The sequence below is a fragment of the Hymenobacter sp. DG01 genome (assembly GCF_006352025.1).
Lineage (GTDB): Bacteria > Bacteroidota > Bacteroidia > Cytophagales > Hymenobacteraceae > Hymenobacter.
Genome location: NZ_CP040936.1, coordinates 2,291,400 through 2,348,770 on the forward strand (window position 1 = coordinate 2,291,400; position 57,371 = coordinate 2,348,770).

Consider the following 57,371-nt stretch of genomic DNA (forward strand, 5'->3'; position numbering starts at 1 on the left):
CCCCTACTACCGCCGCCACCACTGATGACCAGGGCTCTTTTTCCCTGGCCCGCCCTATGGGCTCCGACGCCCGCCTGATTATCAACTTCCTGGGCTACCTCCCCGATACGGTGCAAGCCCCCGGGAGTAGCTACCTGCGCATCCCGCTGCGCCGCTCCGCTGAGCTGGGCGAGGTAACGGTGGAAGGCCGCGCCCCCTCCTACTCTGGCCTCACGCCCACCAATACCCAGGTTATCACCAGCCGCGACCTGACCAAATCGGCCTGCTGCAACCTGGCCGAAAGCTTTGAAACAAACGCCTCCGTAGAGGTTTCTACCACCGATGCCGTGTCGGGCGCCAAGCAGATTCAGCTGCTGGGTCTGGATGGGGCTTACTCCCTGCTTACCATTGATAACCAGCCGGCGCTGCGCGGGCTGGCCTCGCCTTACCGCCTAGGCTACTTGGCTGGCCCCTGGATTGAGAGCATCGATATTATCAAAGGCATGGGCTCGGTGGTGAATGGCTACGAAAGCATTTCGGGCCAGGTGAATGTGCGCCTCAAGGAGCCCGATAAAGCTGAGCGGCTGCTGTTTAACGCCTATGGCAACGACCTGGGTAAGTTCGACATCAACCTGAACCTGGCCACGCCCATCAGCAAAAAGGTAAGCACCGCTCTGCTGCTGCACACCGACCACCTGGGCCGCCGCGTGGACCGCAACCAGGACGGCTTCCTGGACCTGCCGCTGGCTACCCAGTACAACCTGTTCAACAAGTGGAAATACCTCTCGGGCAAAGGGTTGGTAATGGAGGTAGGGGTAGGCGCTCTGCGGGAAACGCGCCAGGGCGGCCAGCTGGGATACCGCGAGGAAAACCCCGGTGGCTTCTACGGCACCACCCAGGAAACCAACCGCTACACCGGCTACGCCAAAACCAGCTACACCTGGCCCGGCCGGCCCTACCAGAGCCTGGGGCTGATGCTCAGCGGCACTGACCATGATTTTACTTCCCGCTATGGGGTGCGGACCTACGATGGCACCCAGCGCACCGGGCAGGCTACCTTGCTGTTCCAGAGCATCATTGGTACCACGGCCCACACCTACCGCGCGGGCCTGAGCTTCCTGCACGACGACTACCGCGAGGTGTACAAAACCGGCTTCACCTATCCCACCGAAACGCCCGCCCAGCGCTACGCCCGGGAGCACCGCAACCGCCTGGAGCAGGTGCCCGGCGCCTTCGCGGAGTACACCTACCAGAACAGCCGCAACCTGACGGTGGTAGGCGGCCTGCGCCTCGACCGTCACAACCTCTACGGCTGGTACCTCACTCCGCGCCTGAACGTGAAGTACGACCCAGCCAAAAACACTGTGCTGCGCCTGGCCGCCGGCCGGGGCTTCCGCACAGCCAACCCCATTGCCGAAAACTCCGGCATGCTGGTCAGCTCCCGTGAGTTTGTGATTAGCCCGGTGCTACGGCCCGAAACGGCCTGGAACGTGGGTGGCTCCTTCACGCAGTATTTCAACGCCTTCGGCCGCCCGGGTACGTTCATCACCGACTACTACCACACCGAGTTTCAGAACCAGGTAGTAACGGACCCTTATACCAACCCCGAGCAGCTGATTATCACCAACCTGGATGTTACGGGCGGGCGCTCCTACTCGCGCAGCTTCCAGGCTGAGGTGCAGGTTGAGCCGGTGAAAGGGCTGCACGCCAAAGCCGCCTACAAGTACCTTGACGTAAAGACCACCTATAATGGCGAACTGCTGCCCAAGGTGCTCACGCCCCGGCACCGGCTGTTCCTGAACCTGGGCTACGCTACTGCCTTCGATAAGTGGCGGGCCGATTTCACGGTGCAGGGTTTCGGCAAGCGCCCCCTGGCCCACGCGCCGGGCGGCGAAGGCCACTTGCACGGCTCGGGCGAAAGTACGCTGTCCTTTGCTCCGCGCTACGCCCTGCTCAACACCCAGCTCACCCGCGCTTTCAAACGGTTTGAGGTGTACGCGGGGGTAGAGAACCTGACCAACTACCGCCAGCGCAACCCCATTCAGGGTGCCTACGCCCCCTTCGGCCCTGACTTTGACGCGGCCATGATCTGGGGGCCGATTTATGGTCGCATGACTTACGCCGGCCTGCGGTTTACCATTAACTAGCGTCGGGCTTTACCGGCGCGTACATTTGGCACGCTTCTTTCACCAGGGCAGCCGGCACTTTCTTTTAACCCCTTGCTGTTTCTTCTTTATGAAACTTCTGACTTCCTTCTTCCTCGCTTTCTCCTTCCTGTTCCTTTCCGTTAGCACGTTTGCCCAGGGCAGCAAGCCCAAGGCCAAAGGCCCGGCCACGGAAACGCTGCAGGTGAAAACCTCGGCCGTGTGCGACATGTGCAAGTCGCGTCTGGAAAAGGCCATGGCCTACGAGAAGGGCGTGCAGCAAGCCAACCTCGACGTTCCGAGCAAAATCCTGACGGTTACCTACCGCCCCGATAAAACCTCCGCTGATGCCCTCCGCGCCGCCGTGCAGCAAACCGGCTACGATGCCGACGACAAAACTGCTGAGGCCCGCGCCTACGACCGGCTACCCGACTGCTGCAAGAAAACCAACGCCACTCACTAGTCTGGCCTGAGTCATATCCATAGAAAAGCCCGTCTGCACCTTGCAGGCGGGCTTTTTCTGTGATGAAGGACCATGGATTCAGGCAGCGGCCGGTGGAACGGGCACCATCTGGATTTCGAACTGCAGGTTGGCCTGAAACGCCAGCGGACGCGTGAGGCGGCGGCGGTTGGTACCCGAAATTTCGAGGGTAAACCACTCGGAGCGCAGAAACTCCAGCAGATTCGGCTGGCCCTGCAGCTCCATATCAATACGCGAGGAGTGGATGTTGTGGGGGCCGAAGGTGGCAATGGGAATTTTGCGGCTGTTGGCCGTCAGGAAGCAGCTGCCGCTTTCCAGCGCCCCCAGGGTGGGCGTACCCCGGCCAATGGCCTGGCCCGCCGGCTGGTCCCAGGTCAGGTAGGCCTCGCGCAGGGTAACCGCCGTAACGCTGGGGTGAGTTAGCGAGGCCAGGCATGGCAGCGTGCCGGGCAAGGTGGTTTCGCACAGAAAAATCAGGTCCATGCCGGGGTCTATCCGGAGGTTGATGGCCCGGGTGCTCAGCCCAAACGCCGTGCGCAACGACCGGCGCAAACCTTCGTGGTGGGCAATGGTGAGTGTTACGCCGAGCACTACGGGCTGCGCGGCGGACGGGGCGGGGGCAGGAATAGTTTTCATAGCCGGAACGGACGAAAAGAACTACCCACTCAGCAGCGGACAGCAATAGGCTAAAAGCAGCGAAAATCTGTAACGACAGTATTTCTGTTTACGGAAGAAGTTAACAATGTACTACTTATAGAACCCATCAAAGTATAGCAACTCCCGCATAAAGTAGACCAGCAAACTCCTGAACCCGTCTAAAATTGTTTTCTTTCAATAAATAATAAGACGATTCGATTTTATCTTTTTATATTGAGGCTATTCTCCGGAACGATAGTGCTCATATGAAGATCACCTGCCTGCTTCTCGATGACGATCCGCTTGTGCTGGACCTGTTACAGGCCTACGTGGTGATGACCGACATCCTGGATGTAAAAGCCGCTTTCACTGACCCGCTGGACGCGCACCGCTACCTCATGGAAAACCAGGTGCAGGTGCTGTTTTCGGATGTGACCATGCCCCACCTCAGCGGGCTGGATTTAGTTCGCTCCCTGCAGCAACCTCCGCTGGTGGTGCTCATGACGGCCTACCCCCAATACGCCATGGAAGGCTTTAACCTCGATGTCATCGACTTTTTGCTGAAGCCTATTTCCCTGGACCGCTTTCTGCGGGCCGTAAATAAGGTAGCCGGTATTCTGCGCGTGAACACCGTGGGCTCCGACGCCCAGGCCGATGCCCTGACTGGCTGGGGTTCCTTCTTTATCCGCACCGATGCCCAGTTTGTGCGCCTGCACTACCGCGAGGTGCTCTACATTGAGGCCCTGAAGGACTTCACCAAAATCAATACGTCGGATGGCCGTACGCACCTGACGCTGGTCAACCTGAAAAACCTGGAAGAGCAGCTGCCGCCGGGCCTCTTCATCCGGACGCACCGCTCCTACCTGGTCAACGCAGCCCGCATTGATTCCGTCAGTAACCTGGAGGTGAAGGTAGGCGGCCACGCCCTGCCCCTGGGACAAACCTACCGGGAACGGGTAACGGAGCGCATCGTGAACCGCTCCCTGATCCGGCGCCAGAACTAGGCAGCGGCTTTTTCCGCGGCTTCCTTGGCCCGCCACAGCCGCCACCACGGCAGGTAGGGCTGGTCATGGTGCTCGTAGTGATACCCGAAAAAGTAGCAGCTCACGAAAGCCCATATATGCTGCCGCAACTGGCTGCGCGACTTATGCGGGTTCTCGGGGGCATGCTCGCCGCGGTGAGGCAGGTAGGTACCGAAGTAAAACAGCTGCAGCGTAGCTAGCACGGCCGGTACCATCCAGAAGGCAATAACGTTGGCCTGCGGGAAAAACAGCTTCAGCACGTTATACGTGAGGGCCATCAGCAGCACCTGCGCCACGGTTACGTAGTTCCAGGCAAAGCGCACAAACCAAAACAGAAAGCCTGGGTGGCGGCCGTCGTGAAAGTCGGGGTCCTCGGGGGTGGCAACGTGGCGGTGGTGGGCGTGGTGCTTGGGCAGCATCCGCGGAAACCAGTTGAAGGCAAACAGGCCCGCCGTCAGGGTCCCGATAAAGTTGTTCAGTCGCTTGTTTGGGCTGACCACCCCGTGCATGGCGTCGTGGGCCGTGATGAAGAGCCCCGTGTAGAGGTGCATTTGCACCAGCGCCAACAGGTAGGGCCAGGGCATGCGCCAGTTGGGCTCATAGAACGCCAGGAGGTAGGTCAGCAGCCCGGCCCAGGTAGCCACAATAAGCAGGGCCATCAGCACGCCTTTGCTCCCGAGGGAGGTAGGCTTCACCCGGCGCGACGGGGTAGCAGCAAACGCTGTTTCCAGACCAGCTTCGGGTAACGAGCTATGTACTTCCAGCTCACGCATCAGCTTCCGAACGCAGTTAAAGGGCCAGTAGAGCGTCGCGGACCTGCTCCATCTGCCACATGGGCGTGCTGGTAGCGCCGCAAATACCCACCGACTGCCCCGGCTGAAACCAGGAAGGGCACAGCTCTTCTACCTTGGAAATGAAGTGAGTAGCCGGGTTGGTTTCCTTGCAGACCTGGTATAGCACTTTGCCGTTGGAGCTTTTGGTGCCCGACACAAATACCACCTGGTCGAACTGGGCCGCGAACTTCCGCAGGTCTTTGTCGCGGTTGCTTACCTGGCGACAAATCGTGTCGTTGGCGTTTACCAGGTAGCCGCGCTGCTCCAGCTCGTCCTTGATTCGGTAGAAGGAGTTGGTGCTCTTGGTGGTCTGGCTGTAGAGGGTAATGTTGGCTGGCAGCTCGTGGCGCAACAGCTCCTCCAGGTTCTCAAATACCACCGCGTTGCCGCTGGTTTGCCCCAGCAGCCCACGCACCTCGGCGTGGCCGTGCTTACCGTAGATGAAAATCTGGTCCTGGCGGTCGTAGCTGGTCTTGATGCGATTCTGCAGCTTCAGCACTACGGGACAGGAGGCGTCCACCAGGGTCAGATTGTTTTCCAGGGCCATCTGGTAGGTGCTGGGCGGCTCGCCGTGGGCCCGAATAAGCACAGCTTCGTTGCGCAACTGGGCCAGCTCCTCGTAGTTGATGATGCGCAGGCCGCGCTGCTCCAGGCGCTCGACCTCTTCATCGTTGTGCACGATGTCGCCGAGGCAATACAAGTACCCCTGCTCGTCAAGCAGGTCCTCGGCCATCTGAATAGCATAGATTACGCCGAAGCAGAAGCCAGAATTGGGGTCGATACGGACGCTCAGGTGGTGCGGCATACTAACAGAGTAACTGTCGAGGTGACCAGAAGGTTACAACGGGCAGAAGATACAAGGAGTTTGTTACTCCGCTTGCCACGCGTAGCCTAACCTGCTTCCCTAACAACAGGCAACCGCATAAAGTTAACATCTTGATAATCCAACCATTGACACTACAATCTACAAATACCAACCGTAACGACCACCTTTAATCCGGCCGCCGGATAGACCCCTGGCTGATTGCAAGCCACCGTCAAAGCGTGCAGGTTGCCACTTATCTATGCGACAATATCCGATTTAGATTCCAGAAATGAGAAACTTTGCTGGTCGCTCAGCTCCTGCTTGTTGCTAAAACGAGCCGAAAGCCTTCCGCTTTTCTAAATCCCGGATTACCTGCTCTTCTACCGGGCTGGCGCGCAGCACTTCCCGGTCGCGCCAGAACTTGGCGTTGTAGTTCTGCTTCATGGCCTGCTTCAGGTCGTTGTAGTTCACGCCCGTTGTCTTGTAGCCCTTGGCAGCGGGTTTGGCGGTATTCTGATAGAAAAACAGGTTACCGCTGATTTCGGTGGTGTCGGGCTTGCCCTGGTAGCTGAGCACAATGCGCTGATCGGCCCGCACGGACTGCAGGCGGCTCAGGGAATCGTTGGCGGGGCTGAAATCCGTAACCATCCGGAAGCTTTGCGAAGCCAGCGTAGTGCCTTCAGAGAACTGCAGTGTCATCAGATTCCCAATGGGCACGTTGGACTCTACGCGCCGGATAGCCGCCGTTTTGAAGTCGAGGTACAGCGTGCCGAACGTGGCCGGCTGGTTTAAGTCGAGCCGCGGAGTGAAGTCGATAACGGCCGTTTCCTGGCCTTTGTCCTGCAGTACCTCGCGCAGATGAAATTTGAATTGCTTTTCGGCCAGGGGGCTCAGCGGCACGGCCAGCGTCCGACGACTGGGCTTGGGCTCAAACACCGGAATGAGGCGCACGGCGGCCGAGAAGTTGCTCATATCTACCCCGGTTTCTTCGGCGGCGGTAGCGTAGCGGGCCTGCTCCAGCTGCCAGCCGCCTATGCCCTGGTTGGTGAAGCGAACATCATAAAAGGCATCCAGAAACTCAGAGTACTCGCTATTGTGCCGCTGCTTCTGCCGGTAGAAAGCCTTGCCGTACTGCTCCTGCTTCTGGTGACGAGCCAGCTTGGCGTAGGCACGCTTCACCAGTTCCGTGGCTACCTGCTCCGGGTTGCGCACCCGCACTTCGGGCAGAGCTACCGTGCTGGAGCTCAGCGTTATCAGAATAGGGTCTGTCGCGGATTTAACCTCAATGGTGGTAGGCGCGTGGCCCAGGCTGATGACGGTTATTTTCTGGGGCACTTTGGCTACGCGCAGGCTGAACTCGCCCGCTTCGTTGGTGGCCGTGCCCGGCTCATTGACCGCCTGGGCTACCGTAGCGAAAGGCACGGGCTGGTGCTTCTCATCCACTACCCGGCCTTTGAGCGTGATTTGCTGGGCCTGCGCCAGAGAAACAGTAGTCAGGGCAACCGTCAGGATTAGAGCTGATTTCATCAAGTTATAAGAGAGAATTACGAAAGGCAGGAGCGCTTACAAAGCGCAGGGAGCCCTGGAAACGCAGGAGCAGCGCTTTTGATGTGCTGCCTGCTGCTTTTTTCGGGCATGTGCTACCCGCTCAAAACGTGCCAAAGATATCCGGACCATAGCTAGCGGGCAGCACGTTGGTTCGGAGCAGGCTTCCTCCTACCCCCTCGACCAAGCCGCAACCCGGCGGTGCCCCAACAAAAAAGCTCCTGCGTGGCAGGAGCTTTTTCAGCAAAACCAGGGGTAGGAAGCCTTAAAGCTGCCTCAGCTTCTGGGCCTCGGCATCGGAAACGTGCCCCCGATCTACCAGAAAGGTGCGCACCAGCCCAAACGACTCGGCATCGAGGCCGGAGTTGGGGTGCCGGAGCAGGGTAGAAACCAGAAACTGACGGTCTTCCTCTACGTGCGGGCTCAGACCCAGGAAGCCGGGCAGGTTGCTTTCCACGCTCAGGCGCAGAAACCGGATTTCAGCGTTATCAGAGTCCAGCTTTACGGCTTGCTCAAACAGCTTGCTGGCGTTCTGCACGTAGGTGAGCTTGTTGAACATGGAAGCGTCGCGGGCCCGGATGGCCTCGGCGGCTGCTTTGTAGGCCAGCACCACGGCGTCCTGCTTGGTGTAGGCAGCCATGAGCTGGTAGAACTTCTCGCCGGCTTCTTTATTGGCGGCGGCCTGCTGGTACTGGCGGCGCAAATGGGTTACGGCGTATGGATTGGCTTCGGTGGACACGAGGGCAGAGAGGGTCAGGAGAAAAGAGAGAAACAGAAGTCGGAGCAGCTTCACGCGGCGCAGGATTCGTAGAACAAAGGAGAAGCAAGCGGCTGCAAAGTTGTTCATAAAATCCGGGCTGAAGGTCAGTTTTGCTATACCCGCGCCAGCCGATACCGGAAGTAAGAGCCTAACAGCAGCAATAGCTTGGTGTTGTTAGGTACGCGCACCCGCTCACCCAGGATACGTTGAGCTGGCAGCTGCCGAATCTTATGGAAGAGCTTGAGGTAGTACACATAAGCCAGGTACACGCCCAATCGCGCGGCCCGCGGTAGCTGCACAATTCCAGCGTAGCCTGCCTCAAAATCCAGCCGTATATCGGCCTCTATGCGCTGTTTTACTTCGTCGGTGAACCGCTCGTACTGCACGCCGGGGAAGTACACGCGCCCCCGCTCCTCGAAGTCGGAGCGGATGTCGCGCAGAAAATTTATTTTCTGGAATGCCGAGCCCAGCCGCCGCGCCGGCTCGCGTAGGCGCTGGAACATGGCCTCGTCGCCCTCACAGAAAATGCGCAGGCACATTAGCCCTACCACCTCCGCCGAGCCATAGATGTACTGCTCATACAGCGACTGATTGTAGCTCCGGTCGTCGAGGTCCATTTCCATGCTGAACAGGAAAGCGTCGATAAACTCCCGATCGATACCGTACTCATGCACCACGTCCTGGAAAGCGTGCAGCACGGGGTTCAGGCTGATGCGCAGGTCCAGGGCCTCGTAGGTCTGGCGCTTAAAGTCCTGAAACAGTGCCGCCTTATCGTGTTCGTGGAAGGTATCCACGATTTCATCGGCCCAGCGCACGAAGCCATACACCGAGTACACCGGCAGGTGAAACCGCTTATCAAGGGTGCGGATACCCAGCGTGAAAGAGGTGCTGTAACGTTTGGTTATCAGCTTGCTACACGCCCGGCTGGTTTCGGTGAAAAGAGCAACGTGGTCCAACGGATGGCTGTTTTTAGCTACTGATGTTTTTAATTGGCGGGAGCTGCTACCCCCTGAAGTAACGGAAAGCCAGCTACTTCAGGAAGGAGCGTTTCCTGCTTAGTTTTCTTTTTCTATCTCTCCGGCCACTACCTGCCCCGATATCAGAGAAGGCGGTACGCCAGGACCGGGCACCGTAAGCTGACCCGTAAAATACAGATTACTAACTTTTTTGCTTTTAAGCGCTGGCTTCAGGATGGCCGTTTGGCGCAACGTATTCGCCAGGCCGTAGGCGTTGCCCTTATAGCTATTGTAATCCTGCACGAAATCCTGGTGGGCGTAGCTGCGCTTATACACCACCGCGTCGCGGATGCTGGTGCCGCAGTGGCGCTCCAGCCGGTCCATAATCAGGTGGTAGTAATGCTCCCGGGTTTCCTCCGGGTCAGTTAGGTTGGGGGCCACCGGAATCAGCAGGAACAGGTTTTCGCAGCCTTCGGGCGCTACCGAGGGGTCGGTCTGCGATGGGGCCGACACGTAAAACAGGGGGCGGGTGGGCCACTTCGGGTCCTCGTAAATTTCCTCGGCGTGCAGGCTGAAATCCTCGTCGAAGAACAGGTTGTGGTGCCGCAGCTGGGGTAGGCGCTTGTTTACGCCCACGTAAAACAGCAACGACGATGGCGCCATCGTACGCGCATCCCAGTATTTCTCGTCGTAGTGGCGCCACTCGGGGGCCAGCAGGTGCTGCTCGGCATGGTGGTAGTCGGCGCCGGCCACTACCACATCGGCGGCCCGGAAGCCGGCAGCGGTTTGCACGCCCGTGGCGCGGCCGCGCTCCACTACAATTTCCTGCACGGGTGCGTTGTATTCAATCTGCACGCCGCGCTCCTGGGCCAGCTGCACCATGCCTTCCACAATTTTGTGCATGCCGCCCATGGGGTACCAGGTGCCCAGGGCCAGGTCGGCGTAGTTCATGAGGGAGTACAGGGCCGGGGTATTATCGGAGGTAGCCCCCAGGAACAGCACCGGAAACTCCACCAACTCCAGCAGACGCGGGTCCTTGAAAAACTTGCGCACGTGCTTGTGCATGCTCTGCAGCAGATCCAGCCGCACAGCATTTACTACCAGGCGCGGGTCCATGAACTCCAGCAGGGAACGGCCGGGCATGTGCACGAATTTGCCAATGCCTACCTCGTACTTATAGGCAGCCTGCCGCAGAAACTCATCGAGGCGGGCGGCGCTGCCGGGCTCGTAGTGTTCAAATAGTGCCCGCAGCTCCTCCATACGGGCCGGAATATCTACCGTCTCCTGATTTTTGAACACGACCTGGTACGAGGGGTCCAGGCGCACCAGCTCGTAGTAATCCGAAACCTTCTTGCCGAAACGAGCGAAATACTGCTCGAAAATATCAGGCATCCAGTACCAGCTCGGCCCCATATCGAAGGTAAAGCCCTCGGCCCGGAACACGCGGGCCCGGCCGCCCGGGCCTTCGTTTTTCTCCAGAATGGTGACGCGGTAGCCGCGCTGAGCCAGGGAAGTAGCGGCGGCCAGCCCGGCAAAGCCCGCCCCGATAACCAGAACGTGTTTAGAAGTAGAGGCGGTAGTCAAGCGAGCAGAAATAAGGATGGGATTGGTGTGCGAAGATGAGAAGTATCCAGATAGAAGCCGGCACCTCGCCCTTCCGGATAAATACTACCAAGCTCGACAGATGTTTCGGAAACAGGCCGCGCCGGGCCCCTACCCCGCAAAAACAGACGGGCCGCGAACCACGCCGCCAGAAGCTAACGTTGTCCGCGGCCCGCGATACGCCCGGGGCGGGTCTGTACTCTCTCCCTATTCCCTACACGCCGGGGGCGTATGTCTTCAGCGCCTGCTTAAGTTCTTTGCGGGCGATGTGAATACGGTTCTTGACGGTTCCAATCGGAATCTGCAGCTTCTCTGCAATTTCCAGGTACTTGTAGCCGATGTAGTACATCATGAACGGAGTCCGGTAGTCGGCAGAAAGACCGGCAATGGCTTCGTTGATATCAGTTACTACGAAATCGGAGGTAGCACCGTTGTGCGTAATGTAGTTTTCGTCGGTATTAAAATATTGGAAATACTCCGTGCTATCAATATTGCTATTGCGCTTGGTAATCTTGTTGTAGTTGTTGATGAAGGTGTTGCGCATGATGGTGTACAACCATGCCTTCAGGTTGGTGCCCGCCTTGAACTTGTCCTTGTTCAGCAGCGCTTTGAGCAGGGTTTCCTGGACCAGGTCCTTAGCATCGTCGGCGTCGCGGGTCAGGTTCATCGCCACGGGCTTAAGGGAGTAGGAAATCTTCTGTACCTGGTTTGTGAATTCCAAAGAGGTCATACTTGTTTAGCTTTTCGTGGCAAAAGGTTAAACAAATATACGAGCGTATCTGAAAATACCAGTACCTACATCAATTTATTTTTCCCCCCGCGCCTTTCTGCTCTGAAAATCAATCAACTACTAAGTATCTATCTGAAAATCAGAGCCCGACCACAAACATTCCGCCTTTCAACAACCAGCCTTCCAGTTCATTGTTCGTCGGCATTTCTATCCCATACCTACGCAAACGCCCGGCCGAATGGATGTTACTCCTACGGCCGGGCGGCAGGTTTGTTGAACAAGAATAGGTTATGCTTTTATGAAGCCTCGGTGGGTAGCTCCACCTTACGGTCGCAGGCGCAGGCGCAGATGCCTTCGGCCAGGGCAATAAAATCGGTAATTAACCGCAGCCGAACCGCATTGGGCGGCATTTTGAAATTAAGCTGAGCCAATGGGCCGTACAAAAACAGCGCGATGTCGGGGCAGGTCTGGTGCAGCTCATTCACAAAATCCTGTACCTCATCCCGTTCCGGCACGGCCGTCAGCACTGTGAGGGCGGCGTAGGGCTGGTAGGCCGTGCACACGGCCTTCAGCTCCGATATGGGCAGGTTCTGGCCCAGGTACAGCACATGGTGGCCCCGGGCCCGCAGGATGTAGTTCATGAACAACAGGGCCAGTTCGTGCATCTCTCCCTCGGGCAGAAAGAGCACCCAGCGCCGGGAAGTGGCCGGCTGCACGGGCGCCAGCGCATCGGTAGCGGCCAGCAGCTTCTGGCGCAGGAGGTTGGTAACCAGATGCTCCTGGGCCGGATTAACGGTGCCCGTCTGCCACATCACCCCTATGCGCTGCAGAAAGGGATAGGCCACATGCAGAATAGCCTGCTCAAAGCCCGCCTGCTGAATAGCCCGGTTGAACAGGCTGGTCAGCTGCAACTCGTTCATTTCCAGCATGGCGGCCAGCAGCCCGTTTACCTGCTGGCAATAGTTGTGCGCGTCGTCGTCGCAGGAAACAACGGCGTTGGCCAGCTCCTGCTCCGTGAGCTTAGCCACCTGCGAGATGCGGTAGCCCCGGTTGCACAGGGTAGCCACATTCAGCAGGCGGCGCAGGTCGTCGTCGCAGTAGGTGCGGATGTTGGTGGCGGTGCGCACGGGCCGGAGAATACCGTAGCGCTGCTCCCAGATGCGAATAGTGTGCGCCTTGATGCCGGAAAGATGCTCCAGGTCGCTGATAGAAAATTGTCCCACGATACTGTTCTCCCTCTCAATTACTTATACCGTAGCGCCAGACTGTGGCGAACGGAGCACCCGCGTTGGGGCGGGCTTGCGCAAGGCCAGCGCGAAATATTTTGGCGATACCCACAGCAGGCCAAATTCCTCGGAGCCGTCGCGGCCAGTGGTTTTGTGGTGCATTTTGTGCGCCATGTTCAGGGCCCGCAGGTAGGTGTTGCGCGACTTCCGCCAGAATCGCAGCCGACCGTGAATGAGCACGTCATGCACGAAGAAATAAAGCGTGCCGTAGGCGGCAATGCCTACCCCCATCCAGAACCGGAAGTCCTTGGCATCGGAGCCATAGATGATGAGCAGCATCGACAGCGAGCCGTAGAACAGAAAAAAGAAGTCGTTGCGCTCGAAGCGGTGCGGGTGCCGCACATGGTGCGAGCGGTGCAAAAACCACAGCGGCCCGTGTAGCACAAATCGGTGCATAAACCAGGCCACGAACTCCATTCCGAGAAAGGTAGCCGTCGTAACGGCCACGGCTGCCAGCGTTGTCATGGGGCTAAAACCGCCGCACTGTTGAGAAGTTTGAAAAAGTTTAAGGGAGAAAGTTACCAATCTTCCCGGAAACTGCCGTTCAGACGCAGCAGCTTATCAGATTTTACTACTGCACTCTGTTGCCAGATCCCTTACCGGCAAAGCAACAGCCGCCTTTTGTGGGGCGGCTGTTATCTGATCTACCATCAGGAAAGGAGAGCATTAATTCTCCCAAGTTATTTTCTCTTTGGCCAAGAAGGCGGCAATACCCCGACGGCAGTCGTCAGAGGCGCGGGCTTCGGCATTCATGCGTGCGGCGTAGCGCAGGCTGTCCTCCAGAGGCATTTCCGGCACGCGGGCCAGCATTTCCTTGGTGGTTTCCATGCTCTGGGCCGAGTTCTCCACGCACAGGCGGCGCGCAAATCGGTACACGTTGTCGGCCAGCTCGGCCCGGGGCACCAGGAAATTCACCAGCCCAAAGTCGAGGGCCTGCTGGGCCGGAATCACGTCGCCGGTGAGCAGGAGCTGCTTGGTGCGCGCCTCCCCTATTTTGCGCAGCAGAAACACGCTGACAATGGCAGGCAGAAACCCAATTTTCACCTCCGTGTAGCCAAACTTGGCTTCGGGTACGGCAAAGGCGAAGTCGCAGATGGTAGCCAGCCCACAGCCGCCGGCCAGGGCGTGGCCCTGCACCTGCCCGATTACCACTTTTTTGAGGGTATAAATCTGGTGGAAGAGCTGCATGAGGTGGGTAGAGTCGGCCAGGTTATCGGTGTAGCCGAAGCCCTGCAACTCCTGGATGTAGCCCAGGTCGGCGCCCGCGCAGAACACGTCGCCCTCGGCCCGCAGTACAATTACTTTGCACGCCTCGTCGTCCTCGGCAAACTCGAAGGCCTGCTTGAGCTCCGTGACCATATCGGCGCTGAGAGCGTTGCGCTTTTCGGGCCGGTTGAGGGTGATGTATCCGATAAGATCCTGCGCCTCATAGCGAATGAAACGGAGGTCTTCCAACTCCTGAGTGGGCATATTTTCCATAGTCCGGCGCGTTGCAATCGGTGAGAGGAAGGCTTCCCAAGCAGAGAACTACCCCCTCGCGGAGCAGCTAGAGCCAAAGGACGCGAAAACCAAACGTAACAAAATTGATGCTACTATACATGCTATAGCGTAGGCCGGGGCCTACAAGTTTCGCCGAAGCCCGGCGGTTACCCCTCCTACTGTCTTACCTGAACGGTGAATGCCCCGCGTGCGGTTACATCATAGGTCTGAAAACCAGCCACCTGCAATACCGAGTCCTGCCGAGCCACGTACCAGCTTTTGCACGAAGAATCGAAAATAACAGGGGCTTTGGTCCCGAAAATGGCGGCCAGCTCCGCGGGCTTTACGCGGGCGTTGCGCCGCAGCACAATGGCGTCGGGGCCGGGCAGCGGCTGGCGGGCCAGACTCAGGCGGCTGCTTACAAAGGCCACCCGCAGCCCGCGCCACGCGGCCAGGGTCAGGCCGGGCTCGGCAACCCGCGCGGGTACCGGGCAGCCCCGCCAGCCTACCCGGTGGTTTACCTGCCGGGCTTCGCGCTGAATGCTGCCCGGCACAATGCGGTAGGTGCGCTCCGTTTCCGTGAGGGGCAGCGAATCGACGGTGACGACCTCAGCGGCCGCGCCCTGCCAGAAACCCACCACCGAGCGGCGCGGAATGCTGTAGATAATCAGGCGGGCATCGGGGGCGAGTTGGTGGGCGGCCCACACCCGGCTGCTTTCCAGCACAGCCAGCAGCGCGCAGGCTATGCCCAGCCATGGCAGGCGGCGCAGGCGCAGGAACATCAGCGCGGTCAGGATGAAGGCGAAGAGCAGCCAGGTTTGCGGAGCCGTAAGGTGAATGCCCGAAATCAGGGCACCCGGCATCAGGCGGCCGATGGAGAAAATATACTCGTTGAACAGCCAGATCATCCACTCAAACACCCGGGCCACCAGCTGCGGCAGCCAATCCAAGGCGGCAGCGGCACCCGTCGAAAGCAGCCCTACCGTGGCTACTACCCCCTTCAAAGCCAGCAACCCCAGCCCCACGTACACTGCCAGACTTGAAATCGGGACGGCCACCAGGTTTGAGGCCAGGAAGCTGAGCGGAAACTGGTGAAAGTAGAACAGCCCCAGCGGGAACGTAGCTACCTGCGCGGCCAACGACAGGGCCGTGGCCTGCCAGACGTACTCCAACCCAGTACCCAGCCACTGCCACCCCTTCCGCACCGCTTTCGGCTGCCAGGGGCGCTGTCGCTCCAGGAAATACGCCTGCGGCTGCAGCCAGCGGGCAATGCGCGGCTGCAGGTACACGATGCTAAGCACGGCCAGAAACGAGAGCTGGAATCCTACGTCGCAGAGCAAATAGGGGTCGTAGCAGAGCAGGAAGAAAGCTGCCGCGGCCAATAGGTTGTACATGGAGGTTTGCCGGCCGCTGGCCCTCCCGATAATGATGAAGGAGAACATCACGGCCGCCCGCAGCACCGAGGCCGACAGCCCCGTCAGGAAGGCGTAGCTCCAGATAGTGGCCAGCCCCAGCAGCGCCGTCACCAACCGAAACCACGGCCCGCGCCGGCCCGGCAGCCGGCCCAGCAGCCACGTCACAGCCCCAAACAGCAGCCCCACCTGCAACCCCGACACGGCCATGATATGGGTAGTGCCGGTGTTGGCGTAGGCCTGCTTGGTTTCCTGATCTACCTCATCCTTGATGCCCAGCACCAGGGCCGAGGCCAGGGCGTATTCGCGCCGGGCGTGCACGTATTGCCGGAATACACCATCGAGCACCCGCGCCGCCCGCATGGCCGTAGCCCGCAGAATGCTGGGCGGAGCGGTGGCTATTTTCTGGTACTGATCGGGGTGGATGAACTGCTGGTGGTACACCTGATGATACTCCAGGTAGCGACGGTAGTCGAATTCGCCGGGATTCAGGGGCGGTTTACTCGGGGCCGGCGCCCCGCGCACCAGCCACACGTCGCCGTACTGCGGAGCGCCTACCCCCTCCTCGCGCGGAATACTCACCCGAATGCCACCCCGCGCCGGCTGCCACTTCCCCGCCACCCGCACCGCCGAAACGCGCACAGTGGTGGCGTAGGTAGCTGGCCGCGTCACGGTGTAATCGTCCACCACGGCCCGGTAAAACTCCACGCGGCGGCCGAAACGGTACAGGTGGTCAGGAGCCCGACTTTCGGTGGCTTGTTGGGTTAGGGCCGCACCAGCCACATACAGCGCAGTTACGGCCAGCAGCCCGGCCGCATCGGTAGCGGCGGGTCCGGGCCGGCGGGTAGCCCATAGCTGCACCCCTATAAACAACAAGGTCAAGCCTGCTACGGCAGGTAGCAAATCAGGCAGCTTTTCGCCGGCATAAAGGTAGGTCATAATACCCGCCATAAGCGGCAGCACCAGCCGCACGAAGGCATTCGGGGCCCATTTAATTTCCATAGTAACACAAACTGCAGCACCCGTTAATCGGGGCGGTAAACGCGGATTCTTATCGGGTAGTCAAAATGAGGAAAATAAGCTAAACGGCAAAAGGCTACCCAGACTTCCTGACAGGAAAACCGGGTAACCTTTTCGTGTTGTGCCGTGTTGCGGGCTTACTTTTTCAACTGCATTTGGTAGTGCTCAATATCAGCTTCCACGAACTTCTCGCCCACCTTCTCGAAGCCGTGCCGCTCGTAGAAGCGCACGGCGGGCAGTTGAGCGTTAAGGTACACCGTGGCCTCCGGGTACTGGGCCCGCACATCCCGCACCACGGCCGCCAACAGCGCGGCCCCCACCTGCTGGTTGCGGTAGGCTTCCAGCACGGCGAAGCGCTCCAGCTTCACGCCCTTGTCTGTTACGCGCCAGCGGGCCGCGCCGCAGGGCGTGCCTTCATCAGCACGGGCCAGGTAGTGGGTGGCGTCGGTGCGGTCGTGGGCGTCGTTTTCCAGGTCTGCGGGCACGTTCTGGCCCAGCACGAAAACGGTGTGGCGAACAGCCAGAGCCTCGTCCAGGTCAGGCGACTGGGGGCCGAAAATACGGGTTACGAGCACAGGCTTAAGGTAGGTTTTAACAGTAGAAAGAAGGTATGACGCGGTTACGGCCACCGTTTTGGATTCGCAGCTAAGGTAGTAACTCCCCTTAGCCTAAAGCAAAACAGCCACCTGATGGGTGGCTGTTCTGGTAAGCTACTGCGACCGGAGGCTACATCTGCTGCTCCTGGTTTACGGGCAGGTCGCGGGTGCCGTCGTCCTCGCGGCGGGCATCGGGGTGCTTGCCGGGGTCGTGGTGGGCCACTTCATCCTGGCGCCGACGGTAGGACTGCTGGTACTCCCGGGGCGGGCGGTTGGCCTGCTCCTTCTGCTGCTGCACATCAAACTTGTCGTAGGCCTGCACAATCTGCTTCACGAGGCGGTGACGCACCACGTCTTCCGAGGTCATTTCCACGAACCCAATGTCGCGCACGTCGCGCAGGATATCGAGGGCCTGAATCAACCCCGATTTCTGCTTGGTGGGCAAGTCAATCTGGCTTCGGTCGCCATTCACCATCACCTTGGCGTTCGGGCCCATACGGGTCAGAAACATCTTCAGCTGGCTGGGCGTGGTGTTCTGGGCCTCATCCAAGAGCACGAAGGCATTGTTCAGCGTCCGGCCGCGCATGTAGGCCAGGGGCGCAATTTCAATGGTCTTGTTCTCGAGGTAGAACTTGAACTTCTCGGGCGGCAGCATGTCTTCCAGCGCGTCGTAAATCGGGCGCAGGTAGGGGTCCACCTTTTCCTTCATATCGCCGGGCAGGAAACCCAGGCTTTCCCCGGCTTCCACTACGGGACGCGAAATGATGATCTTCTTAACCTCTTTGTTCTTCAGCGCCCGCACGGCCAGGGCCACCGAAATGTAGGTTTTGCCCGTACCCGCCGGCCCCAGCGCAAACACCAGGTCGTTCTTGAGTACGGCATCTACCAGGCGCTGCTGGTTGGCCGTTTTGGCTTTGATGACGCCGCCCTTGGCTCCGAACAGAATCACGTCGGGCGAGGCCGCCAGCATCCGGTCCTGCTGATCTTCATCAGCCGTTGAGAGGTACTGGCTCACGGTTTTGTCGGTAATCTGCCCGTACTGGTGGTAGTGCTCCAACAGGGCCGATAAGATTTCGTTGATGCGGCTAATCACGGCCGTTTGGCCCTGGATTTTGATTTCGTTGCCGCGAGAAATGATTTTACTGCCCGGAAAGGCAGCTGCCAACTGGCGGATATTTTGATTATCGGGCCCCAGGAACTCGACCAGGGACACGTTTTCGAGCGTGATGACTTTCTCGACCAAACTAGAGGGAATTTAAGTGCGAAAGGAGAAGAAAAGAGCGAGCGGGCCGAGCCCACGGAGCCTCCTGCCTGGGGTAACAGCAAAAACGAGCGAATCGTTGCTGCTCCCGTTTCGCGGCAAAACACCTACTTTTGCCGCCCCCGCAGGGGTCCTGGCAATAGTACGAATAACTCCGAATTTCCGGTCATGGGCTTGATAACGTTTCTGTCTGACTTTGGGTACCGCGACCATTACGTAGCGGCCGTTAAGGCGCGGATTCTGCAGTTGGCCCCCCAGGTGCCGGTGCTGGATATTACCCACGGCATCGAGCCCTTCAACATTGCCCACGCCCAGCATGTGCTCAGCTCCGTGTACCAGGATTTTCCGGCCGGCACGGTGCATTTGATTGGCGTCAACGACCAGGGCTCGCCCCGCGGGGCCTGGCACGCGGCCCGCTTTCAGGGTCACTACTTTGTCTCCGCCGACAATGGCCTGCTACCCCTGCTCTGCGACGGAAAGCCCGAGGAGCTGGTGCTGCTAAGCGCCGGCCCAGCCCCTACCCCCTCCCCCACCCGCGACCTGCTGGCCCCCGCCGCCGTGCGCCTGGCCCAGGGCGAGGCGCTAGCTACCCTGGGCACTCCGGCTACGGAAGTATATCAGCTGCTGAACCGGCAGCTGCGCCTGCAGGACAACCGCATTACGGGCCACGTGGTGCACGTTGACCACTACGGCAACCTCGTGACGGACATCACGCGCACGGCGGTGGAAGTTATCGGGCGCAACCGCCCCTTCACCATCCATTTTGCCCGCGAAACGGTGCGTGACATTGCCGTGCACTTTCAGGCTACCCCTCCCGGCGAGGCCGTCTGCGTTTTCAATAGCACTGATCAGCTGTGCATCGGCATCAACCAAGGCAATGCGTCGGAGCTGCTGGGACTGTATTTCGACTCCCAAGTAGATGTGCGCTTCCCTTCGGATGGGCTTTCTTAATAGAGCAAGCCTCTACGAAACAGGCCTTAATGAGCTTTAAACAATGCTTTTGGTTTTGTTTATTTATTATGTTAAGTCTGTAATGTCAGAATGACATAGGCTGATTTCTGACTTAGCTGCTTCTCTGTTTTTTACTTTCCGTAGCCTTCCTGATTTATGCTAATCCGAATTGTGCGCATGACCTTTGAGCTGGAAAAGGTGCCGGAATTTCTCCAGATTTTCCGGAATTCAGAGCATCTGATCCGCCAGATGCCGGGCTGCCGGCTTCTGGAGCTGTGGCAGGACGCTGATCAGCCCGCTATTCTCTGCACGCATAGCCACTGGGACTCCGCTGATGCGCTCAATGCCTACCGCCGCTCCGAACTGTTCGGGCAGGTATGGCCCGCTACCAAAACCTTGTTTGCTGCTCCTCCGGTGGCTTTCTCCGTTCATCAGGTAGATGCAGCCTCCCTACCTGCTGACATAGTATAAAGCCTAGGCGGCGCTGTCTGCTTTCATAGCAGGTGCCCCTTTCGCCAACCGGCCTATCCCTACCCCACCAGCCTGCGTAAAGGGTAAAAGCTACCTGCCTGGCCCCACCCCTACCCACTCATGACGCCCGACTACTTCGAATTCTACGAGTTGCCCGAAACCTTCCGACCCGACGAAGCCGCGCTGAAGCGCCGCTACTACGCCCTCAGCCGCGAGTATCACCCCGACTTCCACGCTACCGAGAGCCCCGAGCGCCAGCAGGAAATACTGCAGCTAGCCACCCTGAACACCAACGCCTACCGCACCCTCTCCCACCCCGACCAGCGCATGGCCTACATTTTAGGGCGGCATGGGCTAATGGAAGAAGGAAAACAGGAGCTTCCTGCCGATTTTTTGATGGAAGTGATGGACCTCAATGAGCAGCTGATGGAGCTGGAATTCGAGCCCGACCCGGCCGCTGCGGAGCGGGTAGCCACGGAAGCCAACGCCCTGAGCGACACGCTCGATGCGGGCATTGAACCGGTGCTGGCCGGCTACGAAGGCCTGCCCCAGGACGCCCGCCCCCAGGCCCTGGAGCAGGTGCGCACCTACTACCTCAAAAAGCGCTACCTGTTGCGCATTCAAGAAAGTCTGGCTAAGTTTGCTGCCCGATCCTGAACAACGGTCCGCGTTGTTCGTCTTGCCCAGATGGCGGAATCGGTAGACGCGTTGGTCTCAAACACCAATACCGCAAGGTGTGCCGGTTCGACCCCGGCTCTGGGTACTTTTAGGCACTAAAACTGCCATATCAGCCGTAAAAGCGGCCTTTCTGAGCAATCAGAGGGGCCGCTTTTACGGCTTTTGGCATATCGGTGCTTAGCAAGACTTCACCGATGTGCTACTCGTCGTTATCCGACGCAGGCCCCACCCCGTCAGGCCGGACATTGCTTGGTGGCCCGAATTGTTCGGTTCCGGCGCTTCAGTTCCCGGGAGGTGAGTTGCTATTCTACTTCCTAGCTGAGGTAGCCACGCCGGCTTTCACCAACTTGCCCGGTTCATAGGCCAGGGTCTCGCGGTTGTAGGTACTGGGGCCGGCCTGCGCCTCAAGTATGAGTACCGTCCTGCTACTGTCACAATTTCGCCCTTACCGGTAGCACCCGTACCCATTAGGCTGTTTGCTACTCTCCCTCCAGCTTCCCTTGTTAGAAGCCAGAATATGCTTCTAACAGCGGTTCCAAGCGTCTGAGTTGGGTCACCCAACTTTACCGCAACCTTTAATGACCACGTGATGGCCCTGGCTTGCGGCATCTGGGACTGGCATCTTATGCACAAGACTATGTAGGAACAGGTCTAACTTATTCTTCAAGCTCTACCAAGCCTTCATAGAATTCGGTGAAACTGGGAGCTAAGAAATACACTCCCTTACCGTACTGACGAGGCTGGCCCATTTCTTTCCGCTTTGGTGGCTTGTATGATTCGTGCGCGATGTAGTAAACGCTGCCATAATCTTCCGCTCCTACACTCAGCACAAACAAATCGCCTCCTCCATCCGAGGCAAAGAAGACAAAGTCGTTATGGAGTTCGCCAGCCGTTAGCCTGCGCGCATCATTCAGCGTCATATTTCCACTACCAATGGAAAAAAACTTATTGACCGTGAACTGCTCCTCGTTCTGTACGAAAGTGTCGCGTTTCGGGAATCCACCATTGAAGCGTAGCAGGTGTGCTTTGTAGTCCTCGGGAAGCGTTTTACCAATCCTGGTTTCAAAAGCCTCTATGTCTGCCAGCAGGGCTGGTTCTGCGGTCCGGGCAAAAGCCTGTTCTGTTTCCATCTGCTTATCTGTAGAGTTTTTGACCTACGTGTTTGTTCAACTGGTCACAAGAGCCATAGTGCACGAAGGTTGCCTGGTGCGCCTTTTCCTCAACCAGCTCCATAGTGCAGGTACCGTAGGGGGGCGGGTTAGGGTTGACCCGAAAATCGTCCCGGTGGTGCCACGTATAGCCATCAGGTGGCTGGTGACTCTTCAGGCCCTGTGCCTTAACTACATCTGTCAGCCCCGCAGCTTCGTTTGCCAGACGAAAATCTGTTGCCCGATTGCCGGCCATTTCGATTACCACAACGTTCTTCTGATTGCCCGTTACGGCATACATATGGGACGTCCCGGCGTACGTGGGTTGCCCATTTAAGGTCAATGGGATGTGGGGGTAACCGTTCTTGGTGCCTGTGATGTTGTACGACTTCTGCGCATCATATATCGCCACCATTTTTCCTGCCTTATCAACACGGTATGTAAGTGGGTCTCCATCCACATGAAACTCCGTCTGCCTATACTGCTTAAGGAATTTCTTACTCTTTGCTTCCTCAGAATCGTCCCAGCGGCCTTTGATAAGGTCTTTCCACTCTTGCGCAGAAAGATGCACTTGCTTATGGTCCGGGGACGGCTGCGGCTGCGGGGCTGGCAGATGCGGGGGAATATCCCTGGGGTCAACGGGTACCGCTTGTGGTACCCGACTAGCTCGCACTGCTTGTGGAACTGAGGTAGCTGAAGGCTCAGGGGCAGCATATGCGCGGGGTGCTGGGGCTATCCAAGTATCTCCATTGCCGGAACCAACTCCGCAATCCTCAGGCGAGATGGTAAAGCGCACACGGAAGGACGCCCCACCAGTGGTTCCGGTAGAATTAAAGTATTCTGTATAGCCTGTGCAATAGGCGTGCGTGAACCACAGATGTTTAAGTACCGAACCGTCCGGTTTCAAGAAGACAACCTTACCGCTAAGCGTATTCCAGTTAGAGACGGACCACGCTACCAGGTTACTTATGTCGTCCACTGCATGCAGCTCTACATGGATAGGCCCTTTCCGAACCCTGCTTCGCGGTCTGCCTCTATGGTCTGTATACTGGCGAAAGGTGTAGTAGCATAACGCTACTATAAATTTTTTACCCCCTACCTCTAGAAATGCTGAAAATGAAGCCATTGCATCATAATGTTTCAACCAATCAGGTATTGAGCCTGAACAAGTGGCACTAGGTATATTAATAGAATAGCCGGCAATATAGGGGTGGCCGGGTAAAAACAGACAGTGTGCCAACGTGAGCTGAGTTGAAAGTCAGGCTCAGCTTGGTGCGGGGAGCGGCAGGCAAGGACAGCGTGGCGCCGGTTGAGATTGAAACAAATACCGAGGTACTAGGCGACCTCCAGCCGAACCTTCTTCGAGACTGATAAGCGTACTGGCGTGCGGCCGCAGTTCGGTTTTAAGCGTGCTCCAACCGGCCTAAACCTATATTTCGTCGGGACTGAGCAGTGGAAGGCCGGACTTATCACTGTTGGTTTGTACTCGACTACCTCATTTTGACCAATGTTGCTATAAACTGCCACTTCCTACCCCCTCGGCGCGTCCGGAGCCGGCAGGTCCGGGAATCTGTTCCGGAGTAGCTCCTCGAAGGTTTGGGAACGGTCGTTCAGGAAGATGTCGTGGTGGAAGGTGTCGAGTTTGAGGAGCAGGTAGAGGAGCTGCTTGCGCTCGGCGGGTTCCAGCGTGCCGGCCACGATGTGCGCTACCTGCCCCATGCGGCCAAACAGCCGGAACAGCACCTGGCGGCCGGCGTCGGTGATGGTGAGCAGCTTGCTGCGGCGGTCGGTTTCGTGGGCTTGCTCTACCAGTAGTCCTTGGCGGAGCAGGCGCTTGAGAATCTCGGTGCCGGTAGGCTTTTCGTGGATGTTGCGCACGATTACCTCCGTTTTGGTTAGCGGCTGCTGCCCGTACACCGTCACCAGATAGCTGAAGTCATCATAGGAAAGCAGCGGGGAGCCTTCCAGGGCCAGGCGCATGTAGCCGCGGGCGTAGCGGTACATAAACGTGATGAGCTTGCTGATGCGTGACTCATCAAACTCGGCCGGGTGGGCTTGCGTGCGCGTCACGGGGGTAGCATCGGGCGGGGCGGCGGTGCGCGTGTGCAGCCAGGTAGCAAACGCCGCCATATCGTCGGGGCCTTGCCCGGTAGGATGCTGCGCCTCAAAAGCCTCGGCCAGATCTACCAGCTGGCGAAAAAAGGCGTAGTTCATGCGGCAAAGATAACTGGGAGCAAATAAGGATGATAAAATCTACTTTGCCATGAAAACATACTAACTCGATATAAGTTGATGCGTTTACACACATTTCAACCCATCAACTTAGGATGAGAATCTTCTACCTCCTGCTTTTTCTTGTGAGTGCTACCAGCGCCTGGGCGCAATCGACGGGCGTTCTGACGGGCACCGTGCGCGACCGGAAAACCCAGGAGGTGGTACCGGGCGTGACGGTGGTGCTGAAAGGTACCACACTGGGCACCTCTTCGGATGAAGAAGGACGCTACCGCCTGACGGATATTCCGACGGGCAGCTACAACGTGCGAGCGTCGTTTGTGGGCTACGAGCCCCTGCTGCGGGCCAACGTGGTGATTACCTCCGGCAACGCTTCCATCATCAACCTGGAGCTGAACAGCAGCAGCCAGCAGCTCAGCGAGGTGCAGGTGGTCGGGAACCGCGCCATTCGGGTAGCCACGGCCGAAACGCCGCTGTCAGTGCAGCGCATCAATACCGAGGAAATCAAGAGCAACCCCGGCGGCAACTTCGATATATCGAAGGTGATTCAGACGTTGCCGGGGGTAGGCGGGGGCGGCACGGGCGGCACCGCCGGCTTCCGCAACGACATTATCATTCGGGGCGGAGCACCCAATGAAAACGTGTACTACCTCGATGGCATTGAGGTACCCGTGATTAACCACTTCCAGACCCAGGGCTCCTCGGGCGGCCCCACGGGCATTCTGAATGTGTCGTTCATTGAGGATGTGACCCTGAGCTCCTCGGCGTTTGAGGCCCGCTACGACAACGTGCTGTCGTCGGTGCTGCAGTTCCGGCAGCGCGACGGCAACCCCGACCGGGTGCAGGGCAACGTGCGCCTCAGCGGCACCGAGGTAGCAGCCACGCTGGAAGGCCCCCTGGCGAAGAACACCACCTTCCTGGCCTCGGCCCGCCGCTCCTACCTCCAGTTTCTGTTCAAAGCCATCGACCTGCCCATCCGGCCCAACTACTGGGATTTCCAGTACAAAGTCACCACCAAACTCTCGCCCAAAACCACCCTTACCTCCCTGGGCCTGGGCGCCATCGACCACTTTGAGCTGGCCGTGCCCCGCAAAACCTCGCCCGATAAGGAGTACACCCTGCGCTCTACTCCTACCATCGACCAGTGGAACTACACAGTAGGGCTGGCTTTGCGCCAGCTGCTGGAAAACGGCTACCTCAACGTGGCCCTCAGCCGCACCCAGCTCAATAACAAGCTCGACCAGTTCGAGGACCGCACCACCACCGAGGAATCCCGGCGGGTGCTGCTGACCCGCTCCGGCGAAACCGAGAATAAGTTGCGCATTGATGTGAATAAGGCTTTGGGGCGCTGGCAGTACGCCTACGGGCTGGTGGGCCAGTTTGTGCAGTACGACAGCCGCTTTTTCAACCGCATCCGCAACGAAGTGCGCGACGCCCAGGGCAACCTGGTGTCGCCGCGGGTGGACGTGAACTTCCGGACCGATATTGACTTCGCGCGCTTCGGGGCATTTGGGCAGGTGACGCGCACCCTGCTCCCCGACGACCGGCTGACCCTGTCGGCGGGTTTGCGCACCGATGGCAACTCGTTCACGGAAGACGGGGGCAACCTGCTGCGCACTCTGTCGCCGCGCGTGTCGGCCTCCTACGCCCTGGCTTCGCGCTGGAACCTGAACGGCTCCGTGGGCGCTACTACAAGATTCCGCCTTCTACCATCCTGGGCTTTCGGGATGAGAACGGCAACCCGGTCAACAAAGGCAGCCGCTACATCCGCTCCGACCACTACGTGGCCGGCCTAGAGTTCCTGCCTACGGCCGCTACCCGCTTCACCCTCGAAGGCTTCTACAAGAAGTACAGCCACTACCCCGTTTCGGTGCGCGACGGTATTTCGCTGGCCAACCTGGGCGGCGACTTCACGGCCCTGGGCAACGAGGCGGTAAGCAGCACGGGCGAGGGCCGGGCCTTCGGGGCCGAGCTGTTTTTTCAGCAAAAGCTCACCAAGAAAATCTTTGCGGTGGCTTCGCTCACGGCCTTCCGCTCGGAGTTTTCGGGTGCGAACGGGCAGTACCGCCCCTCGGCCTGGGATTCGCGCTTTCTGGCCTCGGCCCTGCTGGGGCGCAAGTTCACGAAGGGCTGGGAAATGGGCTTTAAGTACCGCTTCGCCGGCGGCTCGCCCTACACCCCCTTCGACCTGGAAGCCTCCCAGGCCAGCTACCTGGCCGTGGGCCGGGGCGTGCTGGACTACTCGCGTCTGAATACCATCCGTTTGGGCAGCTTTCAGCAGTTCGATTTCCGCCTCGACAAGAAGTTCAACTGGCGCCGCACCAGCATCGACCTGTTCCTGGATGTGCAAAACGCCTTCCTGCTGAAAAACCCCAGCCTGCCCAGCTACACCTTCCAGCGCACCGCCGACAATGCCGGCTTCATTTCCACCGACGGCCAGCCCATCCGCCCCGATGGCTCCAACGCCGTGCCTACCCTGCTGCAGGACGACGACCCCACGGTAACGCCCACCATCGGGTTTATTCTGGAGTTTTAGGCTAGACTGCGGGGTTTCCTACCCCTTGTATGATTGCAGTGCCTTTCGTAGAAGGGTAGCCAGAAAAGGAAACGAGGTCACCAACTATCCCTAAATGCGGGGCTTCGGCCCTGACATTGCGCGTTAGAGACTGTGCCTCGTTTCCCGTTTTTGCCTGAAGACTGAACAGTATGGAGGGAGCCCGGCGTTGGCATCCCGCATTTGTGCAAGGAGAGTTGCGGTAAAAACCGGACTGGCTAGTTCTTCCCCTTTTTTCATTTCCTTATGCCTACCGCCCATCCCTGCACCAGCCCACTCAAATTTGTCGTGGGCATCGACATTGCGAAAGATACTTTCGTCGCCTGTTTTGGGCAAATTGATGCCCGCCAGCACCTGCGCTTCGGCAAACAGACATCATTCGACAACACGCTGACTGGCTTTGCTGCTTTGCTTAGTTGGACTGAAAAACAAGCGGTGCTGCCGGCTCCCATTTGGTTTGTAGTAGAGGCCACAGGCGTCTACTACGAAGAACTGGCCTATTTTCTAAGTGATAAGGCGCAAGCACTCAGCGTGCTCCTCCCCAACAAGGCGAAGCATTTTGCACAGAGCACCGAGCAAAAGAGCAAAACGGACCAACTTGATGCGCGCTTACTCTGCCGGCTCGGGTTGGAGCGTGCCTTGCCTGCCTGGCAACCGCCCTCACCAGCCTTACGGCAATTACGGGCGCTGGCCCGCGAGCGGCAAAGCTTAACCGGACATGGGGCACGCCTCAAGGTGAAAATCCATGCCTATCAGCACAGCTATCAACCCGATGCCCGTTCCCTGTCCCGCTTGGCCACCCAACAAACACTTATTCAGCAGCAGTTGCTCGCCGTTGACCAGGACCTCGCCGCCTTGCTGGAAGCGGAACCCGAACTTGGTCGCAAGTTGAGACAGCTGACGAGTGTGCTTGGCATCGGTTTGACCACCGCTATCGTGGTCGTCGCCGAAACCAGCGGCTTCGTGCTCGTGGATAACGAGCGGCAACTGGCTTCCTACGCCGGGTTGGATGTAGTGCAACGCCAAAGTGGGCTGTTTGCCGGAGCCACGCGCATCTCGCGCCGAGGGAACGTACGCTTGCGTACGGCCCTTTATCTACCGGCTATCAGCAGCTTGCGTTACAACCCGCAGCAGATGGCCTTCTATACCCGACTGCGGGCGAGACACCCCAACGGCAAGCCTGGTGTGATTGCGGTCATGCGCAAACTCCTCCTGCTTTGCTACTCTCTGTGGAAAAATGACCGGATGTACGACCCGCAGTACCACCCCGCAGTTAACGAATTAGCAGCAGCGCTCGAATCCGTTCACCCCGAAACCAACGAGAAAGCACCAGTTTAGCCGCAGCAACTTCCTGAACCTTGTTCCTGAATGGGCGGACAGGGCACCGAGCCATAAGAGCAGTACACGCAGCAATCACCGGCCAGCGGTTTCAAGACCGTGTGGCAACTCGTGCATTCGTAGAAATATTGACAAGCGTCGGTCGGCATTTGCTCCGCTTGCGCGTGGCCGCATACCGGGCACGTTAGGACGGAAGTAAGCAACGGGGCCTTTGGTTCGAGCGTAAGCATGGAGCAGGGGGAGGTTAGTTCGTGGCCAGCACTTTGTAGCCAGTGCCGTTAATAGCTTGGGCGACCTGCGCGGCGGGGCTTTTGGCCGCATCAAAGCGGACTTGCGCTGTGCCCTGGTCGTAGGAAACGGTCACGGCCTGCACGCCCGGCAGCTGCTGCACCGCGTGCTCGACGTGTTTCGCGCAGGCGTCGCAGGTCATGCCCCCGATGCGGTAGTTCGCCGTTTGCCAGACCGGTCCGGCTGCACTTGCGGCCACTGGAACGGGTGCGACTGGGGTGGGGTACAACTTTGCCCCGTAGTAAGGGAAGGCCAGCAGCAGCGCCGCCAGTACCGTTACCACACCTAGGAAGACCTTGGACTGCATAAAGGTGGGTTTTGTGTCCACTGTGCAGCCGCAGGCATCGGCGGCCGGCGCTGGTTTGAGTTGCTGATACCAGGCAAAGCCCAGTGCACCCACGGTAAGGGCTACTGAGTAGGGCCGCAGGGGTTCGAGCCAGGCAAAGGCCGAGGCCACGCCGCCCAGGCCCCCCAGGACCGCCAGCAGCGGCGTGATGCAGCACAGCGACGCGGCCAGCGCCGCCACCAAGCCGGCCCCGAGCAGGGGTTTGTTGGAAGAAGGGGAAGTATTCATAAGGCCGATTGAAGCGAAGGAGTGGCCGCTAAGCCCGCCAATAGCGGTTGCAGAATGGGTAAATGCGGTTGGCTGAGGGCATAAAACACGGTCTGGCCGACCTTATGGGCGTGCAGCACGCCCCCATCTTTGAGCTTGCGTAAGTGCTGGGACACGGCCGAGACGGTCATTTGCAGCACGTCGGCGATGTCGCACACGCACAACTGCTGTTCGTCGGCCAGTAGCAGCAGGATTTTCAGGCGCACCTCGTTGCCAGCCAGGGCCAGAACCGAGGCCAGGGACAGAAGGGCCGGCTCAACGCGGGCCAATCGCGCCTGACACTGCTCGATACGGGCCGTATCAGCGAATACCCGGATGCAGGCAGTAGCTTTTTTAGTCATGGTTATGCAAAGGTACTACTTGCGAATTTAAGCAATTGCTAAAATAAAAAGTTTCTTCTTTTTAAGCTAAAGCGCAGTCTTTGCTTGCATTTCATCACAGTATCTCACGGCTCAGGAAAGCAAGCCAGCTTGCTTGGCAGCCCCAATGAGGTTGGGCGCGTTTTTGAGGGTAGCCAGCACGAAGCGCTTGGCCGATTCCTTGACCTCGTCCTTGCTGACTTCGCGGGTTTCGGCCAGCACAAACTCGCTCAGGTTGTGGAAGGCTTCCGTGAGGGCCTGGCGCTTGGGCTGGTCGGAGCGCAGCAGCTCGTAGGCCAGCGCAATCTGGGCGTCAATCTTATGGCGGCGGGTGCTGAACACGGTGCTGTGCCCTACGTGCGGCCGGATGCGGTCCAGAAGCTCTACCAACGGCACCAGCCGGGTAGCGGTAGAGTTCAGCAGCTTGTCGCGCCGGCCGATGGGGGCCGGGGTAGGCAGGGTTGGGGCGACCGGCGGGGGTAGCACTCCTGCATTGATTGCCGGATGCTCGGCGGATGTTACCGGGTCGGGGGGCAGGTTCATAACCAAGAAGCTAGCGGATAGTGCATTAAATCAATACCTCAGCCAAAATAACGACATTCCGCTGGAGTAATACCACATAAGCGCATCAGGCCCCGGCAGTGCCGGGGCCTGATGCGCTTATGTGGTATTATGATGCTGAGCCTACGCCCAGTGGTCCTCAATGAAGCGGGCGTGATGCTCGAACTGCCGGCGCCAATGCGGCTCGACGTAGAAATTGGTCCAGATGCGCTTATACGGCACTGCTGCCAGGGGCACGTCCTGAGCGTTGCGCAGCACGAATCCCCGGGCCGGGTCAAAAAAAGCGTAGGCAAAGTACGAGGGGCCCACGGCGCCCGGCTGCCGGAACACCTGCACCACGTCGGTTTCGTAGATTTCCTGTCCCTCCATATCCGGGGTGCCGCTGGCCAGCATCAGGCAGTGCTCCCGCTTGAAGTCGGTGCTTTTAAGGTCACTGAGGCCGACAGGCCGCTGGCCGTCGGCGGTATCTATGACACTCCCTACCTCTAAATTATTAAGCATCTGGCCTTTGTCGCCATGTTTACGCCATTGTCGGAAACGGGTAGGATGCTTCATAAGTGGGAGAAAGGTGGGGCGCTGAACGAGTTTCGGAAAAAGATCAGATAAGACACTGGTTTTTTCTGAAAGCTGCTTTTCAGCGCCCCATCCCAAGCTTTATTGGATAAAATCAGGCCGGATCAGGTTCTCAAACGTGAAAATTTCGTCCCACTTTTCCTGGCTCAGCAACTGGCGGTCGGTTACGGCAATGTCGTGCACGGTTTTGCCGGTTTTGAGGGCTTCTTTGGCAATTTCGGCCGAGGTTTCGTAGCCCAGCACCGGGTTCAGCTGGGTCACGATGCCGATGCTGTTGCGCACCATATTTTCGGCGTGCTGGGCATTGGCCGTAATGCCTACCACGCACTTTTCGCGCAGAGTATGGCAGGCGTTGGTCATGTAGGAAATAGAAGTGAACAGAGCAAAGGAAATAACCGGCTCCATTACGTTCAGCTGCAGCTGGCCCGCTTCGGCCGCCATAGTCACCGTCAAATCGGCCCCAATCACATAAAACGCCGTTTGGTTGACTACCTCCGGCACCACGGGGTTTACCTTGCCGGGCATGATGCTGGAGCCGGGCTGCAGGGGCGGCAGGTTGATTTCGAACAGGCCTGTGCGCGGCCCCGAAGACAGCAGGCGCAGATCGTTACAGATTTTGGAGAGTTTCACGGCGGTGCGCTTCAGCACCCCTGAGAGCTGCACGTAGGCGCCCGTGTCGTAGGTAGCTTCAATCAGGTCGCCGGCTAGGCTCAGGTCGAGGCCGGTTACCTCGCGCAGGTGCTTGGTTACCAGGTCGGCGTAGCCGTGGGGGGCATTTACGCCGGTACCAATGGCCGTGGCCCCCATGTTAATTTCGCTGATGAGGCGGCGGCTGTCTTCAATACGCAGCAGCTCCTCGCGCAGGTTGGTGGCAAAGGCCCGGAACTCGTCGCCCATGCTCATGGGCACGGCGTCCTGCAGCTGGGTACGGCCCATTTTCAGCACGTTTCGGAATTCCTCACCCTTGGCGGCAAAGGCATCGGCCAGCTCGCCCAGAGCCTGGCTATAACCGATCAGCTTGTTGCTGAGGGCTATGCGGAAGGCGGTGGGGTAGGCGTCGTTGGTAGATTGGGAGCAGTTGACGTGGTTATTAGGATGGCAGAACTCGTACTCGCCTTTGCGCTTGCCCATGAGCTCCAGGGCCACGTTGGCAATTACCTCGTTGGCATTCATGTTCACCGAAGTACCGGCTCCGCCCTGAATCATGTCGGTCAGAAACTGGTCGTTCAACTCCCCGGAGGCCACCCGGTCGCAGGCTTTGATAATGCACTCAGCAATGGCCGAATCGAGCACGCCCAGGTCGCGGTTGGCCATGGCAGCGGCTTTTTTCACGTAGGCCAGGGCCTGCACAAACAGCGGCTCCGATTTCAGCGGAATTCCCGTGATGTGGAAGTTTTCCAGGGCCCGCAGGGTCTGGATACCATAATATACTTCGTCGGGGATAGCCCGTTCGCCAAGGAAATCGTGTTCAAGCCGGGTGGTTTGCATAACAAGAAGCTAGGGTGGAGGTCAAGAAGAAAGCGCGAAAAGAAGCTGAGACGCCCGCTACAGCTGAGCATCTTCTCCCAACGCAAACACGAAGGTAGAAGGCCTGTTTTAAAGTTGAGGTCTGACAGCAGAAGGCAACCACCTTGTTGAGCTACTGTACTGCTTCTAGTGTCCGGAAGTTGAGCTTGCTCCGGACCAGGGAACATGAACTGCCTATGCTCCACCCGGCAACTCATTCCTGGTAGCGTTTTGCTGGCCTCTCTACGCGGTGCCTACCCCCTGCCCTGCCTCAGAAGCCCTCAGTTTTGATACCAGCCGGGGCCTGCGTAGTATTGCTGACGGGCTTCCGTGAAGTGGGCAGCCTGCTGGTTATCTGATGCATTCTTACGCACCCGGCCTCCATATCTTGGCCACCTTTACGTCCCCGCCTGCTGCCCTGCTCAACGCGCCGGCCTGCCGCGCCTTTTTTACAGACCAGGTAGCGGCGCTGGGCCTTACCTGCGTGGGCGAGGCCTATCACGCCTTTCCAGAAGGCGGCTTTACGGCTGTGCTGGCCCTCACCGAGTCGCACCTGAGCATTCATACCTGGCCCGAGCACGGCCTGGCTACCTTCGATGTGTTCCTGTCCAACTTCCGCCGCGACAACGCCGACCGGGCCCGGGAGCTGTACGCTGCTACCTTAGCCTTCTTCGGGGGCGAGGAGCAGTCGAAAACGGAGGTTCGCCGATGAGTACTACCCTACCCCCGCCCGCCGCGCCAGCCCAGGTAGAGTGCCCGAGTTGCTGGCAACAGCTTCCGTACTACGATGCCATCAACAGCGCCTTTTTCGGTTGCCCGAAGTGCCACACGTTTTTTGAGTATCCGGAAATAGGCAAGCCCAAGCCACTCCAGAAGTTCAAGGCTCAGCCCTCCCTGCAGCGCACCCTACCCCTCGGAACGACGGGAACCCTGCAGGGCCGGCCCTACCGGGTAACGGGCTACATGTGGCGGCGCGAATCCAAATCCACGGCGCATTGGGAGGAGTATCAGCTGCGGCACGAAGAAACCGGCGCTTATCACCAATTGGCTGTGTACCAGGGCCACTGGATGCTAATTGAGCCCACCGAGGAACAGTACCGCGTGCAGCAGGGCAACAGCCGCCGGGCCTTTGTGGAAACCGCCGACGATACTTTCCTGCTTTACAACCGCTACTCGCCACGTGTGCTCCACGCCGAGGGCGAGTTCGACTGGAATGTGCTGGGCGATGAAAGCCTCAGTATTTCCGAATACATTAGCCCGCCCTTGATGCTGGTGCGCGAGCGGACCGCGACCAAACGGGTGCACTGGTTTCGGGCCCAACACCTCGACCCGCTCGAAATTCAGAACGGCTTCCGCGTCGTCAACAGCCGCATTCCGTTCCGTACAGGCGTTGGCGCCATTGAGCCTGGGCCGGCTCATGCTACCTGGCCCATTCTGCGCACTTTCTCGTTGGTGGTGGCCCTGCTGGTGGTGGCCACCCACCTCTTCTTGATGGCCTGGGGCAACGAAACGGTACTTGACACGGACTTTGTCAGCAGCCCGCAAACCGTACCGCTGGAGCAGGCCGTGGGCAGCAGCGCCGACCGGCCCATGCACGTTTCGCCCTCGTTTACGGTGCCCGGAACCGGAGCCCTTTCCATCAGGCTCAGCGCCAACGTGGATAATAGCTGGCTGGAACTGCCCTTCACGGTGGTAAACGAGCAAACCGGGCAGCTGTTTGAGGCGACCCGGGGCATAGAATATTACCATGGGGTAGAAGACGGGGAAAGCTGGAGCGAGGGCAGCACCGAAACCGATGCCCTGCTCAACAGCGTCCCGGCCGGCCGCTACCACCTCAATTTCTATCCGGCCGCCGACGCCAGCAACCAGAACCCCATTTCTTTTCACGCCACGGTGCAGGCCCGGGCCTCCTTCGGCTCCAATGCGTTTCTGGCGCTGGTGCTGCTGCTGCTCTACCCGGCCATTCAGTTTGTCCGGCGCCACTACCACGAGCAGCAGCGCTGGGAAAACAGCGACTACGGGCCTGGCGCTGCTTCTTAACACTTGCTACCCCCTTCCCCTGCATGGACTGGCTACGCTCCCTCTGGAAAATTAAGTTCTACGCCCTGTTTGCCCTACTCATTTACGGGGGCTTCCTGTGGTCGGGGCTGCATGGCAGCCGCTGGCTGGGCTCCGACGATGAAAACACCGAAAACCTGAACGGCAACAGTCACACCACCGGCACCGGCGGCCGCAACAGCTTCTATCACAAGTAGTGAATGAGTAAATGAGTGAATGAGTGAGTTTTTAATGTGCTGTCATCTTGAGGCCGGTTCTACTCTACTCAGTCACCCTACTTCCCTCAATCACTCATTCACCATTTCACTTTATGGAATACCTCAACTTCAAGCTTATTGCCGCCTCGGTTATTTACTCCGTCATCGGCATTGCTATTCTGGTTATCAGCTTCGTGATTTTTGAGAAGATGACCCCGCGCACGCTCTGGCGCGAGATTATGGAGGAGCACAACACGGCCCTGGCCATTGTGGCGGCGGCGTTCATGATTGCCGTGGCCCTGATCATCAGTTCTGCCATTCATGGATAAAGTGCCCGTGCGCCGGGCGCGGCGGGCTGCTCCGGCAGCGGCCCTACCCCCCGCCCCGGCCGATTACCACCCGGCGTTGCTGCTGGGCTCCGTGTTTGTTATTGCCACCTGCGGGCTGATTTACGAGCTGATTGCGGGCACGCTGGCCTCCTACCTGCTCGGCGACTCGGTAACGCAGTTCTCTACCATCATCGGGGCCTACCTCTTCTCCATGGGCATTGGCTCCTGGCTGTCGCGCTACCTGGGTGGGTCGTTGCTGCGGTGGTTTATCCGGCTGGAAATTATGGTGGGGATAGTGGGCGGCTTTTCGGCTCCGCTGCTGTTCGTGCTGTTCGAGTACGTCACCTCCTTCCGGCTGATTCTCTACGCCCTGGTGAGCCTGACCGGGGTGCTGGTGGGACTGGAAATTCCGCTGCTGATGCGGATTCTGGAGAACCGCTTCGAGTTCAAGGATCTTGTTTCCCGGGTCTTCACCTTCGATTATATCGGGGCGCTGCTGGCCTCGCTCATTTTTCCGCTGGTGCTGGTACCACAGCTGGGCCTTATCCGGACGTCGCTGCTCTTCGGGGCCCTGAACGTGGTAGTGGCTGGCGTGGCCCTGTACCGCTTCCCCGAAACCCGCCCGTTTCGGCGCAGTCTGGCGGGTGGCTTGGTGGTTTCCCTGCTCGCCCTAGTGGTTTGCTTTGGCTACGCGGAGCGCATCCAGACCTACACCGAAGACATGGCGTTCCAGGATCAGGTTATTTACTCTAAAAGCACTACCTACCAGCGCATCGTACTTACCAAAAACCAGCGCGAGCTGCGGCTTTTCCTGAACGGCAATTTGCAGTTCAGCTCCCTGGATGAGTACCGCTACCACGAGGCCCTGGTGCACCCCGCTATGCAGGCCCTACCCCAGGCCCGGCGCGTATTGGTGCTGGGCGGCGGTGACGGCTTGGCCGTGCGTGAGCTGCTGAAATACCCCCAGCTGCAAAGCATCCGCCTCGTGGACCTTGACGCGGGCATGACCCGGCTGTTTCGGCAGAACGAAATGCTGCTGGGTTTGAACAAGCGCGCCCTGCTTCACCCCAAGGTAGAAGTCATCAATGGCGACGCTTACCAGTGGGTACGCCAGGATACGGCCCGCTACGACTGCATTGTGGTGGATTTCCCCGATCCTGGCAACTACTCCATCGGCAAGCTGTATTCGGTGGCGTTCTACCGGGAGCTGGAAAAACGGTTGGCGCCCGGCGGCTGGATAGTGGTACAGAGCACTTCGCCGTACGTAGCCCGACAGTCGTTTTGGTGCGTGAACCACACGCTCCAGGCCGCCGGCTTTACTACCCTGCCTTACCATTGCTACGTGCCCTCGTTCGGGGAATGGGGCTTCGTGCTGGCCGGCCGCAACGCGCACTGGCGCCCCGATGCCGGCCCCCTACCCCCCGGCCTACGCTACATCACGCCCGCTACCATCCGCGACATGCGCTTCTTCCCACCCGATATGAGTGAGGTTCCAACCGAGGTCAACCAGCTCAACAACCAGGCCCTGGTGCGCTACTTCGAGGAAGACTGGGGCCCATACGTGCACTAGAACTATCCAGAACGTTCGGTCCGATGTAGGAGGCGTCCGACCGGTTGGCTTCGTGCTGACTCCTGTGCGGTCGGGTTTGGATAGTCCGAGGGGGTAGGCGAACAGAGCAAAGGGCGCGGCCGGCAACCGGTCAGCAGCCTCTGGCATCGGCCCGGAACAAAAAGCATTTGCAAGGCTGAAACTCTCCATCTCACAACTTCACCACCCATGCCTACCCGGCGCAACTTTCTGAAGCAGGCCGCGGCTGGCGGCGCGGGGCTGCTACTGGCTCCATTGGCCGGGCTGCACTCCTGTGCGCCTAGTACCAGCCGCAGCCACATTCGGGGCAGCCTGCACGGGGCCAACCACACTACGGGGCATTTACTGCGCGACGCTTCCCGGCTGCCGGCCCCTACCCATACCCGGCAGGTGGAAGTGCTGATTGTGGGTGGTGGGGTAGCCGGACTCACGGCACGGCGCGAATTGGAGCGTCGCGGCTTCCGGCCCGAGCAGGTGCTACTAATAGAGTTGGACGAGCAGCCCGGCGGCAACTCCCGCGCCGGTCGCAACGAGGTGGCCGCCTACCCCTGGGGTGCCCACTACCTGCCCATCCCCGACCCGCGTAACCACGAGCTACTAGGGTTTCTGCAGGAAGCCGGCGTTATTACAGGCACTGATGCGGCTTCGGGCCTACCCTTCTACAATGAATACTACCTCTGCCACGACCCCGAGGAGCGCCTTTACCTGCGCGGGCACTGGCAAAATGGGCTAGTGCCGGAATTAGGTGTGTCCCCGGAGGAGAAACAGCAGATTGCCCGGTTTTTCGAGCTGATTGACTCGCTGCGCCTCGCTACCGGCTCTGATGGTCGCGACGCCTTCCGGATTCCGGTGGCCGAATCGTCGGCCGATGAGCAGTTTCGGAAGCTGGACCAGGTTTCGTTTGCCGAGTATCTGGATCAGGAGGGCTTTACCAGCCCCCACCTGCGCTGGTACCTCGACTATAGCTGCAAGGACGACTACGGGGCTACGGCCGCTCAGGTATCGGCGTGGGCCGGGCTGCACTACTTTGCCTCCCGCAAGGGCCGCGCCCGCAATGCAGCCGCCTCTGATGTGCTGACCTGGCCCGAAGGCAACGGTTTTATGGCCGAGCAGCTTCGCCAACAGGCCACCTCTCCCATGCTGACCAACACCGTAGCCTACGCCCTGCAGGAAACCTCTACTGGCTTGGCCGTGAACTGCTACAACGTGGCTACCCGGCAAAGTACCCGCGTAGAGGCTCAACGGGTAATACTGGCTACCCCTCTGTTCATTACAGAACGGTTGCTGAATTCCTTGCCGCCCACTGCCCAGCGCTCCTTGCCCTGCCACCGGGCCCCGTGGGCCGTTATCAACCTCACACTGGATGGCCTGCCCCAGGGCCCCGGCGCGCCACTGAGCTGGGATAATGTGCTCTATGGCACGGCTTCCGTGGGCTACGTGAATGCCAGCCACCAAAGCCTGAGTTTGAATGCGGCGGGACCCAAAGTCATTACCTGCTACCTCCCCCTGCCGGCCGATAACCCTACCCAGGCCCGCCAGCAAGCCTACCAAACCCCCTACGATGAATGGGTACGCCGGATTCTGGCCGAGCTGGAAACCGCCCACCCCGGCATCACGCCCCACGTACAGCGCGCCGATGTGTGGGTATGGGGCCACGGCATGGTAGCGCCCACCCCCGGTTTTGTGTGGGGAGAAGCCCGCCAGCAAGCCGCCCAGCCCTGGCAGGGCAAGCTATTCTTCGCCCACACCGACCTCAGCGGTATTTCCATTTTCGAGGAAGGGTTCTATCAGGGGTTGCGCGCCGCTGCGGAGGTAGCAGCACTGGCGTAAGCCGCCTTCTGAACAACAGGCGCACTTATCTACGAAATAATCGTATCATTACGATTATTTCGTAGATGTAAGATTTGCGGCTTCTGCTTTCTTGGTGTACTTGGATGGCGGCAGGTTTCGCGGCTTTGTTTTTAGCGTCTTATGAGGCCACCTTTCTCATTCTTGCCCCGCCTACTCACCATCCTGCTGGCAGCACTTGGCTGGCTGGCCGTGCCTTGCTCGGGGCAGGCTCAGGCGCGCTTGAGCGGGGTAGTACTCGATTCGCTTACGCGGCAGCCGCTGCCCTTTGGCACCGTATTTCTGGCTAATACCACCCTGGGCAACAGTACCGATAAGGATGGGCGCTTTGTGTTTGAACAGGTGCCGCCCGGTACCTACGAGGTAGTAGCTTCCTACCTAGGCTATAAGCTGCGGCGCCAGGTAGTTATCATTAGCACAACGCCGCAACAGCTCACCTTCCAGCTACCGCCCGCGGCCAATGCTCTGGGCGAAGTAGTGGTACGGGCTACCCCCAACAACCCCGACGACTACCGCAAGTTTGCCGAGACGTTTCTGGGTAGCACCAGCTTTTCGCGCCAATGCCGCATCCTCGACCCCGAAGCCGTGCGCGTGCACTACGATGCGAAGGATAACGAGCTGCGGGCTACCTGTGCTGAGTTTGTGACGATAGAAAACCGGGCCCTGGGCTACCGCATCAAATACTACGGCCTCGATTTTCGGCTGAATTTCCGGGGGCAATGGATGGCCTTTTATGGCTGGCCGGTGATAGAGCCCCTACATACCCGCTCGGTCCGGCAGCAGCGCCGCTGGGAAGCCAACCGCCGCGCTGCTTACCTGGGCTCCCTGACCCACTTTTTGCGGAGCGTGTACGAGAATCGCGTTACCGAGGAAGGCTTTCAGGTACTGCGCATGAGGCGAATAGCCAACCCTGCCCGGGCCCAGGCCGATAGTTTACTAGCCGTTATGCGGCAGCAGGCTTCGTGGCGACGCCCGCTCAACCCGGTCCGTTTTGATGATTCTCTGAGCCTGCTGACGCGGGTGCCACCCCAGCTGCAGTACCTGTACACCAAACCGTTGCCTACTGCAACATTTCGGCAAACCCTGCCAGACTCCGGCCGCGTTGCCCTGGACTTTCCCGACTTGCTGCAGGTAACCTACGACCGGGAAAAGCCCGACCCATTGTATGCGCAGCACTTGGCGCGCACGGCTCCGCTGGGCCGGCCCGCGCCACCTCCGGCCGCTACCCAGGTTTCGGTGCTGCATCTGCTGGCTCCGCGCGTGCTGCTGCAGGCCAATGGTCAGCCGGCGAATCCGCTGGAAGTTCTGACGGAAGAGTACTGGGCCTTTGAGAAACTTGGTGAGTTTCTTCCGCTTAATTACCAGCCTCCGGCTCCCGCATTGAATTAGCTATGGTTGCCTTACGGCATGGGTTTCGCTGCTCGTTGGGCTAGCTGAGGCGGGGGCAGCCAGCGCGGGCTATTGCCGATGAAACCTTACTTTCGGCTACCTTTTTCCGCCTGATGCCTACCACTACCGTGCAGCCCGCAACCGTCCTCTTTCGCCAGCCCTGGATTCGCTCGGCGGGGTTTGATGGCCTCTGGATTCTGGGGCCGCCGTTTCTGGCGCTGCTCATTGTGGCCGGGCTGCCGGCAACGTATCGGGCCTCGGGCCAGATGCCGGTGCTGGCCTGGGTCGGGCTGGTAGTCCTCATCGACGTAGCGCACGTGTACAGCACCCTGTTCCGCACCTACCTTGATCCGGTGCGCCGCCGTCGGTTCCGGCATCTGCTCTGGGTAGTGCCGCTGAGCTACTACGTAGCGGGCGTGGTGCTCCACCAGGCCGGCAGCCTTTGGTTCTGGCGGGTGCTGGCGTATGCAGCCGTATTTCACTTTATCCGGCAGCAATACGGCTTCCTGCGCCTGTATAGCCGACAGGAAACGGCCCGAACCGACCACCGCCTGCTAGACCAGGTAGTGATTTACGCGGCTACGCTTTACCCTGTGCTGTGGTGGCACCTGGCCCCTACCCGCAACTTCAACTGGTTCATCTACGGCGACTTCGTGCAGCTCGACTGGCCCCTGGGCCGCCAGCTGCTGACGGTTCTTTACGTGGGCCTGCTGGGCTTGTATTTGCTGAAAGAAGTATGGCGCTGGCAGACTACGCGCCAATTAAATCTGCCGCGTAACCTGCTGGTACTGGGCACAGCGGCTTCGTGGTACGTGGGCATTGTACTTTTCAACGGCGACCTAGCCTTCACGCTGCTCAATGTAGTAGCCCACGGCATTCCCTACCTAGCCCTGATCTGGACTACCAGCCAGCCTACCCCCGCTCCATCGTCGGAGCCTTCCGGAATCAGCCGGCGCTGGTGGCAGGGACGCTACGGGGTAGGTCTGTTTCTGGGGTTGTTGTTTGGGCTAGCGTATCTTGAGGAAGGCATCTGGGACGGGCTCGTGTGGCGGGAGCACGCCCCGGTGTTCGGCTGGTTTCAGCAGCTTCCCGCCGTCACCAATTCCATCTGGCTTAGTTTGCTAGTGCCGCTGCTAGCCCTTCCGCAGGCCACGCACTACGTGCTGGATGGCTTTATCTGGCGACGCGGCGCTTGATTTGGACGCTACACAAAAACGCCCGGCTGAGCTGAGCCGGGCGTTTTGCATGTTTCAAGCGAAAGAAAGAACAGTGCGCTGTTAAGCGGCATTGGCCAGCGGCTGTACTACTTCAGCGTCCAAGATTTCGATTACGAAGCCGTTTTCGGGCGAGTAGGTTTTGCGGTAATGCACTACCAGCTGGCGCCCGCGAGGCGAGGTTACCTGCGTGGTGCAGACGTCGCCGTACGCTTTTTCCTTTTCCAGAAAGGGCTGCAAGGCTTGGATAGTTTGCAGAAACTCGGCGGGTAGCAGCCCTTGCTGCTCCTGCAGTTTCACGGCACTGACGGGGTACAGAAAGCGGGTGTTGAACAGAATCATAGGGTAGGAGAAACAAGCCAAATTGTTCTGGTTGGCTAACGCTTTCCTACCCCGCTTGATTCCTGAAACCCTGCTATTTATTCAGGTTTTCAGCTTGGTTTTGTGGTCTGATAGAATAGTGCTTTGAAGTCGTGTTCGAGAAATATGAGCTACAAAAACGATGTCATTCTGAGTGGAGCGAGGAATCTGCGTTGTAGTATTCAATGATGCACCCAGATTCCTCGCTCCACTCGGAATGACACAGCCTTCACTACCCCCCGTACTGCTGCAGTATACCTGCCAGCTGGTTGACTCGGGCGGCATCGTTGGTATCGGCGGCGGCCAGATAGAGGTGCTGGAGGGTGAAGATCTGCATCCCAATTTCCCGGTCGAAGAGGGCGGCATCGGGGCGGGCGGCGTAGTAGGCCAGGTGCTGGGTGGTGCGGATAGTAAGGGTATCCATGATTTCGCGGGCCCGGCGGGTTTCGCCCACTGCTACCAGGGAGGGCACCAGGTCGGGGGTGTAGGCGTCGTAGGGCAAGGCCGTATCGGGCAGTACCGTGAGGCACTTGTGCAGCACTTCGCGGGCGCGGGGTTGGTTGCCCGCTTCCACGTAGGCACGGGCCAGGCGGGCAAACTGCTGGCGGTAGGCGGCCAGGGTGAAGCGCTGATTTTCATCGTAGTACACCCGCGGGTTGTTGAGGTTGCGGTAGCTGTACTTGCGCATCAGGGAATCGTAGAGCAGGTCCTTGGCTACCACGCCTTCTTCGGGCAGGTGTAGCTCTGGTCGTTCGGCCGGCTCCCGGCACGGCACCACCCGGCACGCCAGGCCCTCCAGCTGCAGATAAGGCTCCAAACCCAGGCGGTTACGCGGGCTCACGGTATTGGCGAAGTACACCGGGCGGCGCCAGTTATTGGTAGCCAGCATATCCAGCAACGCCAGGTCTTTCTTCTCCAGCGCACTCTTCGTTACCTCCCACTCCATACGCGGCACCACTTGCCCCTGCCGCTCAACTGGCACCACCCCGCTGCGCCGGATGGCGGCCGTATCGATGGGTAGTACAAGGCGGTTGGTGGGGTAGGAAAGCAGAGTTTTCGAGCCATCGGCGTAACTAACCTGCAGTAAGGGGCTGTTCTGCTCCACCAGTTGCACAAATTCCCGCACGTTCAGCTCCCGCACGCCCGGATTTTCCACGAAGGGCAGGTAGTCGTTGGTTCCCTGGCGGTAGCGGCCGGTGCTGATAGAAAGCGGCAGCGGCGCCGATTGGTAGCTGCGCTGGCGCATCTGCTCCACGTACCAGTCGGTATTGAGGTAGCTTGACACCATCACCCGCACATCGGGCCGCACGCCTTCCACTTCCTGGGCGTACCACAGCGGAAAGGTATCGTTGTCGCCTTCAGTAACGAGGATAGCATTTGGGGCCAAGGTGTTAAGTACGTTTTTGGCGTAGTCAACGGAGCTAAAGCGGCCGGTCCGGTCGTGGTCGTCCCAGCCTTCCACGGCCATCAATGCGGGCACTATCAGACCCAGCGTCGTAGCCAGCCCTACCCGAAGCCTATTGGCCGAAAGCAAACGACTAAGCGCGGCATGCAGGGCGGGTACGCCCAGCCCAATCCAGATACAGAAAGCCAGCGTAGCGCCCGCAAACGTGTAGTCCCGCTCGCGGGGCTCCTGGGGCGGCTGGTTGAGATAGAACACAATGGCCAGGCCCGTCAGCACGAACAGCAGCCCGACTACCAGGGCCTGCTGCCGATTACGGCGCAGCTGCCAGATCAGGCCCCCTACCCCCAGCAGGAAGGGCAAGGCCAGGAAGGTATTCCGCCCCCGGTTTTCGGCTACGCTGGCGGGCACTGGTTGACTGGCATCCCAGGGCCAGAGCACGCCGGCGTGCTGCACGTCGCTTTCCCGGCCAATAAAATTCCAGCCGAAATACCGCCAGAACATGTGGCCCATCTGGTACTTGAACAGGAAGCCCAGATTCTGGCCCATAGTCGGTTTCTGGCCTTCTTCGAGGTCGGCAACCCACTTGCGGTACTGGCGCACCAGCTCGGGGGTAGTGCCGCCAGGCCCGCTGTAAATGCGGGGGAGCAGCATCTTATCGGTGGCTTCGTAGCGCAGCTCGGGACGGTGGTCGGTGATGACGTACCGGCCATTCTGGCGGGTGTAGCGCGGGGCACCGTCTTCCTGGGCCGTAGGCTGGGCAAATAAATGAGGGCCGTAGAGCAGGGGCCGGTCGCCGTACTGTTCACGCCGCAGGTAGCTCACAAAGGACAGTACCTCGTTGGGCGCGTTTTCGTTGATGGTAGGGTTGAAGGAGCTGCGAATGGGCACTATCAGGTAGCAGGAGTAGCCGATGAGCACAAATACCAGCGCCAGCAGGCCCGTGTGCAGTCCTACGCGCCCTGAGCGGTAGGCAAAGCGGAACCCAGCCAGCAACAATCCACCAAACAGCAGCAGAAATAGCACCAGTCCCGAGTTGTAGGGTAGCCCAAACGTATTCACGAAGAACACTTCACTGGCCCCGGCCAGGGTAGGCAGCCCCGGAATAATGCCTTCCAGCACTACCAGCACCAGCAGACTGCCCGCCACCAACGCCAGCAGAATGCCGCGCCAGGCAGGTTGGGGCGTCCGGCGAAGATACCACACCAGGCACAACACCGGAATAGCCAGCAGATTCAGCAAATGCACTCCTATGCCTAGGCCAATGACGTAGGCAATGAGCACTAGCCACCGGTCGGCGCCGGGGAGGTCGGCCCGCTTTTCCCATTGTAGCATCAGCCACACCACCAGAGCAGTACCCAGCGTAGAAAGCGCATACACCTCGGCCTCTACGGCATTAAACCAGAACGAATCGGAGAAGGCAAAGGCCAGGGCACCCACTATCCCACTGCCCAGCACCAACCCTACTGAGGCTCCTGGCAACGGCTCGTCATTGAAAGCGGGTATCAGCTTTTCGGCCAAGTGCGTGATGATGCCAAACAGCAGAGCTACCGTGGTAGCGCTGGCCACCGCCGATACCATATTCACCAGCACCGCTACTCGCGTTACGTCGCCGAAGGACAGCAGGGACGCCAAGCGGGCGATGAGCAGGTAAAGCGGGGCGCCCGGCGGATGGGGCACCAGCAGCCTGTAGGCGCTGGCCGTGAACTCGCCCGCATCCCAGAAGGAAGCAGTAGGCTCCAGGGTAGCCCAGTACACGCCCAGGGCCAGCAGGAACAGGGCCCCGCTACAAAATTGTTTCAGTCGGGAATACGGCATACAGCACTGGTTCAGGGTGAATAAAAAACGCATCCGGCCGCCCGGAATGACTTCCAGACTGCCGGATGCGTTTTCACTTGCACCGGTTGCCTACCCCCTAAAAACTGTACAACAAGCAGTTACTCTGTGCCTACAGGCTCAGCGCCACCGTCACGGCCGTAGAGCCGCCGGCATCATCGTCGGTTACCAGCAGCAGCTCGTAGCTTCTCGGGCCCGATTTGCGGCGCACGGCCACGCTTTCCACTTTGCCCCGGTAGGGTTTGCCGCCGGGCAGTTCTAGCTGGGCCAGCCGCACCGGCAATACTTTCTCAGAAGGCTTCGCCAGTTCCAGCACTCCCACAAACGAGCCCAGCACCACGCCATCCAGCACGGCATCCTGGGTGTCTTCTACCGAAGCAGTAACAAACAGACGGCTATCAAACCAGGTAGCCCCCGAAAAGCCAGCCGGCTTTCCATCAATTACGGGCAGCTCAAACAGCTGCTTTTGCACGGCCGGTACTTGCTGGGCGCGGTGGTGCAGATAGTTGAGGGTAGCGGCCAGGGGCAGACGAAACAGCAGGTTGCCAGTAGCCAAGCCTACCGTGCGCTGAAACAGCAGCAGCTCCGTAGCGGTAGCGGCGGTGGCTTCCAGGTTCAGCACGATGCCAGGGGGTAGCAAAGTCCGGAGAGTGGAGTACAGTCCGCCCAACGACACCGGGTACACGTTCCCTACCCCACCGGTTTTCAGCAAGGGCACCCAGAAGCCCTGCTCCCGCGCCGCCGTGGCCCCCGAGCCCAGCGCCAATAGTCCGGTTTCGCCGGTGGGGGTAGTCAGGGCGGTCATGCACTCCAGGTCCAACTTCAGCTCTTTCGGAATGCGGCCGGTGCTGAAGTGGGCCGTTTCAAAGAGGCGTGTGGGCTCACCGGCGGCCAGGGTGGCGGCGTTGAGCTGGTAGAGAAACGGGGCATCGTCGCCGATGACGTAGGCCACGTTGCCGACTACCTCTACCCCGGAGGCAGAAGGCAGGTTGGGCAGTACTGCTTCGTGCTGAATAAGAGCCTGCATAATGACCTTATTACGGTGAAACAAGCTGTGCAGATAAGTTTAGCCCGCAGAGGGCGCAGAGGTTGTCGCAGAGGAACGCAGAGCCCCTCTGCAGTTGCAAGGGTAAGCCAACCGACCAACCCCGAGCCCCCTACCCTACTTCACAATGGTAAACTCTACGCGCCGGTTTAGCTTGCGGGTTTCCTCTTTGTCGTTGGAAGCACGGGGTTTGCTACCGCCGTAGCCTACGGTGCTGATGCGGTTTTCTGCCACGCCGCGCTTTACCAGGTAGCGCTTCACCTCCGCCACACGCTCCTCCGAAAGCTTCACGTTCAGGTCGGCGCGCCCCTGGTTGTCGGTGTGGCCTTCCAGCCGGATGTTCACGGTGGGGTTGTCCTGCAGGGTGCGGGCCAAGCGGTTCAGCTCGGTGTAGGAAGCCGGCAGCAAGGTGTATTTGCCCTGCGCGAAGATGAGAGTGGGCAGTTCCAGGCTGGAGCCCACGGCGGCCGGTACCAGCAGCAGCTCCCGGGTTTGCGAGCCGCTCATGGTAACGGTATCGGTGGCCGTGAGATAGCCCACACGGGAAGCCAGCAGACGGTAGCGGCCCGGCGGCAGCGTCAGCTGAAAGGCGCCGCCGGCCACATCAGTGCGGGCGGTGGCGTTGAAGGCCAGATCATTGCCTAGCCGAATGGCCTTTACCTCGGTAGCCAGGGGTAGGCGGGTTTTGGCATCGAGGGTGCGCCCCGTGAGCAGGGTGCGGGCCGCCACGGTTGGCGAAACGGCAGGCGGCGTGGGCCGCAGGGAATCGGGTGTGGCGGGCCTGGGGGCTACCCCCGTCACGGTCCGGAACAGGTCGGCGGGGCCGTTGGCGGTTTGCGAGGCCACGTAATAGGCCTGCTTGCCATCGGCCGTCAGGCTGAGGTAGGCATCGAAGCCGGGCCCGTTCAGGGGGGCGCCCAGGTTGCGAGGCTCACTCCACCGGGTCCAGGTTTCATCGAGGCGCTGGCTCACGAACATATCCGAGCTGCCGTAGCCCGCGTGGCCGTAGGAGCTGAAATACAGGGTTTTGCCATCAGGCGCCAGCCAGGGCGCGAAATCGAAGCCTGGCGAGTTGATAACCGGCCCCAGGCTCACGGGCTCGTTCCAGATACCATCGACGCCCTGCCGACTGATATACAGGTCGTTGCCGCCCTGGGAGTCGCCGCGCTCCAGGGAAAGCAGCAGAATCTGCTCGTCGGGGGTCATGAAAAACGAGGTGGCCGGCCCGGCGGAGTAGTAGTTGGCAATGGTGAGAGGCACGGGCAGGGCCTGCTTGCCGGTGGCCCCGCGGGGCACCTGGCTCAGGCCTTCGTCGCGGAAAGAGCCGTCCCGCTCATAGTGGCCGCGCACCAGCAGGGTTTTCCCGTCGTTGGTTACCGACATGACGCCATTGTGCTGGGTGGTGTTCAAGGCATCGAGGCGGGTAGCGGCGCCCCAGGTGCGGCCCCCATCGGTGGAGGTGCTGGTCCAGATGTCGCCGGATTCGGTTACGCCCTCGGTGTTGCCGGCGTAGCGGGTCCGCACAAAGTACAGGGTGCGCCCATCAGGCGACAACACCGGTTGCAGCTCATTGCCGGTGGGCGTATTCAGACCCGAAAGCGGCGCGGGCAGCCCAAAGCCCAGCTGGGTGCTGTCCACGTTCAGGCGGAGCTTGAATAGCTTCCACTGCTGGGTGGCCCGGTTCAGGATGCGCTGCCCTACCACGGGCGTGCCGTTAAACTTGTCGGCGGCGGCCAGGGCGGCGCACTTGTCGTTGCCGCGGCTCACCAGCATAAAGCTGCCAATGGGCCCGGCCGGAATCAGCTTCCACTGCTGGTAAAAGCTGCCCGTCCAGGGGCGCTGCACAATGGCGGCTCCTTCGTCGGGCTTTTCCAGGGTCAGGCATTTGCCGCTGTGGCGGGCCTCAATGCGGTAGAAGTCACTGCCTTTGGCGGCCGGCACAAAGCGCCACTGCTGGCTGTTGGCGTGCGTGAACTCCCACTGCACGCCGGCAGCACCGGCCTCAGCCGAGGCATTGGTAATATCCAGGGAGCGGCCGCTGCTGCGGGCAATAACCCCGTACCAGGCATTTTCATCGGGCACGAATGCCACCTGAGCCCGCAGCCCCGGGGTGATTAAGAAAAGCAGCGCCAGCAACGGCAACACAAAGCGAAACAGCGGATTTATCATGCACGCGAAACGGATGAACCTGGGCGCAAGTTAGCCGAATTCCAACCCGGCGCGGCCCGAACGCGAAAAGGCGCCGCCTCCCCCAAGGAAGAGCAGCGCCTTTTCGCGTGGTTTTTTTGCTAGGTTGGCCCGGCAGGCCCAGCGGCCGTCAGGATCAGAGAACAGGGCGAAGGCAACCTCTTGTACAGCGGCTGCTTAGTTGTTGCTGATGTATTTGAAACGAACAAACCGGTCGTTTTCATAGATGGCCGTAAAGTGTCCGCCGCTTGCTTTGGACTCAGTTTTAGAGTCCGTTTTGCGCTCCGAGGCTTTGGGGCTGGCAGCAGAACTTGTTGGGACGGCCGGATATGCGCCGGGAGCCATACCGGGTACGTGGCAGATAAAGGAGAGAATCTTTGAAGGCATGGTTTGTTTCCCGTTAGTGGTTAGATGTTTGGACACTGGCAAAACGGTAGTTAGATGAGAAAAATCTGCATTTAAGCGGTCTGCAACCACTTTTGTTCAGATCAAATATAAAGATATTATCATTTGATTGAACGATGCTAAGGTATATTTTTTCTTTGATAAATGTAAATAGGTAGCACCCCTTATTTTACTTCCGTACTAGCACGGATATTTACCTTGCCCATCTAGCCCGCTGCCATACTCCGCGTTTTTCCAGCCCTATTTCCCACAAACCGGGCACAGACCGCCCTTATAGAGCCGTAAAGCCCGATTTTAGCTTAATTTATCTTCTCTGAAGGCTACTGCTCTGCTTCTTCTCACCCGCCCACAGCTCATCCGTCAGCCCTACCGACGGTGACCGGTAGCTGCTACTCATTTTCGGGGTTACCAGAGGGCGGAGGGTGCCTATTTACATCTGGTAAGAACCTTGCACATTAGCTATACAGCTCTGGGTCAGGAAATCAGCTTGTGCCGCAAGGCATACTGAATAAGGCCCACTACCGATTTGGAATTGGTTTTGGTGAACAGGTTACGCCGATGCGTTTCCACGGTCCGCTCACTGATGAAGAGCATTTCAGCAATGGCTTGGTTGGAATACTCCTGCGCAATGAGTCCCAGAATTTCCCGCTCCCGGTTGGTGAGGTCGGCGGGGCGGTTGGCCTCCAGCGCGGCCGGAATGTGCAGGTTTTGCAGCAGGGTAGCCGCCACGTCCTGGCTGAAGTAGTTGCGGCCGGCCGCTACCTGCAGAATGGCTTCCGTCAGCTCGGCCCGGGTAGCGGTTTTAAGCACGTAGCCCGAGCCCCCTGCCTCTAGCATCTCGGCCACCGTGGCGTGGTCATGAAACATGCTCAGAATCAGGACCCGGATGGATGGCCACTGCGTCCGGATGGTGCGCGCCAACTCAATACCCGACATTTCGGGCATGTTCAAATCTAGCACGGCCACCTGAATATTGGGCCAGTGGGTGGCCAGCAGGTGTAAGGCTTCGGCGCCGCTGTACGCCTGAGCCGCCACGCGCAGGCGGGCTTCGGGGCGCAGCATGCTCTTGAGCCCTTCCACTACCACCGGATGGTCGTCCACCAGCAAAAGGGAAATGACTTCGTCTTCTGACAATGGTTCTGACATAGGCACAGGGCGTAAAGCCGTTGGTTGTCCGGCCAGAGGTAGGGCGCGGGTCCACAAAGAAAGATACTATAATCTACTCTTTTCTTCAATATCAACCATAGTATATATTATGGTTTTTACATATCATCCGGCGGGTACCTTGGGCCTTTACAAACAGTGCAAAGCCCGGCGCCGCAGGCTTGGCCCTACCCCCCTGGGCAAGGCCAAACCTGCGACGCCGGGCTCCCGGCTCCTTACTTGCCAGCGCCTACTTCAGGCCGTACTTACCCCGGAATTTGTCGCGCAGGTAGGTTTGCTTGGTATCGAGGCGGAAGGCGCGGCCGTCGATCCAGGCGCGGGTTACGTCGTTGGTACGCATGTCCAGCAGGTCGCCGCGGCTCACCACCAGGGTAGCGCTTTTGCCGGCTTCCACCGAGCCGAAATCCTTGTCGATGCCCAGAATGCGGGCCGGGCTCAGGGTTATGGCTTCCAGGGCCTGCTCTTTACTGAGGCCGTAGCCGGCAGCGGTACCGGCAATAAAGGCCAGGTTACGGGCTCCGGAGGTTTCCTGGTCGCCCTCATAATCAAGGCAGAAGCGCACCCCGGCCTGTTGGAGCAGGCTGGGTAGGCGGAAGGGTTGGTCGTAGGCGTCGCCCTCGCGGCGGGGTAGGGCGTGAATGCGCGAGAGCACCACGGCCACATCGTTCTGCTTTAGAAAGTCAAGCATCATCCAGGCGTCGCGGGCGCCTACTACAGCTATTTTCTGCACGCCCAGGCGCTTGGCAAAGCGCACGGCCTCCAGCAGCTCCTTGCCGTAGTCGGCGTGGATAAACAGGGTTTTCGAGCCATCGAAGAGGCCGGCCAGGGAAGTGAGGCGCAGGTTTTCGCGGCGGCCGGCGGGCTGCTGGCGGTAGGCGCTGGCTTCCTGGAGCAGGCTTTCGAGCTGGCGCAGCTGCTCCTGCCGGGCCTTTTCGCGGCGCTCCAGCATCGGGGCGTCGTCGGTGGGGCTGGTTTTGATAATCATAGCCGGCCAGTTCAGGTGCAGGCCATCATCGGCGCGTACCTGGGCATCCTGCCAGTTCCAGGCATCGAGCTGCACCACGCTGCTCTGGCCTGAGAGAATGCCGCCCCGGGGCGTTACCTGCGTGAGCAGCACCCCATTGGTGCGCACCGTCGGGATGATGTCGGAATCGGTGTTGTAGGCAATGAGGCTGCGCACGTTGGGGTTGAACTCGCCTACCTCACGGGCATCCACAGTGGCCCGAATGGCTTCTACCTCCGTCAGGCCCAGGGTGGAGTTGGGCAGAATCAGACCGGGGTAAATCTGCTGCCCTTTCACGTCAATAACCTCAAAGGCGGCGCGGTCCTGCGCAAAGCCGCTCTGGGTGCCGGCGTAGGTAATGCGACCCTTATCGAAGGCCACGGCGGCATCGGGCACTACCGTGCCGTTGCCCACGTGCAGGGTGCCGCCCAGCAGCAACACCGGCTTGCTTTGGGCCGGGGCCGGGGCGGGCACCTGGGCCAGCGCGGGGGTAGCTATTAGTAGGCTGATAGCTATTAGCTGTTGGCTTTTAGCTTTTATGATCGAGAGAAGAAAGGACATACTGTTCAGTAAGATTGGGAAGGCAAGTAGAAACGACCAGTTCAGCAACCACAGTCTGTGGTAAAGAGCTAACAGCCAATAGCTATCAGCTACAAGCTGACAAGCTACTTATCCAGCTCTTTTTCCTGGCCTTCCGTGTCGCAGTGGTAGTGCTGGTTGGGCTTGGCGGTGGGAAGCTGGGTAGCGGCGCCGCCTTTCTTGGCTTCCAGCATTTTCTGCACGATGCGCAGGCGCTCCTGCTCCATCTGCCGGCGCAGCTGCTGGTCGCTTTCCAAGCTGAACAGCTCGCGGCCATCCACGAAGGTGCGTTCGGCGCGGGCGTACACGCTCAGGGGGTTATCGGTCCAGAGCACCACATCGGCGTCCTTGCCCTCCCGGATGCTACCCATGTGCTGATCGAGGTGCAGCATTTTGGCCGGGTTGATGGTCACCATCTTCAGGGCTTCTTCCTCCGAGAGGTTGCTGTACTTCACCATTTTGGCTGCTTCCTGGTTGAGGCGGCGGCTCATTTCGGCGTCGTCGGAGTTGAGGGCCACGTTCAGGCCCACATCGTGCATGATGCCGGCGTTGTAGGGAATGGCGTCGCGCACTTCGTTCTTATAAGCCCACCAGTCGGAGAAGGTGCTGGCGTTGATGCCGCGCTGCTTCATCTTGTCGGCCACTTTATAGCCCTCCAGAATGTGGGTGAAGGTGTTCACCGGGAAGCCCATGCGGTCCGATACGTTCATGAGCATGTTGATTTCGCTCTGCACGTAGCTGTGGCAGGTGATAAAGCGCTGCTTGTTCAGGATTTCCACCAGGGCCTCCAGCTCCAGGTCGCGGCGCGGGGCCTCGCCCTTTTTCTGCTTGGCCTTACTGAGCTTGTTCCAGGCTTTCCACTCCTGCTCATACTCTTTGGCGCGCGTAAAGGCATCCACGAACACCTGCTCGGTGCCCATGCGCGTTTGCGGGAAGCGCACGGTATTCAGCTCGCCCCAGTTGCTTTGCTTCACGTTTTCGCCGAGGGCAAACTTGATAAAGCCCGGCGCGCCGACAATCTTCATCTGCTCCGGCGTCATGCCCCAGCGCAGCTTCACCAGCGCCGACTGCCCCCCAATGGGGTTGGCCGAGCCGTGCAGGAGCTGGGCGGCCACTACTCCGCCGGCCAGGTCGCGGTACACGTCCACGTCCTCGGGGTCCACCACGTCGCCAATGCTCACTTCCGAAGTCACGGACTGGGTGCCTTCGTTTACGCCCCCGGCAATGGCAATGTGAGAGTGCTCATCAATGATACCGGGCGTGAGGTGTTTGCCGGTGCCATCAATGCTGCGCCCGCCGCCGGGCACGGACAGGTTGCGGCCAATCTTCACGATTTTGCCGTTCTGCAGCAGCACATCGGTGTTTTCGAGCTTGCCGGCGGCCTCACTGGTCCACACGGTTGCGTTTTTGATCAGCACAGTTTGCTGGGCCGGCACCTCGGCTCGGCCATAGGCCACAAAGGGGTACTGCACCGCACCCAGTTGGGGCGGCACGGGCGCTTTCGCGGAGTCGCGGCGGGCGGCGCGGGTAGCTTCTTCGAGGCGGCGGGCCGTCCATTTTACCGCCGTAGCATCGGGCAACTGTCCGTCGCCCTGGAAGGTGCGGCCCTCGGCGGTGTAGTAGCCACTGAGGCGAATGGCCCCGCTGCCCTTGGTTTTGGGAGTAGGATTGAAGACGAGGGTTGCCAGCTCCCCGTTCACACTGAGGTTGCCTTTCACGGTGTCGCCGGGCGCTTTGGCAATTTTCACCTCGGGGCTCTCGGGCTTGCCGGCCAGGAGCAGCTTCATTTCCGGCTGCGTGCCCACTTGCAGGGAGTACACCCCCCGATAATCGGCCGGGAGGGTGCTGAGCTGGTACCGCTCACCCTGTACCCAGTTGTCGAGCAGCACGTTATCCTCGGCGAGCAGGCGGCCAGAGCACACCAGGAAGTTGGCTTCCATGCCCGGCCGCAGGGCCCCTACCCTGTCCTGCACGTTCACCAGCGCGGCGGGGGTAGCCGTGAGGGCCTGCAGGGCCTGCTCCTCCGAGAGGCCGTACTGCACGGCTTTGCGCAGGTTAGGCAGAAACTTCTTTTTGTCTTTGAGGTCGGCAGCCGAGAGGGCGAAGGGCACGCCGGCTTTGGCCAGCATGGCCGCGTTGGCCGGGGCCATTTCCCAGTGCTTGAGCTCCTGCAGACTTACGCGCGCCGCGTCGTACACGTCATCTACCTGGTAGGCATCGGGGAAGTTGAGGGTCAGGATGAGGGGGGCCTTCGTGGCTTTGAGGTCGGCCAGGCGCTGGTACTCGTCGCCGCGGCCTTTGATGATGTACTGCACCCCAAACTCGTCGCCCAGCTTATCAGCCCGCAGGGCATTGAGCTTGTCGCGCACCTCAAAAATGGCGGGCAGCTGGCGCTGCTGCGTAAGGGCCCGCAGCGAGAGGTTCTGCTCCCGGGTGGGGTTGCGCTGGTTCCAGTCGGCATCGAGGTAGCTCTGGCGCAGCAGGGCAATGCTCCCCATTAGCGACGAGGGATAATCCTGGGTGCTGCTACCCTTCTCGAAGCTGAAAGCCGCCGCCGCCCGGTCCTGGAGCAGCACCTCACTTTCGCGTCGGCTGGAGTTCAGGCTCACCAGGGCCGCCGTGCCGCGGGCAATGCCGTCGGGCTGGTGGGTGAGCACCGCCCCGAAGCCCTGACGGCGGTAAGCCTCGGCCTGCTCAGCATTCACGCGGAACAGCTCGGCGGCGTTTACCTCCGGATGAATGGCCTGGTTCCAGTCGTAGGCGCCAGCCTTGGTACTTTCCATCTGGGGGCCGCTGCGGCGGCCCTGGCGCTCGGGGGCTTTCACCTCGGGCACCCCGTAGGAGGCGTACAAATCCACGAAGCCGGGGTAGATGAAGCGCCCCTTTAGGTCCTGCACTACGGCCCCGGCCGGAATCTTTACTTTGGAGCCCACGGCCTCTACTTTGCCGTCCCGAATCAGGAGGGTGGCATCGTCGAGGCGGGTTTTGTAATCCAGAAAAATGGTGGCGTGGGTGAAGGCGTACAGGCCCGGCCGCTGGTCATAAACGCCGTTGCGGGGAAAGGTGGCCGGCTGCTGGGCATGGACGGCCGTGAGGCTGCCGGCCAGCAGCCCACCGGCCAGTCCGAGCCGGCGAAGGTCAATGTGCATAGGAGTAGTAGAAGTTGAGCAGTAGAAAGAAAGGCAAGGGTAAACAACTGGCCGGCGGCGGGGCACCCCGGCGCCCAACTCGGGCGAAGGGAAGGTAGCATTCTGGCAACCGGAGTTGCACCGGCACAGTATGCGCAGAAGGAAGCTCAACTTACCTTCTCCACCTTTTACCTGCTACCCGTTATGCGCAAAGGCACCCAAGTAACCTGGAAATACGGCACCGGCACGGCCACCGGCAAAATAGAGGAAACCCACAAGGAATCCGTTACGCGCAAGCTGCAAGGCGCTGAAATCACCCGCCACGGCACCCCCGACAACCCCGCCTACCTCATTGTGCAGGAAAACGGCGACAAGGTGCTCAAGCTGCAAAGCGAGGTGAAAGCGGCCAAGTAAAACTTGTCATTCCGAGCAGCGCGAGGACTCTGGAGTAGCCTCTAATAGACAACCCACATTCCTCGCGCTGCCCGGAATGACAGGTGGGTTTGCTCCAATTCCGGACCGAGCCAAATTCCCTACCCCCCGCCGCCGGTCAAACTGTTAGGTGATACCAGCGCGGGGCGCGCCCGTGTCGTTTCGACAACAAAAAAGCCCCGCCGAGTTATCGGCGGGGCTTTTGGGCAAGTGCAAAAGGCACTAGGCGTTTTTGGGGTCGGGCTCGATGAAGGCCTGTTCCTCCATTTCGGTGGGCACCACCACGATGCCCTGCTGGAGCTTGGAGTTTTTCTTGCCGTAGATGAAGTACACGATGAAGCCCAGCAGCATCCAGCCCAGGGCCACTTTCAGCGTAAACTCATCAAGGGCGGCAATCATGCCCAAGCACACCACCATGCCCATAATGGGCACGAAGGGGAAGGACGGCGAGGAGAGCGGCGCCCGGAACGGACGAGGCTGCGCGGGGTCTGATTTGCGCATGATCCATACGCCGGCCGACACCAGCACGAAGGCCAGCAGGGTTCCGAACGAGGTCAGATCGCCGGCCAGGGAGCCGGGCACGAAGGCAGCAAATGCCCCCACGAACACCAGCAGCACCAGGTTCGACTTGTAGGGAGTGTGGAATTTGGGGTGCAGCTCGGAGAAAGCCTTGGGCATCAGGCCGTCTTTGGCCATGGAGAAGAACACGCGGCTCTGGCCCATGAGCATCACCAGAATAACGGAGGAGAAACCCAGCAGAATAGCCATGGTTACGGCCGTACCCAGCCACTCGTAGCCGGGCATGTGGGCCTTAATGGCGTACGTCACCGAGGCCTCGCCGCCCTTAGCTGGGTCGGCAAACTCGCGCCAGTTGGCTACACCCGTCAGAACGTGGCCGAACAGGATGTAGAGCACGGTGCACACGGCCAGCGAGCCGAGGATACCGATGGGCATGTCGCGCTTAGGGTTTTTGGCTTCCTGCGCGGCCGTGCTCACGGCATCAAACCCGATGAAGGCAAAGAACACAATGGCGGCCCCGCCCAGGATGCCGCCCATGCCGTGCTTGTTCCAGGCCGTGTACTCGCGCACTACGGCACCGGCGGCGTTTTTCACCGGCTCAGCATTTTCCGGAATCAGGTAGGGCTCGTGGTTTACCGGGTTGATAAACTGCCAGCCTACGGCAATGAACACCAGCACGATAGCCACTTTCAAGAACACCACAATGGCGTTGAACATAGCCGACTCCTGGGTGCCTTTGATTAGCAGCAGCGACAGGGCCACGATGATGAGCAGGGCCGGCAGGTTGATGATGCCGCTGTGCATCACACCGTCAATGGCGGCGCTTTCAAAGGGAGAGTGACTGAGCTCGTAACTTATCGGCGCTATATGGAATGCCTCCAAGAGCTTGTTGAGGTACTCGCTCCAGGCTATACTTACGGTAGCGGCCCCAAGGGCATATTCCATAATCAGGGCCCAACCGATAACCCAGGCCACAAACTCGCCCATGGTGGTGTAGGCGTAGGTGTAGGCCGAGCCGGCAATCGGAATCATGGCGGCAAACTCGGCGTAGCAGAGGCCAGCAAAGGCACAGCCAATAGCGGCCACAATGAAGGCCAGCGTAACGCCTGGGCCCGAGGCCTGCGCGGCTGCGGCCGCCGTGCGCACAAACAGACCAGCCCCAATAATGGCCCCTACGCCCAGGGCCACAAGGTTACCCGCGCCCAGGGTGCGCTTCAGCGAGCCTTCTCCCGAGGAGTTAGCTTCGCCGAGCAGCGTGGCCAGCGGTTTTTTGGCGAAAATTGTTGCCATACAGGTTGATGAGAGAAAAGAAAGGGTGAGACGGGGATTATGAAATTTGCAAAAAAAGCCGCCTGCAAGCAGCTACGAGGGCCGAATATAGCCCTTTATCTGGACAGCTGATGGCAGCCCGGATGCGGACGGAAATATTTTGCGCTCCGGCCGCGGCCGGGGTTCGGGCACTGACTTTCAGCAGCCCTGACTGCCCCCACTGACGCCCCGCCGCTGAAAAAGCTGCTTGCCTTGCTTACTGCTCCGGCCCTGGTAGTCGGTGCCGCTGTCCTGCTCCCCGGGCTACCTCCTACCCCGCCCGGCCCTTCGCCTCTCTTTCCTGCCTCCGCCCCTGCCGGCTTGCTACGGCTTTTTCGGCGGGCCACAAGCAACCGAAATGGCTTCGGCTGCTCCGCCAAACTCCTCAGCACCACCCGCAAACCGGACTGCGGCGCCTGGCTTACCCGGCCCCGGAAAGGCAGCTCAGCCGTTTGGCTGCTACCCCTAATATTTTCCGGAACCCGTAGGCAGGCTTTGCTTCTTGCTTATATTTGAAAATATGCGCCCGGGCAACGGCTTTAGTCCGCCCGGGGGCACCACCACATCCAACACCCCATGAGTCCTCTGCCTAGTAGTACCGGTTCGGTACAGATTCAGCAGTTCTACGACAAAGGCCTGGCCCACGCGAGCTACGCCATCCGCAGCGGCCGCCAGGTGGCCATCATCGACCCGGCCCGCGACCCTCAACCCTACTACGATTTCGCCGACGAGCACGACGCCAAGATCATTGCCGTCATCGAGACGCACCCCCACGCCGACTTCGTCAGCAGCCACCTGGAAATTGCCCGCGAAACCGGCGCTACCATTTACGCCAGCAAGCTGGTGAAGGCCAGCTACCCCCACCAGCCGTTCGATGACGGCCAGCGCATTACGCTGGGCACCGTGGAGCTGCACGCCCTCAACACCCCCGGCCACTCACCCGACTCTATCAGCGTTCTTCTGATGGACGAGCTGGGCCAGACCCGCGCCGTATTCACCGGCGACACCCTGTTTGTGGGCGACGTAGGCCGCCCCGACCTGCGCGAATCCGACATTGTGGGCGGGCACAGCCGCGAGGAGCTGGCCGCCCAGCTCTATCAGAGCACCCGCCAGAAACTGATGACCCTGCCGGGCACTACCCGCGTGTACCCGGCCCACGGCCCCGGCTCGCTCTGCGGCAAAACCACCAGCCCCGACCTCGACAGTACCATTGGCAAAGAGCTGAAAACCAACTACGCCCTGCAGCCCATGTCGGAGGAGGAGTTCATTAAGGTGTTGCTGGAAGATCAGCCCTTCATGCCTAAGTACTTCGGGCACGATGTATTGTTGAACAAGCAGGGGGCGCCTTCCTTCGAGGACAGCGTACGCGCCGTGCCGCGCCTGCACTCGGGCGTTGCCCTGGAGCCGGGGGTAGTACTTATTGACACCCGCCCGGCCGAGCAGTTCCGGGCCGGCCACCTGCCCGGCGCCATCAACCTGATGGATGGGGGCAAGTTTGAAACCTGGCTGGGCTCCATTGTGGGTCCCCAGGAGCCGTTTTACCTGATTGCCGACTCGCAGA

At 59.7% G+C, this 57,371-nt stretch carries 51 protein-coding genes, 1 tRNA gene and 1 pseudogene (2 of these 53 cut by a window edge); 20 read left to right on the forward strand and 33 right to left on the reverse strand.

Annotated features, from left to right (window positions below; translation table 11 throughout):
* Together FGZ14_RS09595 and FGZ14_RS09600 are read left to right on the forward strand one after the other, a co-directional pair.
* A protein-coding gene (locus tag FGZ14_RS09595; protein WP_139923684.1) for a TonB-dependent receptor domain-containing protein crosses the window boundary here: on the forward strand, positions 1-2,126 show its 3' portion. Its footprint begins 175 nt before the window's first position; the window shows 2,126 of its 2,301 coding nt (coding positions 176-2,301); its start codon lies off the left edge, out of view; its stop codon occupies positions 2,124-2,126.
* Positions 2,127-2,214: 88 nt separating this feature from the next.
* A complete protein-coding gene (locus tag FGZ14_RS09600; protein WP_139923686.1) occupies positions 2,215-2,586 on the forward strand; it encodes a heavy-metal-associated domain-containing protein in 372 nt (123 codons plus the stop codon).
* A 78-nt stretch (positions 2,587-2,664) separates the two neighbouring features.
* Here FGZ14_RS09600 and FGZ14_RS09605 read toward each other — a convergent pair whose 3' ends face one another.
* On the reverse strand, positions 2,665-3,240 hold the full coding sequence (locus FGZ14_RS09605; protein ID WP_139923688.1) for a hypothetical protein: 576 nt from the start codon (positions 3,238-3,240) through the stop codon (positions 2,665-2,667).
* A 266-nt stretch (positions 3,241-3,506) separates the two neighbouring features.
* Between FGZ14_RS09605 and FGZ14_RS09610 the strand changes: the two genes are divergently transcribed.
* Positions 3,507-4,244 (forward strand): LytTR family DNA-binding domain-containing protein, encoded by a 738-nt coding sequence (locus FGZ14_RS09610; protein WP_139923690.1) that lies wholly within the window; start codon positions 3,507-3,509, stop codon positions 4,242-4,244.
* Here the strand turns inward: FGZ14_RS09610 and FGZ14_RS09615 are convergent.
* The 13 genes from FGZ14_RS09615 to FGZ14_RS09675 all read right to left on the reverse strand — a co-directional run bounded on the left by FGZ14_RS09615 (position 4,241) and on the right by FGZ14_RS09675 (position 18,529).
* Entirely contained in the window at positions 4,241-4,921 is a 681-nt protein-coding gene (locus FGZ14_RS09615) for a fatty acid desaturase (protein WP_139926079.1), read from the reverse strand. The two genes, FGZ14_RS09610 and FGZ14_RS09615, sit on opposite strands and share 4 nt — an antisense overlap.
* A 130-nt stretch (positions 4,922-5,051) precedes the next feature.
* Complete coding sequence (locus FGZ14_RS09620) at positions 5,052-5,900, reverse strand: 4-hydroxy-3-methylbut-2-enyl diphosphate reductase (RefSeq protein ID WP_139923692.1); 849 nt, start codon at positions 5,898-5,900, stop codon at positions 5,052-5,054.
* Between the two features lie 327 nt (positions 5,901-6,227).
* Complete coding sequence (locus FGZ14_RS09625) at positions 6,228-7,427, reverse strand: carboxypeptidase-like regulatory domain-containing protein (protein WP_139923694.1); 1,200 nt, start codon at positions 7,425-7,427, stop codon at positions 6,228-6,230.
* A gap of 283 nt (positions 7,428-7,710) precedes the next feature.
* Entirely contained in the window at positions 7,711-8,292 is a 582-nt protein-coding gene (locus FGZ14_RS09630) for a hypothetical protein (protein ID WP_139923696.1), read from the reverse strand.
* A gap of 26 nt (positions 8,293-8,318) precedes the next feature.
* Positions 8,319-9,161: a phytoene/squalene synthase family protein gene (locus FGZ14_RS09635; protein ID WP_139923698.1), complete on the reverse strand. Its 843-nt coding sequence runs from the start codon at positions 9,159-9,161 to the stop codon at positions 8,319-8,321.
* 99 nt (positions 9,162-9,260) lie between these two features.
* Positions 9,261-10,745, reverse strand: a complete 1,485-nt coding sequence (locus tag FGZ14_RS09640) for an NAD(P)/FAD-dependent oxidoreductase (RefSeq protein ID WP_257883389.1) — start codon at positions 10,743-10,745, stop codon at positions 9,261-9,263.
* 232 nt (positions 10,746-10,977) lie between these two features.
* Positions 10,978-11,493, reverse strand: coding sequence for a sigma-70 family RNA polymerase sigma factor (locus tag FGZ14_RS09645; RefSeq protein WP_088843003.1), 516 nt, complete (start codon positions 11,491-11,493; stop codon positions 10,978-10,980).
* A gap of 296 nt (positions 11,494-11,789) precedes the next feature.
* Positions 11,790-12,716 (reverse strand): MerR family transcriptional regulator, encoded by a 927-nt coding sequence (locus FGZ14_RS09650; RefSeq protein WP_139923700.1) that lies wholly within the window; start codon positions 12,714-12,716, stop codon positions 11,790-11,792.
* Positions 12,717-12,740: 24 nt separating this feature from the next.
* The gene (locus tag FGZ14_RS09655; RefSeq protein ID WP_139923702.1) at positions 12,741-13,244 is read right to left on the reverse strand and encodes a sterol desaturase family protein; all 504 of its coding nucleotides are present in this window, start codon (positions 13,242-13,244) and stop codon (positions 12,741-12,743) included.
* A 201-nt stretch (positions 13,245-13,445) separates the two neighbouring features.
* Entirely contained in the window at positions 13,446-14,258 is an 813-nt protein-coding gene (locus FGZ14_RS09660; RefSeq protein WP_139923704.1) for an enoyl-CoA hydratase/isomerase family protein, read from the reverse strand.
* A 176-nt stretch (positions 14,259-14,434) separates the two neighbouring features.
* Positions 14,435-16,672 (reverse strand): ComEC/Rec2 family competence protein, encoded by a 2,238-nt coding sequence (locus FGZ14_RS09665; RefSeq protein ID WP_139923706.1) that lies wholly within the window; start codon positions 16,670-16,672, stop codon positions 14,435-14,437.
* 155 nt (positions 16,673-16,827) lie between these two features.
* Entirely contained in the window at positions 16,828-17,265 is a 438-nt protein-coding gene (locus tag FGZ14_RS09670; RefSeq protein ID WP_257883390.1) for a GNAT family N-acetyltransferase, read from the reverse strand.
* Between the two features lie 151 nt (positions 17,266-17,416).
* A complete protein-coding gene (locus tag FGZ14_RS09675; RefSeq protein WP_139923709.1) occupies positions 17,417-18,529 on the reverse strand; it encodes a PhoH family protein in 1,113 nt (370 codons plus the stop codon).
* Between the two features lie 186 nt (positions 18,530-18,715).
* On the opposite strand from FGZ14_RS09675, the gene FGZ14_RS09680 reads away from it, so the two are divergent.
* From FGZ14_RS09680 to FGZ14_RS09695, 4 genes are all read left to right on the forward strand, one after another.
* A complete protein-coding gene (locus tag FGZ14_RS09680) occupies positions 18,716-19,498 on the forward strand; it encodes an S-adenosyl-l-methionine hydroxide adenosyltransferase family protein (RefSeq protein WP_139923711.1) in 783 nt (260 codons plus the stop codon).
* 156 nt (positions 19,499-19,654) lie between these two features.
* Complete coding sequence (locus tag FGZ14_RS09685) at positions 19,655-19,969, forward strand: putative quinol monooxygenase (protein ID WP_139923713.1); 315 nt, start codon at positions 19,655-19,657, stop codon at positions 19,967-19,969.
* Positions 19,970-20,089: 120 nt separating this feature from the next.
* On the forward strand, positions 20,090-20,626 hold the full coding sequence (hscB, locus tag FGZ14_RS09690) for a Fe-S protein assembly co-chaperone HscB (RefSeq protein ID WP_139923715.1): 537 nt from the start codon (positions 20,090-20,092) through the stop codon (positions 20,624-20,626).
* A 24-nt stretch (positions 20,627-20,650) separates the two neighbouring features.
* Positions 20,651-20,732 (forward strand) — tRNA-Leu (locus tag FGZ14_RS09695).
* A gap of 571 nt (positions 20,733-21,303) precedes the next feature.
* Here FGZ14_RS09695 and FGZ14_RS09700 read toward each other — a convergent pair.
* From FGZ14_RS09700 to FGZ14_RS09710, 4 genes and pseudogenes are all read right to left on the reverse strand, one after another.
* The gene (locus tag FGZ14_RS09700) at positions 21,304-21,777 is read right to left on the reverse strand and encodes an SMI1/KNR4 family protein (protein ID WP_139923717.1); all 474 of its coding nucleotides are present in this window, start codon (positions 21,775-21,777) and stop codon (positions 21,304-21,306) included.
* 4 nt (positions 21,778-21,781) lie between these two features.
* Positions 21,782-22,366, reverse strand: coding sequence for an HNH endonuclease (locus tag FGZ14_RS22035; protein ID WP_257883391.1), 585 nt, complete (start codon positions 22,364-22,366; stop codon positions 21,782-21,784).
* 195 nt (positions 22,367-22,561) lie between these two features.
* Positions 22,562-22,921: pseudogene (gene tssD, locus FGZ14_RS22340) on the reverse strand (type VI secretion system tube protein TssD); the annotation flags it as partial.
* 404 nt (positions 22,922-23,325) lie between these two features.
* Positions 23,326-24,009 (reverse strand): MarR family winged helix-turn-helix transcriptional regulator, encoded by a 684-nt coding sequence (locus tag FGZ14_RS09710; protein ID WP_139923721.1) that lies wholly within the window; start codon positions 24,007-24,009, stop codon positions 23,326-23,328.
* A 143-nt stretch (positions 24,010-24,152) separates the two neighbouring features.
* On the opposite strand from FGZ14_RS09710, the gene FGZ14_RS09715 reads away from it, so the two are divergent.
* From FGZ14_RS09715 to FGZ14_RS09720, 3 genes are all read left to right on the forward strand, one after another.
* Positions 24,153-25,823 (forward strand): TonB-dependent receptor, encoded by a 1,671-nt coding sequence (locus tag FGZ14_RS09715; protein ID WP_257883392.1) that lies wholly within the window; start codon positions 24,153-24,155, stop codon positions 25,821-25,823.
* A complete protein-coding gene (locus FGZ14_RS22040; RefSeq protein ID WP_257883393.1) occupies positions 25,811-26,563 on the forward strand; it encodes a hypothetical protein in 753 nt (250 codons plus the stop codon). Before FGZ14_RS09715 ends, FGZ14_RS22040 begins: the two co-directional genes overlap by 13 nt.
* A gap of 264 nt (positions 26,564-26,827) precedes the next feature.
* Positions 26,828-27,919, forward strand: a complete 1,092-nt coding sequence (locus FGZ14_RS09720; RefSeq protein WP_139923723.1) for an IS110 family transposase — start codon at positions 26,828-26,830, stop codon at positions 27,917-27,919.
* Here FGZ14_RS09720 and FGZ14_RS22045 read toward each other — a convergent pair.
* The 6 genes from FGZ14_RS22045 to aspA form a co-directional block, all read right to left on the reverse strand.
* Complete coding sequence (locus FGZ14_RS22045) at positions 27,916-28,149, reverse strand: GDCCVxC domain-containing (seleno)protein (RefSeq protein WP_071884577.1); 234 nt, start codon at positions 28,147-28,149, stop codon at positions 27,916-27,918. The genes FGZ14_RS09720 and FGZ14_RS22045 overlap by 4 nt on opposite strands.
* Before the next feature lie 14 nt (positions 28,150-28,163).
* Positions 28,164-28,781: a mercuric transport protein MerTP gene (gene merTP, locus FGZ14_RS09730; protein ID WP_044017963.1), complete on the reverse strand. Its 618-nt coding sequence runs from the start codon at positions 28,779-28,781 to the stop codon at positions 28,164-28,166.
* Positions 28,778-29,161 (reverse strand): metalloregulator ArsR/SmtB family transcription factor, encoded by a 384-nt coding sequence (locus FGZ14_RS09735; RefSeq protein ID WP_139923726.1) that lies wholly within the window; start codon positions 29,159-29,161, stop codon positions 28,778-28,780. Before FGZ14_RS09735 ends, merTP begins: the two co-directional genes overlap by 4 nt.
* A gap of 111 nt (positions 29,162-29,272) precedes the next feature.
* On the reverse strand, positions 29,273-29,722 hold the full coding sequence (locus FGZ14_RS09740; RefSeq protein ID WP_139923728.1) for a hypothetical protein: 450 nt from the start codon (positions 29,720-29,722) through the stop codon (positions 29,273-29,275).
* Positions 29,723-29,863: 141 nt separating this feature from the next.
* Complete coding sequence (locus FGZ14_RS09745) at positions 29,864-30,295, reverse strand: hypothetical protein (protein WP_139923730.1); 432 nt, start codon at positions 30,293-30,295, stop codon at positions 29,864-29,866.
* Positions 30,296-30,394: 99 nt separating this feature from the next.
* Complete coding sequence (aspA, locus tag FGZ14_RS09750) at positions 30,395-31,801, reverse strand: aspartate ammonia-lyase (RefSeq protein WP_139923732.1); 1,407 nt, start codon at positions 31,799-31,801, stop codon at positions 30,395-30,397.
* Positions 31,802-32,177: 376 nt separating this feature from the next.
* On the opposite strand from aspA, the gene FGZ14_RS09755 reads away from it, so the two are divergent.
* The 8 genes from FGZ14_RS09755 (at position 32,178) to FGZ14_RS09790 (ending at position 40,424) form a co-directional block, all read left to right on the forward strand.
* Entirely contained in the window at positions 32,178-32,531 is a 354-nt protein-coding gene (locus FGZ14_RS09755) for an S-adenosylmethionine decarboxylase family protein (RefSeq protein WP_139923734.1), read from the forward strand.
* On the forward strand, positions 32,528-33,859 hold the full coding sequence (locus tag FGZ14_RS09760) for a DUF4178 domain-containing protein (protein WP_139923736.1): 1,332 nt from the start codon (positions 32,528-32,530) through the stop codon (positions 33,857-33,859). The genes FGZ14_RS09755 and FGZ14_RS09760 overlap by 4 nt, the downstream gene beginning before the upstream one ends.
* A 23-nt stretch (positions 33,860-33,882) precedes the next feature.
* Positions 33,883-34,074, forward strand: a complete 192-nt coding sequence (locus FGZ14_RS09765) for a hypothetical protein (RefSeq protein ID WP_139923738.1) — start codon at positions 33,883-33,885, stop codon at positions 34,072-34,074.
* 113 nt (positions 34,075-34,187) lie between these two features.
* Complete coding sequence (locus FGZ14_RS09770) at positions 34,188-34,403, forward strand: DUF350 domain-containing protein (protein WP_110979551.1); 216 nt, start codon at positions 34,188-34,190, stop codon at positions 34,401-34,403.
* Positions 34,396-35,973 carry a polyamine aminopropyltransferase gene (locus tag FGZ14_RS09775; protein WP_139923740.1) on the forward strand — a complete coding sequence of 526 codons (1,578 nt, stop codon included), beginning with the start codon at positions 34,396-34,398 and terminating at the stop codon, positions 35,971-35,973. Before FGZ14_RS09770 ends, FGZ14_RS09775 begins: the two co-directional genes overlap by 8 nt.
* A gap of 207 nt (positions 35,974-36,180) precedes the next feature.
* Positions 36,181-37,821, forward strand: coding sequence for an NAD(P)-binding protein (locus tag FGZ14_RS09780; protein WP_139923742.1), 1,641 nt, complete (start codon positions 36,181-36,183; stop codon positions 37,819-37,821).
* A 162-nt stretch (positions 37,822-37,983) separates the two neighbouring features.
* Complete coding sequence (locus FGZ14_RS09785) at positions 37,984-39,228, forward strand: carboxypeptidase-like regulatory domain-containing protein (RefSeq protein ID WP_180754580.1); 1,245 nt, start codon at positions 37,984-37,986, stop codon at positions 39,226-39,228.
* A gap of 113 nt (positions 39,229-39,341) precedes the next feature.
* On the forward strand, positions 39,342-40,424 hold the full coding sequence (locus FGZ14_RS09790; protein WP_139923747.1) for a hypothetical protein: 1,083 nt from the start codon (positions 39,342-39,344) through the stop codon (positions 40,422-40,424).
* Positions 40,425-40,505: 81 nt separating this feature from the next.
* Here the strand turns inward: FGZ14_RS09790 and FGZ14_RS09795 are convergent, their stop codons facing one another.
* From FGZ14_RS09795 to FGZ14_RS09830, 8 genes are all read right to left on the reverse strand, one after another.
* Entirely contained in the window at positions 40,506-40,784 is a 279-nt protein-coding gene (locus FGZ14_RS09795) for a hypothetical protein (RefSeq protein ID WP_139923749.1), read from the reverse strand.
* A gap of 250 nt (positions 40,785-41,034) precedes the next feature.
* Positions 41,035-44,022 (reverse strand): DUF2723 domain-containing protein, encoded by a 2,988-nt coding sequence (locus FGZ14_RS09800; RefSeq protein ID WP_139923751.1) that lies wholly within the window; start codon positions 44,020-44,022, stop codon positions 41,035-41,037.
* Positions 44,023-44,152: 130 nt separating this feature from the next.
* Complete coding sequence (locus tag FGZ14_RS09805; RefSeq protein ID WP_139923753.1) at positions 44,153-45,091, reverse strand: hypothetical protein; 939 nt, start codon at positions 45,089-45,091, stop codon at positions 44,153-44,155.
* Positions 45,092-45,202: 111 nt separating this feature from the next.
* Positions 45,203-47,254 carry an RICIN domain-containing protein gene (locus tag FGZ14_RS09810; protein WP_139923755.1) on the reverse strand — a complete coding sequence of 684 codons (2,052 nt, stop codon included), beginning with the start codon at positions 47,252-47,254 and terminating at the stop codon, positions 45,203-45,205.
* 195 nt (positions 47,255-47,449) lie between these two features.
* On the reverse strand, positions 47,450-47,659 hold the full coding sequence (locus tag FGZ14_RS09815) for a hypothetical protein (protein ID WP_139923757.1): 210 nt from the start codon (positions 47,657-47,659) through the stop codon (positions 47,450-47,452).
* Between the two features lie 492 nt (positions 47,660-48,151).
* On the reverse strand, positions 48,152-48,823 hold the full coding sequence (locus tag FGZ14_RS09820; protein WP_139923759.1) for a response regulator transcription factor: 672 nt from the start codon (positions 48,821-48,823) through the stop codon (positions 48,152-48,154).
* A 247-nt stretch (positions 48,824-49,070) separates the two neighbouring features.
* Positions 49,071-50,405 carry an amidohydrolase family protein gene (locus tag FGZ14_RS09825; protein ID WP_257883394.1) on the reverse strand — a complete coding sequence of 445 codons (1,335 nt, stop codon included), beginning with the start codon at positions 50,403-50,405 and terminating at the stop codon, positions 49,071-49,073.
* A gap of 104 nt (positions 50,406-50,509) precedes the next feature.
* A complete protein-coding gene (locus tag FGZ14_RS09830; protein WP_139923761.1) occupies positions 50,510-53,572 on the reverse strand; it encodes an amidohydrolase family protein in 3,063 nt (1,020 codons plus the stop codon).
* A 183-nt stretch (positions 53,573-53,755) separates the two neighbouring features.
* On the opposite strand from FGZ14_RS09830, the gene FGZ14_RS09835 reads away from it, so the two are divergent.
* Positions 53,756-53,965 (forward strand): DUF2945 domain-containing protein, encoded by a 210-nt coding sequence (locus FGZ14_RS09835; protein ID WP_139923763.1) that lies wholly within the window; start codon positions 53,756-53,758, stop codon positions 53,963-53,965.
* A gap of 240 nt (positions 53,966-54,205) precedes the next feature.
* Here FGZ14_RS09835 and FGZ14_RS09840 read toward each other — a convergent pair whose 3' ends face one another.
* Positions 54,206-55,792: an amino acid permease gene (locus tag FGZ14_RS09840; protein WP_139923765.1), complete on the reverse strand. Its 1,587-nt coding sequence runs from the start codon at positions 55,790-55,792 to the stop codon at positions 54,206-54,208.
* 594 nt (positions 55,793-56,386) lie between these two features.
* Between FGZ14_RS09840 and FGZ14_RS09845 the strand changes: the two genes are divergently transcribed.
* Positions 56,387-57,371, forward strand: partial view of an MBL fold metallo-hydrolase gene (locus FGZ14_RS09845; protein ID WP_139923767.1) — the 5' portion only. It continues 398 nt past the right edge of the window; only the first 985 of its 1,383 coding nucleotides appear in the window; it begins with the start codon at positions 56,387-56,389; its stop codon lies beyond the right edge, outside the window.

Excerpts from the sequence above, each read along its gene's own strand:
- FGZ14_RS09600 (WP_139923686.1), top strand. The coding sequence starts at position 2,215 with ATGAAACTTCTGACTTCCTTCTTCCTCGCTTTCTCCTTCCTGTTCCTT.
- FGZ14_RS09605 (WP_139923688.1), bottom strand. The coding sequence starts at position 3,240 with ATGAAAACTATTCCTGCCCCCGCCCCGTCCGCCGCGCAGCCCGTAGTG.
- FGZ14_RS09610 (WP_139923690.1), top strand. The coding sequence starts at position 3,507 with ATGAAGATCACCTGCCTGCTTCTCGATGACGATCCGCTTGTGCTGGAC.
- FGZ14_RS09615 (WP_139926079.1), bottom strand. The coding sequence starts at position 4,921 with ATGGCCCTGCTTATTGTGGCTACCTGGGCCGGGCTGCTGACCTACCTC.
- FGZ14_RS09620 (WP_139923692.1), bottom strand. The coding sequence starts at position 5,900 with ATGCCGCACCACCTGAGCGTCCGTATCGACCCCAATTCTGGCTTCTGC.
- FGZ14_RS09625 (WP_139923694.1), bottom strand. The coding sequence starts at position 7,427 with ATGAAATCAGCTCTAATCCTGACGGTTGCCCTGACTACTGTTTCTCTG.
- FGZ14_RS09630 (WP_139923696.1), bottom strand. The coding sequence starts at position 8,292 with ATGAACAACTTTGCAGCCGCTTGCTTCTCCTTTGTTCTACGAATCCTG.
- FGZ14_RS09645 (WP_088843003.1), bottom strand. The coding sequence starts at position 11,493 with ATGACCTCTTTGGAATTCACAAACCAGGTACAGAAGATTTCCTACTCC.
- FGZ14_RS09655 (WP_139923702.1), bottom strand. The coding sequence starts at position 13,244 with ATGACAACGCTGGCAGCCGTGGCCGTTACGACGGCTACCTTTCTCGGA.
- FGZ14_RS09660 (WP_139923704.1), bottom strand. The coding sequence starts at position 14,258 with ATGGAAAATATGCCCACTCAGGAGTTGGAAGACCTCCGTTTCATTCGC.
- FGZ14_RS09665 (WP_139923706.1), bottom strand. The coding sequence starts at position 16,672 with ATGGAAATTAAATGGGCCCCGAATGCCTTCGTGCGGCTGGTGCTGCCG.
- FGZ14_RS09680 (WP_139923711.1), top strand. The coding sequence starts at position 18,716 with ATGGGCTTGATAACGTTTCTGTCTGACTTTGGGTACCGCGACCATTAC.
- FGZ14_RS09685 (WP_139923713.1), top strand. The coding sequence starts at position 19,655 with ATGCTAATCCGAATTGTGCGCATGACCTTTGAGCTGGAAAAGGTGCCG.
- hscB (WP_139923715.1), top strand. The coding sequence starts at position 20,090 with ATGACGCCCGACTACTTCGAATTCTACGAGTTGCCCGAAACCTTCCGA.
- FGZ14_RS09700 (WP_139923717.1), bottom strand. The coding sequence starts at position 21,777 with ATGGAAACAGAACAGGCTTTTGCCCGGACCGCAGAACCAGCCCTGCTG.
- FGZ14_RS09710 (WP_139923721.1), bottom strand. The coding sequence starts at position 24,009 with ATGAACTACGCCTTTTTTCGCCAGCTGGTAGATCTGGCCGAGGCTTTT.
- FGZ14_RS09720 (WP_139923723.1), top strand. The coding sequence starts at position 26,828 with ATGCCTACCGCCCATCCCTGCACCAGCCCACTCAAATTTGTCGTGGGC.
- FGZ14_RS22045 (WP_071884577.1), bottom strand. The coding sequence starts at position 28,149 with ATGCTTACGCTCGAACCAAAGGCCCCGTTGCTTACTTCCGTCCTAACG.
- merTP (WP_044017963.1), bottom strand. The coding sequence starts at position 28,781 with ATGAATACTTCCCCTTCTTCCAACAAACCCCTGCTCGGGGCCGGCTTG.
- FGZ14_RS09735 (WP_139923726.1), bottom strand. The coding sequence starts at position 29,161 with ATGACTAAAAAAGCTACTGCCTGCATCCGGGTATTCGCTGATACGGCC.
- FGZ14_RS09740 (WP_139923728.1), bottom strand. The coding sequence starts at position 29,722 with ATGAACCTGCCCCCCGACCCGGTAACATCCGCCGAGCATCCGGCAATC.
- FGZ14_RS09745 (WP_139923730.1), bottom strand. The coding sequence starts at position 30,295 with ATGAAGCATCCTACCCGTTTCCGACAATGGCGTAAACATGGCGACAAA.
- aspA (WP_139923732.1), bottom strand. The coding sequence starts at position 31,801 with ATGCAAACCACCCGGCTTGAACACGATTTCCTTGGCGAACGGGCTATC.
- FGZ14_RS09755 (WP_139923734.1), top strand. The coding sequence starts at position 32,178 with ATGCATTCTTACGCACCCGGCCTCCATATCTTGGCCACCTTTACGTCC.
- FGZ14_RS09760 (WP_139923736.1), top strand. The coding sequence starts at position 32,528 with ATGAGTACTACCCTACCCCCGCCCGCCGCGCCAGCCCAGGTAGAGTGC.
- FGZ14_RS09765 (WP_139923738.1), top strand. The coding sequence starts at position 33,883 with ATGGACTGGCTACGCTCCCTCTGGAAAATTAAGTTCTACGCCCTGTTT.
- FGZ14_RS09770 (WP_110979551.1), top strand. The coding sequence starts at position 34,188 with ATGGAATACCTCAACTTCAAGCTTATTGCCGCCTCGGTTATTTACTCC.
- FGZ14_RS09775 (WP_139923740.1), top strand. The coding sequence starts at position 34,396 with ATGGATAAAGTGCCCGTGCGCCGGGCGCGGCGGGCTGCTCCGGCAGCG.
- FGZ14_RS09780 (WP_139923742.1), top strand. The coding sequence starts at position 36,181 with ATGCCTACCCGGCGCAACTTTCTGAAGCAGGCCGCGGCTGGCGGCGCG.
- FGZ14_RS09790 (WP_139923747.1), top strand. The coding sequence starts at position 39,342 with ATGCCTACCACTACCGTGCAGCCCGCAACCGTCCTCTTTCGCCAGCCC.
- FGZ14_RS09795 (WP_139923749.1), bottom strand. The coding sequence starts at position 40,784 with ATGATTCTGTTCAACACCCGCTTTCTGTACCCCGTCAGTGCCGTGAAA.
- FGZ14_RS09800 (WP_139923751.1), bottom strand. The coding sequence starts at position 44,022 with ATGCCGTATTCCCGACTGAAACAATTTTGTAGCGGGGCCCTGTTCCTG.
- FGZ14_RS09810 (WP_139923755.1), bottom strand. The coding sequence starts at position 47,254 with ATGATAAATCCGCTGTTTCGCTTTGTGTTGCCGTTGCTGGCGCTGCTT.
- FGZ14_RS09815 (WP_139923757.1), bottom strand. The coding sequence starts at position 47,659 with ATGCCTTCAAAGATTCTCTCCTTTATCTGCCACGTACCCGGTATGGCT.
- FGZ14_RS09820 (WP_139923759.1), bottom strand. The coding sequence starts at position 48,823 with ATGTCAGAACCATTGTCAGAAGACGAAGTCATTTCCCTTTTGCTGGTG.
- FGZ14_RS09825 (WP_257883394.1), bottom strand. The coding sequence starts at position 50,405 with ATGTCCTTTCTTCTCTCGATCATAAAAGCTAAAAGCCAACAGCTAATA.
- FGZ14_RS09830 (WP_139923761.1), bottom strand. The coding sequence starts at position 53,572 with ATGCACATTGACCTTCGCCGGCTCGGACTGGCCGGTGGGCTGCTGGCC.
- FGZ14_RS09835 (WP_139923763.1), top strand. The coding sequence starts at position 53,756 with ATGCGCAAAGGCACCCAAGTAACCTGGAAATACGGCACCGGCACGGCC.
- FGZ14_RS09840 (WP_139923765.1), bottom strand. The coding sequence starts at position 55,792 with ATGGCAACAATTTTCGCCAAAAAACCGCTGGCCACGCTGCTCGGCGAA.